The following is a 57,671-nucleotide window of genomic DNA, read 5'->3' on the forward strand; positions in this document are numbered from 1 at the left end:
GGGGTGTAGCTCCAATTGGCAGAGCAGCGGATTCCAAATCCGCGTGTTGGGAGTTCGAATCTCTCCACCCCTGCCATAATTAGAAGCCTCAGTCGAAAGACTGGGGCTTTTTTACATCTGTCGTTTAGATAGTTGCTGCAGTGCTCAATTGGCAGAGCAGCGGATTCCGCCAACACCAAAAATCAACGCGTGTTGGGAGTTCGAATTTCTCCATCCCTGCTATTATTAGGAGCCTCAGTCGAAAGGCTGGGGCTTTTTTACATCTGTCGTTTGGATAATAGGGATTTATTGAGTAGCAAGTAGAGGCACATAACCTGTTGATAGTAGCTATCTACACAAGTAATGAAAATATGCTTACCAAATTGGTTACTTTGTTATCATTAATATCGGTGATATTATCGCCCCACTTGCTTACATAAACGCCATACCGTGATTTACTCAGCCTCCGATTTAATTATCTTTGCTAGCGTCTTAAACAATATTCTCTGCAGTGTTGTTGGATGTTTGTTCTTATTACAAATTCGTAGTGGTTTGTCTGGTTATCAAAGACTCTCTGCATCGTACTTTTTCTTATTTTTTCTGTTCTTAGGTTCAGCTTTTTTTGCTATGGCGATCCGTTCTTGGGTTCCTCTTGGCTATTCCGTATTAGTTAATAACGCTCTATATATGAGCGTTGCGTATCTATTGTTATTTGGGACTCTAAGTTGGTATAAGAAGTCAATAAAGTCTTGGCTATGGAAACTGGCTGTAAGCCACGTTCTTGCTTACACGATTATTCAGTTCGTTATTTACTATAACTGGACTGGAACCCTTCAGTTCAGAGTTCAGTTAGCTTTTTTTAACTTTATTCTGGTTTATCTAGCAGCATGCTGGGTCTGTTATAAGAATCGACATCTGAACGGAAGAGGTGAGCGCATGTTGGCGCTCTCTGCTGTGGTTTGTATGGTTGCCGCTAGCTTTCCAACTATCGCTTTGGGGATAACTAACAGTCCTGATTACTATCGTGTGGCAGTCGTTGTAACTCAGAACATTGTATGTTTCTTTTTGCTTGGTTCATTATTGTCGCTGTTTTTGTTTAAGCAGATCGATTGGCATTACGAGCGCTCTATCCGTGATGAACTGACGGGGTTGTACAATAGGCGCTATATCAATGAACGTATTTCTCAATCTTTATCCAATTCTGGCTCTCGAGGCGTCATCGCGGTTGTTGATATCGACCATTTCAAGAAGGTAAATGACTCTTTTGGGCACGATGTTGGTGACAATACGCTTATTGCAGTCTCTAACATCCTTAAATCATTTATGGGACAGCAAGATCTGATTGGTCGTTACGGTGGCGAAGAGTTTGTTCTTTTTCTTTCTCAGAGCGATTCTGAGAGTGTTAAAACGCTTTTAGAAGAGATACGTAAGGCTGTTGAAACCAAAGCCTCCTTAATGCTTCCTAACCCCGTTACTATCAGTGTTGGTTATAGCGAAGTGAGTAACGGTGACACTCTACACAGTTTATTCAGCAAAGCGGATTCGGCTCTGTATATGGCGAAACGCAACGGCAGGAACTGCATCATTAAAAAATAGATGGGCTAGAGCGATTTAATGTCCACTGTTGTTTACATTGTGATGAGAATAAGTTTTATTAACACTTTGTTGTGTTGCTTTACCTGAGGCAGAAATGGATATTACTCGTCGTCGTTTTCTTTCAGTTAGTTCAGCTCTTGGGCTATCTACGTTATTACCTGCCTGTTCATTGATTCGAACTGATCAGGAAAGATATGTTTATGAACTTACAGCGGAAGCTTCTTCTGCTGAGATCGTTCCGGGTTATGTAACTCCTGTTCTTGGCTTCAACGGTTCAATACCTGCTCCGACAATACGCTGTCGTCAGGGGGAAAAAGTGACCATTCGTTTTACCAACAAACTTGATGAGGCGACAACAATCCATTGGCATGGTTTGCGTATACCTATTGGTATGGATGGTGTTCCATTTCTAAGCCAGAGGCCGATTATGCCCGGAGAGACATTCGTTTATGAGTTTACTCCACCGGATGCGGGCACCTTCTGGTATCACCCTCATATGAACAGCGTAAAACAACTGGGGATGGGACTGGTTGGTCTTATCGTGGTGGAAGAAGCGCAGCCAGTCACTTTCGATCAAGAACATGAGTTAGTTCTTAAACATTGGCATCTTGATAAAAAAGGCCAATGGAAGGACTTGATGATTCCACGCTACAGCGCTCGCATGGGTACTCCGGGGGAGTGGGGAACGGTAAATGGTATTCACAATCCTAGTTACGATGTGCAGCAAAATGCCAGTGTCAGATTGAGAATTGCTAATGTCGACAACACGATTACTTATCCAATTGCTGTTGAAGGTGCTGAAGCGTGGATAGTGGCTATTGATGGTAATCCTATTAAAACGCCTTACCCTTTAAAAGAGCATAAGATTGGGCCGGGAATGAGAGTGGACATCGCTTTTATTGCGCCTAAGGCTGGAAATGTGGTTTACGTGCGCCAGATGAAAGGAAAATTCCCGTTCCCACTGTGCGAATTTAAATGCCAGCAATCAAAGCTACCCGAAGACAACGAGATCCCAGCTTTGCCTCTCAATCCAATTCCTAAGATTGATTTAGCCAATGCTCAATCCATAGACTTCGTTTTTGAGTGGGAAGGTGCCGTTTCTCCTGCTGATGAAAGTGGACATGCTGTACCTAATTTTTGGCTGATGAACAAACGAGCTTGGGAAGGAATGAGCGCCAATAATATTCCGGCACCACTCGCTAGTTTAGAACTTGGCAAAACGTATATTTTTCATCTCAAAAATGTCACGCAGTATCATCATCCTATTCACTTGCATGGTCATACGTTTACCGTGTTAGAGTTGGATGGCAAACCTGTCGATGCTCCTTTTCATACAGATACAGTCTTGCTTGGAAAAAATGGCTCGGCAAAGGCGGCGTTTGTTGCCGACAACCTAGGGCGATGGATGTATCACTGTCATGTGATTGAACACATGAAAACGGGGTTGATGGGATACATTGAAGTTGCTTAAAGTGACTCCTGTAACTTTTTAAAACTATTCAGTTATAGAGGGTAGTTCCTCTTATTATGAGAACATTATTTTCATCATTTTTGACTCTTTTGTACTCAATAAATCAGTACAATGGCTGAAATGATTTTGGGAGGGTACATGGGGCAATTTTCAATTTTGGGTCTTATTGCGATCGGTGGTGCGATCGGTGCGTGTTCTCGATACTTAGTATCAGAAATGTGTGTCACCTTATTCGGACGATCTTTTCCATATGGCACGCTAACTGTTAACGTGGTCGGCTCATTTATTATGGGGCTGCTGATCGCAGCAGTAGAAAATGAGTGGTTGGCTCCTTATCCGTGGCGACAAATTATCGGTTTAGGTTTCCTTGGGGCACTGACCACGTTTTCGACTTTCTCAATGGATAACGTACTTCTTATGCAGCAAGGTGCATTTGTGAAAATGGGTTTTAACGTGCTACTTAATGTACTGTTGAGCATTTCAGCTGCCTGGCTTGCTTATCAATGGTTAATAAAAGGTTGATTAAAAACTCTACTTTTGTTCTTGGTTAACTAAGTTTCTTTATCTATAATCGTTTCACTTGTCGGAGTGCCATAAGGCTGAGACCGTTTATTCGGGATCCGTTGAACCTGATCTGGTTAATACCAGCGAAGGGAACAAGAGAAGAGCCTCTTTCTAGATTGGTTGGCGATAAGCCCCAAACCTAAGATCCGTCTACTCATCTCTTATTGACACATTTTTCCGCCAAGCATTTATCCCTAAAACAATACAAGGAAAATGCTATGTCGAGTCGCAAACAAGCGAGACTGGAAGCAAAACAGTTTATCGAGAACCTCTCCGTTCAACCTTATCCAAATTCTAGCAAGACCTATGTCGTAGGCTCTCGTGCCGATTTGCGCGTACCGATGCGTGAGATTTCACTTGCTGATAGCTTAATCGGTGGAAGCAAAGAAGCTCCGATATTTGAGCCTAACGAACCTATTTGTGTTTACGATACTTCTGGCGTTTATACCGATCCTGAACATGAAATCGATTTATACAGCGGGTTACCTAAGCTAAGAGCCGGCTGGGTTGAAGAGCGAAACGATACTGAAGTTCTGCAATCGATGAGCTCTGAATACGCTCAAGAGCGTCTATCTGATGAAACATTAGACGAACTGCGCTATGGCAATTTGCCTTCGATTCGTCGTGCCAAAGAGGGAAAACGTGTTACTCAGCTGCATTATGCTCGTCAGGGTGTTATTACCCCTGAAATGGAGTTTATCGCGCTGCGAGAGAACATGGGTAATCGCCGTTACCAAGATGAACAACTCAACCAGCAGCATTCAGGACAGAGCTTTGGTGCAAATCTGCCAAAAGACATCACTCCAGAGTTTGTGCGCAAAGAAGTGGCTGAAGGGCGCGCGGTAATTCCATGTAATATTAACCACCCAGAAGCTGAACCTATGATTATAGGCCGTAACTTCTTAGTGAAAGTAAACGCCAACATTGGTAATTCGTCTGTGAGCTCTTCAATTGAAGAAGAAGTAGAAAAGCTAGTATGGGCGACTCGTTGGGGTGCTGATACGGTTATGGACCTTTCTACTGGCAGAAATATTCACGAAACACGTGAGTGGATATTACGTAACAGCCCGGTTCCGATTGGTACTGTTCCTATGTATCAAGCTCTGGAAAAGGTAAACGGTGTAGCTGAAAACCTGACTTGGGAAGTGATGCGCGATACCTTACTTGAACAAGCGGAGCAGGGGGTCGATTACTTCACGATTCATGCCGGTTTGCTTCTTCGATACGTACCTATGACTGCTAAACGCGTAACCGGTATTGTCTCTCGTGGCGGCTCAATCATAGCCAAATGGTGTCTGGCTCATCATCAGGAAAACTTCCTTTATACCCACTTCAGAGAGATTTGCGAAATCTGTGCGAAGTATGATGTTTCGCTTTCGTTAGGTGATGGTTTACGTCCGGGCTCGGTTGCTGATGCGAATGATGAAGCTCAGTTTGCTGAGTTAAGAACACTTGGCGAGTTAACCAAAATCGCTTGGGAATATGATGTTCAGGTTATTATCGAAGGCCCTGGTCATGTTCCGATGCATATGATTAAAGAGAACATGGAAGAGCAGCTGAAGCATTGCCACGAAGCGCCTTTCTATACTCTTGGTCCTCTGACGACAGATATTGCACCCGGCTATGATCATATTACGTCTGGTATCGGCGCTGCCATGATTGGTTGGTATGGCTGTGCCATGCTTTGCTATGTCACGCCAAAAGAGCATTTAGGACTTCCTAACAAAGAAGATGTAAAAACAGGGCTTATTACTTATAAGCTTGCTGCTCACGCTGCTGACCTTGCTAAAGGACATCCTGGGGCTCAAGTCCGCGACAACGCTTTGTCAAAAGCTCGTTTCGAATTCCGTTGGGAAGACCAATTCAACCTGTCTCTCGATCCAGTTACGGCGCGAGCCTTCCATGACGAAACACTTCCTCAAGAGTCAGGGAAAGTTGCTCATTTCTGTTCTATGTGTGGTCCTAAGTTCTGTTCAATGAAGATCTCACAAGAGGTTAGGGAATACGCGAATAACAAAGAGCAAGTTGCCGCTGACCAAGCCATCGAAATCAAAATGCTGGATGACCCACTGTTATTTGAACAAGTGGATCAAGGTATGCGTCAAAAATCTCAGGAGTTTTTGCAGTCAGGTTCTGAGCTTTACCATCCAGCAGTTAAACAGAACTCTGTCGTTACGGAGGAGTAACTTGTGAAGATACTTATCCCATCTCATTGCCTTGAGTTTACGGGAGAAGTTCAACAAGTTTTGCTGCTTGCAGCTGAGCAGGGTTTCAATATCAGTAACATTGAGTTGGGCGTAAGCCCAACTCAATGTATTGAACTTGTTGATACAGAGACTTCTCGTTTATACAGCAATTTATTTGAACTAAGTGGCGACGGTGATCTAGAGAGTAAACTGACGTTCCTCTATGGGGGAGAACCTCAAGAGGTTTGTCTACCTAATGTTGTTCAAATTGGCGTTTCTTATGATGAACGTTTGGTAGACTGCTGGCTTCATCTAGATGAAACAACGCTCTTGTTTCATAGTCAGACCTTATCTACGAATCAATCTTGGCATCATTTTGCCTGGGTTGTAGCTTCTCTCGCTCTCGATTTTCCTCTGGAAGATGCCCTTGTTTTGAGTCGGGCTGCAATGAATGTTTCACGTGAAACATGGCCGACACAGTTCCAATATTTTCCGTTTATTGAGCAACCTGCAGTGTCTATTGCTCAAACAGGTTTCACCACTCTAGGTAAACAATCATTGGGTCTATACCCAGTCGTTGACAATGTTGAATGGATTGAAAGATTGCTTAAGTTGGGAATTAAAACCATACAACTACGGATTAAAGACCCGAATGAGCCAAGTTTAGAACAACAAATCGCTAAAGCTATCCAGTTGGGTAGAGAATACAAGGCACAAGTGTTTATTAATGACTATTGGCAGTTTGCTTTGAAGCACAATGCTTTTGGCGTTCACCTTGGTCAAGAAGATGTATTAGACGCGGATTTGGAGCTTATCGCAGATAGTGGGTTGGCATTGGGGTTATCCACTCATGGCTATTTTGAGTTGCTACGTATCCATCAGCTATCACCGAGCTACATCGCCCTTGGACATATATTTCCTACCACTACTAAGCAAATGCCATCAAAACCACAAGGCTTAGTACGATTGGGACTTTATCAAAAGCTGCTTGATAGTATGCCTTATGGCAAATCCATTGGAGTACCAAGTGTCGCGATTGGCGGTATTGATTTAGACAATATTCAGCAAGTGCTCGATCAGGGTGTTTCTAGCATTGCTGTGGTTAGAGCGATTACCGAAGCAAAAAATGTGGAAGCGAATGTAAGAGAGTTGCAGTCGAGATTTAGTCGTACCTTGAATAGACAGGAGGTGTTCGATGCTATCTGACAATGCCTTTTTACGATATCAACGCCAAGTATGCTTACCTGAGATCGGTGAATCAGGGCAACAAAAACTGTGTGATTCTTCAGTACTGATCATCGGCTGTGGAGGCTTAGGCAATTCGGCTGCATTATACCTAGCTGCTGCGGGAGTCGGGAAGCTGGTTCTTTGTGATGATGATGAGGTGGAAATTTCTAACTTATCTCGTCAAATCGCATTTCGTAATCATCATGTATCAACACCAAAAGTCGAAGCATTGGCGCAACAACTACGAGCTTTAAATCCAGAGTGCCATATTCGAACGGTACAACGACGAGCTGATAGGAATCTGTTGCCTTTGGAAGTGTCGATGGCGGATGTGGTGTTGGATTGTACGGATAACCTAGAGACTCGACATCTCGTTAATCAGGTGTGCTTTGAGTGTCAGGTCCCACTTATATCCGGTGCCGCAATTGGTTGGAGTGGTCAGGTTATCGCTTTTGATTTTGCCGCACCAAACAAAGCAACTGGCTGCTATACCTGTATGGTTCCTCGCGATTATACCGGTCAACTGGGAAAGTGCAGTGACCTTGGAATTATCGGTCCGGTAGTCGGAACGATTGGCAATCTACAAGCCTTGTTAACCATTCAATATTTGGCCGAGTTGCCGGAGTTTAAAACTCATCAGTTAATGACATTCGACGCTAAACACCTAGATTGGAAAAAGTGGCAGTTGATGGCAGATCCTGATTGTGAAATCTGCGCAGCTAAAGAGGGGAATAGTAACAATAACGAGGAGGTGATATGTCCGTCACTGTAACCGTTAATGGCGTTGTTCAGCAGATCAATCAACAAACCACGCTTACTTCTTTGCAACAGCAATTAGATTTACCCGCAGTTGGTTGTGTCTTTGCCATCAATGATCAAATTATCCCTAAAGGCTTGTGGTCATCTCAGGTGCTCAATGAAGGGGATCGAATCTCTCTTTTTCAAGCGATAGCAGGAGGCTAACGTTATGTCGAACAACAGTCTTTCAGGTCAAAATTTATTAACAATTGCGGATAAAACATTTCGCTCAAGGCTACTCACAGGCACTGGCAAGTTTGCTAACCGCGATACTATGACGAAAGCTATTCAAGCTTGTGAATCTGAATTGGTTACTATGGCCCTCAAGCGAGTGAATCTTGAGACTCGTGACGATGATATTTTGTCTCCGCTAATAGAAGCTGAGGTGAATCTATTACCAAATACATCAGGTGCAAAATCAGCAAAAGATGCCATTTTTGCGGCGCATTTGGCTAGTGAAGCACTTGGTACCAATTGGCTTAAACTGGAAATTCATCCAGATCCAAAGTATCTGATGCCAGACCCAGTAGAAACGTTGTTGGCCGCAGAGCAGCTAGTAAAAGATGGCTTTATTGTATTACCATACTGCCATGCAGATCCTGTTCTGTGTAAAAGATTAGAAGAGGTTGGCTGTGCAGCCGTTATGCCGTTGGGAGCGCCTATCGGTACCAACAAGGGATTGGTATCCCGTGAATTCCTCGAAATTATCATCGACCAAGCGAATGTTCCTGTCATTGTTGATGCTGGAATTGGCGCACCGTCAGACGCAGCATTAGCAATGGAACTAGGGGCGGACGCTGTATTGGTAAATACCGCAATTGCTACTGCGGGCGATCCGATTGCTATGGCTAAAGCATTTAAGCTGGCAGTTGAGGCGGGGCGAATTGCTTATGAAAGTGGATTGGCTGGTCAGGTAAATCACGCTGTAGCGTCAAGTCCGTTTACCGAGTTTCTGGGAGGCGCATCATGAGCTTTCTGGAGCGATTTAAACAACTCGACTGGGATGATATTAAGCTCTCTATATACAGTAAAGCTGCTCAGGATGTCGAACTGGCGTTAAGTAAGTCAAAGCGAAATCTTGAAGACTTTAAATCGCTGATCTCTCCTGCTGCAGAACCATACTTAGAGCAAATGGCGCAACAGTCTTACCTGAAAACACGTCAGCGCTTCGGTAATACCATGTCGTTCTATGTTCCGCTCTATCTATCAAATTTATGTTCAAACGATTGTACCTATTGTGGGTTTTCAATGGGTAATCGTATCAAGCGTAAAACCTTAACTGATGACGAGATAAAGGCAGAAGTAGAAGCGATTAAGAAAATGGGATTTGATAGTGTTTTACTGGTCACTGGCGAACATGAAACCAAAGTAGGGATGGATTATTTTCGAAGAACCGTTCCTCTGATTAAGTCTTCATTTAACTATCTGGCTATGGAAGTTCAGCCTCTAGACCAAGCGGAGTATGCGGAACTAAAAACGTTAGGTTTAGATGCCGTCATGGTTTATCAAGAGACCTATCATCCGTCGACTTATAGTAAGCATCATTTACGTGGTAAGAAGATGGACTTTCTATATCGCCTAGATACACCAGAGCGGTTAGCCAAAGCGGGTATCGATAAAATTGGGCTAGGGGCGCTGATTGGTTTGGAAGATTGGCGAGCGGATTGCTTCCATGTAGCAGCTCATATCGATTATCTGGAAAAAACGTATTGGCAAAGTCGATACTCGATTTCCTTTCCACGATTAAGACCGTGTGCCGGAGCCATGCAGCCCAAGTCTGTCATGAGTGATAAACAGCTTGTACAGCTCATTTGTGCTTATCGATTATGGAATGGAGAAGTAGAACTCTCTCTATCGACACGTGAGTCTGCTAGTTTTAGAGACAACGTTTCAGTACTCGGTATCACTAGTATTTCTGCCGCTTCGAAAACTCAACCCGGTGGTTACGCAAATTCGAATGTTGAGCTAGAACAGTTTGAGATTAGTGACGAACGCTCTGCAAATGATGTGGCGCTGGCGATGAAGAGCAAAGGGCTGGAAGCAGTGTGGCAAGATTGGCATTTTGCCTATTCCGGATAAAATCTCCAACTGACTATTCGATTTGAGCGATTGAGATACAGAGAAGAATAGAGACAAAAATGTTTCACGTGAAACATAAAAAAGGCGACCATGAAGTCGCCTTTCTCTTATCAATCTGAATCTACTAATCTAAGCAGCTTGCTCTTGCTGGTACTTACCAAGTAGAGCGTGGTAGAAGTCATGGTCACTTAACGTTCCGACTAACTCTCCATTCTCTATCAGCACAATAGGGTTACCAGTATGGTAGCGAATTTCGATAGCATCACGCATTTCGATATCAGGTGAAGCTACTACAAGTGAATCACTGGTTAATTCTTCGAACTTAGTCTGTTCGTTCCATTCAATCAGCTTCAGTTTTGGCGAAGAAGATACATTCCATTTGTTGTCATTTTTCTCTATCCAAACATCAGCTTGTTGGCAAATCTGCCAGCGACCAGATTCTTGCTTAAGTTCATCACAACTGTTCATTAAAGAGCGTCCTTTAAGGACATTTAATGGGTTGGTGTGAGACACAAAGTCTTGGACATACTGAGTTTTTGGCTTAAGTACAATCTCTTCTGGCTTACCATATTGGATCAGCTTTCCTGATTCCATAATGGCGATACGAGAACCAATTTTCAGTGCTTCATCTAAATCGTGGCTAACAAACACAATGGTTTTGTTTAAGCGTTTTTGTAGGCTGAGTAGTTCATCCTGAAGTTGCGATCGAATCAATGGATCAAGCGCTGAGAAGGGTTCATCCATTAACAGAATATCGCTATCCATCGCGAACGCTCGTGCTAAGCCAACGCGTTGTTGCATGCCGCCAGACAGCTCATGTGGAAGCTTATCCTCCCATTCAGCAAGTCCAACCATTTCCAGTTTTTCACGTGCGCGAGCTCGACGTTCCTTTTTAGCTAGCCCCTGCATTTCAAGACCAAAGGCAACATTGTCCAAAACACTTAGCCAAGGCATGAGCGCAAACTTCTGGAACACCATAGAGACTTTATTGGTACGTAGTTCTCGCAGAGTTGTTTCATTACATGTAGCTAAATCGATGCTTTGCTCTTTGTCCTGAACCACTAGAGAACCACGAGTGATTGGGTTAAGCCCGTTAATTGCTCGTAGTAAGCTCGATTTGCCGGAACCCGATAAACCCATAAGAACACAGATTTCACCTTGGTTTACATCAAGGCTCACATTATCGACGCCAACAACTAAACCTGTCGCATCGATAATTTCCTGACGAGTTTTACCTTGATCCAGTAGCTCTGTTGCAGCAGCTGTTTGGTCACCAAACACGACGTCCAGATTTTCGATATTAATCGTTTTCATTATGATACCTCTTTGCTGTTTGGTGCTTTACACAGTCGGTCCAGAATGATGGCGACGAGTACAATCGCTAAACCCGCTTCGAAACCTTGCGAAATGTTTACCGTGTTTAAGGCGCGAACAACTGGTTTACCTAAGCCATCTGCGCCAACTAAGGCAGCAATCACAACCATCGACAGTGATAGCATGATGCATTGGGTAATACCCGCCATGATGCTTGGCAGAGCGGCAGGAAGTTCGACTTTGTAGAGCAGTTTTGTACGGTTAGCACCAAACGCTTTACCCGCTTCAATCAGCTCTTCTGGTACACGGGTAACACCCAAGTAAGTCAAACGAATCGGCGCTGCAATGGCAAAGATGATGGTAGAAATCAGCCCCGGAACGACACCTAAACCGAACAATACCAGTGTAGGGATCAGATAGACGAAAGTGGGCACTGTCTGCATCAAATCCAAAATAGGACGCATCAGGGTGTAAACCCATGGACGGTGTGCCGCCATGATTCCGAGTGGGACGCCAATTAATACGGAAATCGTTGTCGCGGAGAAAACCATAACAAAGGTTTCCAGCATTTCTTGCCAGTAGCCAAGGTTTAAGATCAGCAACAGGGCTGCGATGATAAACACAACTAACGAAACACTGCGGTGCAACCACCACGCAATAGCGGCGGTTAAAAGAATAGGAGCGGCTGGTGGCATCCATTTGAAGACATCAACCAACAACATAATAATGCTTTCAAGTAAGAACGAAATGGTATCAAAGAAACCAGAGGCATTAATGGTGAGCCAGTCGACCCCGGTTTCCATCCAACTTCCTAATGGGATTTTATGCTCAGTAATAATGTTCACGAGAATTCCTTATTTAGTGGCAGGGCATTTAGCCCCGCCAACCAGTTTGTTAAGCGTCTTTGTTCAAATATGCGGTTACCGCTTCTATCGCTGGTTTACCGTCTTTAGTAGTGACTTTCTTTAACCACTGCTCGATAGCTTCTGGGTTAGCACGCAGCCATTCCTGAGCCGCTTTTGATGGCTGTTTCTTATCGTTAAGAATGGCTTCCATCAGAACGTTTTCCATATCAAGGCTAAACGAAAGGTTGTTAAGTAACTGACCAACGTTCGGGCACTGAGCTACGTAGTCTTTGCGTACGTTGGTATAAACGTTCGCACCGCCGTAGTTAGGGCCGAAGTAGTCATCACCACCCGCCAGATATTCCATCTCAACATTGCTGTTCATTGGGTGTGGCGCCCAACCGAGGAATGCAATCCATTCGTTGCGGCGAACGGCACGCTTAACTTGAGAAACCATGCCCGCTTCACTCGACTCAACCAGTTTGAAACCTTTAAGGTCGAATGCGTTGCTATCAATCATTGATTGAATGAGTCGGTTACCATCGTTACCGGGTTCAATACCATAAATGCGGTCTTTGAATTGATCAGCATGCTTTGCAATGTCAGCAAATGACGTTACGCCCGCGTCATAAACATATTTGGGGACGGCTAGGGTGTATTTAGCGCCTTCAAGGTTGGCGCGAATAGTTTCGACCGTTCCTGCATCACGATACTTGGCAATATCGCCTTCCATTGTTGGCATCCAGTTACCTAGAAAAACGTCGATATCTCCATTGGCCATAGAGGAGTAGGTAACTGGTACTGAAAGTAGGTCAGTCTTGGTTTGGTAGCCCAAACCTTTTAACAGTTCGGTTGTGACAGCGGTAGTTGCTGTTATGTCAGTCCAGCCGACATCCGCGAAACGAACAGTTTCACAAGTGTTTGCATAGGTGTTGAACGACAGCATAGTTGCTGCTGCAAGAGTGATGACTTTACGCATGTTTTATTTCCTTATTGATCTTTCATTTCCGAAGATTGAAGGGAGTCCAATGAGCGTCGTGGTGCGTTTTCGCGCTGGTCTTGTTGCCAGTTTTCTGCGATCCACACGGGTGCTTGCTCACGAGGAAGAAGAGCTTTACCTAAGATGATGTCTGCCGCTCGCTCAGCAACCATGATGGTTGGAGCGTTAAGGTTACCGTTAGGAATGGTTGGGAAAATCGAGGAATCCACCACTCGCAGTGATTGCACACCGCGTACGCGACATTCGTTGTCGAGCACGGCCATTGGGTCGTCGTCTGCGCCCATTTTGCAGCTACAAGAGGGGTGGTAAGCACTTTCTACATTCTGCTTAACCCACTCATCGATCTCTTGATCTGAAGAGATATGGAACCCCGGTTGAATTTCATCACCACGGTATCTATCTAACGCAGGTTGAGCCAAGATCTCGCGGGTTAAGCGGATACAGTCACGCCAATCCTGAATATCTTGCTGCTCTGATAAATAACGGAACAAAATGCCTGGTTTGTCTGCTGGGTCATTTGAACGAATCCAGACCTGACCGCGACTCAGTGGTTTGTTAGGACCAACGTGTACTTGGAAACCGTGTCCATCAAACGCTGTACGACCATCATATCGCATGGCTGCTGGTAAGAAGTGGTATTGAATGTTTGGCCACTTTAAGCCTGCGCGAGAGCGTATGAACGCACAAGATTCGAAATGATTTGTCGCACCTAGGCCGCGCTTGGTAAGCAGCCATTCAGCGCCTATCATCCCTTTACTGATAAGGCCTAGCTTGCTGTTTAATGTGATAGGTTCTTCGCAGCGATACTGGAAGTAGACTTCCAAGTGATCCTGCAGATTCTGACCGACACCGGGTAGTTCATGTTTTACTTCGACACCCGCGTTTTCCAGCACATCGCGAGGGCCAATACCAGATAACTGTAACAACTGTACTGAGCCAATAGAGCCAGCACTGGAAATCACCTCTTTGTTTGAAAATACGCTTTCGACCTGACCTTTATGCTCAAACTCCACACCTACTGCTTTGCCGTTTTCGATAACAATTTTACGTGTCAGTACATTTTTAAGCAGAGTCAGGTTTGGGCGTTTCAACGCTCGGCGCAGGTAAGCGTTCGAAGTTGAAGCTCGTACGCCTTTATCCACCGTCATATGCATCGGGGCGAAGCCTTCTTGCTGGTAACCGTTGTAATCGTTTGTCGTCGGATAACCGGCTTCTTCTCCGGCATCGATAAATGCCTGATAGAGCGGGTTCAGTTCCATATCGTTACCGTTACAAGTTGCTAACGGGCCTTGATCGCCACGATATTGATCGCCACCATGAATCCAACTTTCAGCTTTCTTAAAGTAAGGTAAGCAAGATGCGTAGTCCCAACCGTTGGCGCCGTGTTGTTGCCATTCATCAAAGTCGCAAGCGTGCCCACGAACGTAAACCATACCGTTGATTGATGAACTACCACCGAGCACTTTTCCTCTAGGGCAGTGTAGTTGGCGGCCATCTAATCCCGGTTCTTCGACAGATTCAAATTGCCATGCATACTTAGGTGTATTCATAGGGTATGAGAGAGCGGTTGGCATTTGAATGAAAATGCTTTTATCGCTGCCACCGGCTTCCAGTAACAAAACAGAATGCTCGCCACTTTCAGTTAGGCGATCCGCCAAAACACAGCCTGCTGAACCAGCACCGATAACAATATAATCAAAGTGTTGTTTCATCATTCTTCCCTACTCGTAAGCTCCAACATAGTCATCCAGCTCAATCAGGATGCTTTTTGTTTGTGTGTAGTGGCTTAAGGTTTCGATGCCGTTCTCACGGCCAACGCCAGAGAGTTTGTAGCCACCTACAGGCATAGGCGCAGGTGAATCACCCCAAGTGTTAATCCAGCAGATACCCGCTTGTAGCTGGTGGATTACTCGGTGTGCACGGGAGATATTCTGTGTAAATACGCCAGCAGCAAGACCATAATTGGTCGCGTTTGCTCGCTTAATCGCTTCGTCTTCATCGCTAAACTTAATCACTGCCATGACCGGACCGAAGATTTCCTTCTGGATGAAATCCATGTTGTCTTGGCAATCAACAAATACGGTTGGAGCAACAAAGTTACCTTTGGCTAACTCACCTTCAGTGACTTGATAGCCGCCGGTTAACAATTTGGCGCCGCTGTTTTTTGCGCTTTCGATGGCTTCAAGAACCTTCGCTAAATGTTCTTTAGAGATAAGTGCACCCACTTGAGTATTCGGATCTTGGGGATCGCCTACGATCAGCTTTTCCGTACGTGCTTTTAGCTGAGCGATGAAGTCGTCATAGATATTTTCATGAACGAAAACACGAGTACCGTTAGTACACACTTCGCCTTGAGTGTAGAAGTTAGCAGTCATTGCACCTGATACGGCTTGGTCTAACTTTGCGTCGTCAAAAATAATCAGGGGAGATTTACCGCCCAGTTCCATAGTGACGGATTTCAGACTTTGAGCGCTGGCAGACATTACCGCTTTGCCAGTACCCGTTTCACCGGTGAATGATACTTTTGCGATGTCTGGGTGGGCTGTCAGCATTTGGCCAACACGACCATCCCCTTGAACAACGTTAAATACGCCATCAGGTACGCCAGCTTCAGTAAAGATTTCAGCCAGCTTGAGTGCTGTCAGCGGCGTCTCTTCTGAAGGTTTGAAGATCATAGCGTTGCCAGCAGCAAGAGCGGGTGCTGACTTCCACATGGCAATCTGAATTGGGTAGTTCCAAGCGCCGATACCAGCACAAATGCCTAGTGGTTCTTTACGTGTATAAAAGAACTGGCTTTCGGAAAGCGATTGTTGTTCGCCCTGAAGAGCAGGCACAAGGCCTGCAAAGTATTCAATAACATCTGCGCCAGTCACAATATCAACGCAATTGGCTTCTTGGATTGGTTTACCGGTATCCAATACTTCTAGAAGTGCCAGTTCATCGTTTCGTTCTCTAAGGATTGTCACCGCTTTTAGCAGAATACGGCTACGTTCTACGGCTGTCATTGCCGACCAAACAGCAAAACCACGCTTGGCAGAATCTACCGCTGCCTGAACATCTTGTTCATTAGCCTGACCAAGAGTGGCCAGAGGTTCACCGGTTGCTGGGTTATAGCTAATAAAAGTTTCGCCTGATGACGCCTGTTGATAGCGACCATCGATATAAAGTGATGCTTTTTCCATTTGAAGACCTAACGAGTTGTTAGCGCGTGTTGCGCCAGTTGTAGTTCTAAGTAATCGCCAATTAATGCACGCGCCTGTTGAGCGTTGATACCTTCTTGGTTCATTGCTCCGCGTAGCCAAAGACCGTCAATCAGTGCGGCAATACCTTGTGCAACCTGCTTAACCTGTTGCTGAGGTAATAGGGCTTTGAGTTCGATTGTGAGATGAGAAAGGAGTCGCTTTTCGTTCACGCGTTGCAAGCGGTGAAGTTGCGGGTCATGCATTGAGTAAGACCAGAATGCCAACCATGTTTTTGCAACCTTGTTGGATGCTTGGAAATCGGAGAAGTTGGCTTCAACAATCGCATGAATGCGCTTTTGATGTTGGTGCTTAGGAATATCGGACAGCAATTGCATTACTGTTTCCGAGTGCTCGCGCAAGATTGCGCGCATGGTTTCTTCGAGCAAACCATGTTTACCGCCAAAGTAGTGATTGATGATGCCTGTGGATACACCTGCTTCGCGACTAATTAATGCGATGCTTGCTGCGTGTAAACCGACACGTTCAATCACTGTCATAGTGGCATTGACGAGTTGTGGTTTGCGTATGCTAGGCATTCCAACTTTAGGCACAATCACTCCTTAATTTTTTTAATTGAACGATTAGTTAAATATAAGTTAAACAAAATAATCGTTAGATCTCAAATTAATATTAAGGTTTGTTTGTGAGTGTGTGTTTTGTGTTTGCATTTAATTTAATTAAAATCAATTGGTTATGTGATTTAAAAAATAAATAAATGTTTAGAGTAAGATTGTTTCGTTGATTAACGAGTTAGAAATAAAAAATCCCTTAGTGATTTCTCACTAAGGGATTGATTTAAAAGTAAATGAATTGTTATTAATGGGCGATTGGCTGAGTTGCCTGTCTTAGCCACTGCTTAACATCACCTTCAACTAGAGGGCTAACGTCGTCCCACACTTTTTGGTGGTAGTCGTTTAGCCAGTTAAGTTCAGGTTTTGTCAGCATGTTGACATTGATAGCGCGAACATCAATAGGGCAGCGAGTGAGTGATTCGAAGCCATGAACATGGAAGTCGCCTTGGGTTTCGACTTCTACAACCAATTCTAAGTTTTCGATACGAATACCAAAGCCATCAGCTCGGTAGTAACCCGGTTCGTTCGACAACACCATGCCAGGTAGCAAGGCAACGTTGTTAAACACTTTACTAATACGTTGAGGCCCTTCGTGAACACTGAGGAAGTGACCAACACCGTGACCCGTACCGTGATCATAATCGTAGCCGTTTGCCCATAAATGTTGGCGGGCTAAAACATCAAGTTGGTGGCCACAAGTACCTTTCGGGAATCGAGCTTTAGCCAAAGCAATATGACCTTTTAGAACCAAGGTGAACTGTTGCTTCATTTCGTCACTGACTTCACCAATCGCAATGGTACGGGTTATGTCGGTTGTACCATCGGTATATTGGCCACCAGAATCAACAAGGTAAAGCGTGTTTATTTCTAGCTTACCTGGCTCTGGTTGGTTCATGTGGTTGTAGTGACACATAGCCGCATTCGTGGTTGCTGCTGAAATGGTGTCAAAGCTCAGGTCTGCTAATGTTGGGTCAAGCTCGCGGAATGCTTGAAGCTTATCAGACAGTTGCGCTTCGTTATGCAGTTTGCCAGCCGCCACTTCGCTGTCTAGCCAAGATAGAAATTTCGCCATTGCAGCACCATCGCGAACATGACACGCTTTCATGCCTTTAATTTCAGTCGCGTTTTTGGCGGCTTTTGGTAACAAGCAAGGATCTGCGTCTTTAATGAGTTCAGCGTTTACATTCTGCAGTGTCAGTGTGAACCAAGCGTTGCTGGTGGCTGGGTCTACAATCACTTTCTTGCCTGAAAGTTTCTCAAGTTCTGATTGCAGCGTATCTGGATGATGAACTCGTACACCTGCACCAACGTGATTCTCAAAGCCTTCGGCTAAGCGAGCTGGGTCGAGGAAGAAGTCGACACTTGCGTCAACATGAACAATGGCGTGCGATAACAATACCGGTAAGCGTGATACGTCTAGACCACGAATATTCAGCAGCCAACAGATAGAGTCTAATTCTGTCAGCACTGCGCTATCTGCTTTTTTAGAGCGCAAGATGTCTGCAATACGCTGACGTTTTGTCGCGCTATTTACACCAACCAGCTCATCACTCATTAAACGCATGTCAGAGACAACAGGAGCAGGGCGATCATGCCAAAGTTGGTCGATAGCATTGCCTTCGGTCGCAACTAATTCTAGTTCGCCAGCAAGTTTGCTTTGAGTCGCAATTAACCAACTCGCTCGGTGCATTCTTGGGTCGTAGCCCACTTTGCTACCTGTAGGCAAATGACTTTGTAGCCAATCTAAATACGGTTCTTCAATCAGATGACGGTACTCAAACAGTTCTTGTGGAACCTGCTTGCGAACCTGAACGGTATAGCGGCCATCAACAAGAATGGCTGCCGAGGTTTGAGTAATCACAGCGGCACCCGCTGAACCAGTAAACCCAGTTAACCAATGTAATCGTTCGTTGTGTTCTGGTACGTATTCGCCAAGATACTCATCTTCATGAGGAATAATGAGTGCGTCTAAACCGTTACGTGTTAACCAGTTACGAAGTTCCGTTACACGCTGGGAGATGGATTGGTACATCTTGCTATTCTCCTAATAATTGTCCTTTTGTTCAGCTGATGCCGATATATCCGTTCTCTTGATATACCCACTTTGCCTATCTATGTAGTGCAGGACGTGAACCGATAAGCTACTCGTTTTGTAGTGAGTGTGCAAATGTGCTGAACTTAATCTTATCAATAGTGTTATAGGGCATTTGTTTAACGCAAATGTAAGGTTTTCGTCTGAATGATTTGCCTTAACCAAGAGAGTGCCGGGTCGTTTTCTCTGTCTCTGTGCCAGAACAGCGTATAAGCCATTGGTGGGAACTCTAGAGGCAGTGGCAGTACCACCAAATCGAGATGTTTGGCGACCAGATGCGTGAAATGACTTGGCGCGGTAAACACAAAGTCAGTGTAGCTACATAAGCTGGCGGCACTGTTAAAGTCTGGGACGGTAATCGCAATATCACGCTGATAACCTAAGTCAGCCAAGCGGTAGTCCAACAGCCAGCGGTCACTGCCGTCACAGCGAACTTGAACATGTCGAAGGGTTAGATAGCGTTCCAAATTCCATTGCTGTTTTAGAACTGGGTGATCTCGTCGAACGACACACATTTGTGAATCGCGATAGATCTCTTGCTCGCAGATATCCTTTGGTGGAAGCATGGTTAACTTCGCATCGTTGATATCGATGTCTTTGCCTGTGATACCAATATCGAGCTCGCCCATTTGCAGCTTTTTAAAGGTTTGGTCTGTCCAAGAGTGGGTACTGATATTGAGATTTGGGCCCTGCATGAATATCGCTGGTAAAAAGTGGGGAAGAATTAATGGGTAGACACTTTCGACAGCCGCAATATGGAATCGGTATTCACTCGACTGAGGAGAAAACTGCTCTGGCTGAGTAATCAGCTCTAGCTGATCAACCAAAGTTTCCAATTTAGGCTTTAAAAACAACATTTTTGGTGTCGGTTTTAGGCCATGGGAGGTTCGGATGAAAAGTGGATCATCGAATTGTTCACGTAGTTTCGCCAGCGACTTACTGACGGCAGACTGACTCAGATGCAGCCGGCTAGAAGCGCGTGTAACGCTGAGTTCCTCTCCAAGAACTTGTAAACAAACAAGCAAGTTAAGGTCAATTCGCGCTAATTTATCAATGTTCATGTGATTTTCCATTGAGGAATATTACTGATGATTATAAGCCATTTGTTCGAATAACAGCATTCTTCTATGATGCACGCTCTTTATTATTCAATTTTTGGAACCTATTTTGAGCGTAACTTCTTTTGTGAAAGAGTCTTCTGTGCAAAGCAAACAGCAAATGATTCTACTGACTTTGTTGGTACTGTTTAGTCCGTTGGCAATCGATATTTACTTGCCTGCGTTGCCACAAATCTCGCAAGCGTTTCACGTGGAACATGCCTTAGCTCAAGATACGATTACTTGGTTCTTATTTGCTATGGGTGTCGGGCAACTGTTTGCTGGCCCTTTGGCAGATAAACTCGGACGTCGAACTGTTGCATTGGCTGGCGTTAGCATCTACATCTTGAGCGCTTTATTGGCGTGGGGCGCTCAGAATATTGAGTGGATGTTAATGTCTCGTTTGCTACAAGGATTGGGTGCGTGTGCAACGTCTGTAGCAGCCTTTGCGACAGTTCGCGATATCTTTGGCCCTGAGCGCAGTGGCAAGATGATCAGCTACCTTAATGGTGCGATTTGCTTTATTCCTGCTTTGGCGCCAATTCTGGGAAGCTGGTTAACACAGCAATTTGGCTGGCGTTCTAACTTTAGCTTTATGGCAGGCTTTGGCGTATTCGTTGGATTCTGGTTGTTGATTCGTATGAAAGAGACCAATCCAGCTACAGAGAAGCAAGCGGTGTTTAAGCTGTCGCGTTACTGGTCTGTGTTAAAAGTTCCTTCATTTTTGTTCCATGCTTCGCTTTGTATGCTGGCGATGGCGGTTATCTTGGCTTATGTCACTTCAGCCCCTGTGGTTCTGATGGAAAACTTAGGCTTAACCATGAATGAGTTTACTTTCTGGTTTGGTATTAACGCTGTGGTTAACATCGCGGCTTGTTTATCTGCTCCTAAGCTGATGGACAAGTGGGGAACACATAAAATTCTGTTCTCTGGAATCGTGATGTTATTAGTGGCTGGTGGCCTGATGGTCGGAATGAAGTCTCAAGGCACGGCTTTAGCCTTTATGCTGCCAATCTTCTTTTCATCGGTAGGTTTTGCTTGGATTCTGGGTTCAGCTGCGGGTAAAGCATTGGCTCCGTTTGGCGACAAAGCGGGCACAGCCGCGGCACTGTTGGGTTTGTTCCAGATGAGTGGTGCTGGTCTTGTTGTAGGTACGCTACAACGTTTAGAGCTTGAACCGCAGATGATGATTGCACTTCAAATGTGGATTGTTGCCCCTGCGCTGATTATTTTGTTGTCTAAAGCAGGCAAAGAGTGGCATCGCTTAGCATTTCAGTGATGCGGTGGGCAGGAATAGGAAACAGCAACGTCGTTCACAAGATAAAATAGTGAAGAGTTATAAGGTTTTGTAAATACTCTGAAGTGCTATTTTCTAATCATGGTAACAGGTGTATATTATTTCGCTCACTATCATTAGAAATAGCGTCTTGGAATCGAAATACAGTGTCCCTAACTACCTATGAAATGGCTCGTATTCTCGAGCAGTTAGAAGAATCACCAGAAAAAGTGATGTTTGGTAAGTTACTTAATGAGTTAGGTAATCAAAGCAGTGAGCGAGTACGCAGCGCTGCTAAACAAGTTCCGTTGCCAGTTCTGCGTGATTTGGTTTATCAATTTCAACAAGTGATTGATTCGCGCAAAGGTGAACAAGTTGATTTGTTGGCTAAGCAATTAGCGCAACAAGGTATCTCAGCTGAAGAGCTAATGAGTTACCTGAAAAAATAACTGATGCTTTAACAAGAACCCAAGTTTGAAACTTGGGTTTTTTGTCTTATCTACTTTTTGAACTTGTTATCTTTTGGCGTCGATTTAAGGAATTACGTTACGGTTGATTGGGTTCTGTAGCGAGATCAGTGTCTCTGTTGACTGAACTTCGTCAATCGCCTGCAACTTGTCGATCAATACAAACTGCAGTTCTTCAATCGAACGGCACATCAACTTGACGAAAATACTGTAAGCACCAGTGGTGTAGTAAGCTTCAACTACTTCATCAAGGGCATTGAGCTTTTCCAGCGCGGAATGGTAATCACGCGCAGCTTTCAGGTTAATACCAATAAAACAGCACACGTCATAGCCGAGCTTCTTGGTATTCACGACAACTTCAGTACCTTGAATGATATCCGCAGCTTTCATTTTTTCGATGCGTACGTGAATAGTGGCAGGGCTGACATTAAATTGCTTCGCCATTTCTGCATAGGGCGTACGTGCATCATCCATTAAGATTTTCAGAATAGCGCGATCAAGCTCGTCGAGCTTTGTAGAGGCAACTTGCATACAGGTTCCTAGTTCACTTATTCAACGAAGATTCTTCCGCATCTTATCACACTGAAACCTTAGGTTTCTGATGAAAATCCGCTACACTGGCAGCGATTTTTGAAACTCATGATGGAATGACACTTTGCAGCTACAACTGATTTGTGAAGCCCCTGAACGCGCTTCTGAGCTTGATGAAATAGCAACTCGCTGGAAGCTCACACACAGTGATGAAAGCGTTTTTGCGCTGGTACTCACCAGCGAGCAATTAGAACTGCGTAAAGTCGATGAACCTAAGCTGGGAGCCATCTTCGTTGACTGGGTCACTGGAGCGGTGGCGCATCGTCGTAAGTTTGGTGGCGGTAAAGGTCAATCCATTGCAAAAGCTGCAGGGTTAAATAAAGGTGCCACACCTACGGTGCTGGATGGAACAGCAGGCTTAGGCCGAGATGCATTTGTTTTAGCCTCTTTGGGCTGCAAAGTACAAATGGTGGAGCGTCATCCTGTGGTTGCGGCATTGTTGGATGATGGATTAAATCGAGCCAAACAGGACAGTGAAATTGGTGGTTGGGTTTCAGATCGCGTGACGCTACTGCATGCATCTAGTCACGATGCGCTCAATAAATTAGCCAATGACGAAAGCTTCGTTCGCCCAGATGTAGTGTATCTCGATCCTATGTATCCGCATCCAGAGAACAAAAAGAAAAGCGCCCTAGTGAAGAAAGAGATGCGCGTATTCCAATCTCTTGTCGGCGCAGATAACGACGCTGACGCGCTATTAGAACCCGCTTTGCAACTTGCTACCAAACGAGTGGTAGTGAAGCGTCCGGATTACGCAAATTGGTTGGCAGAGCAAAAGCCAAGTATGGCAATAGAAACCAAAAAGAATCGCTTTGATGTTTATGTGATTGCAGCGATGACGGGCGAGAAATAACAGGCGGAAACATCAGACGAAAACATCTGACGAATAGTACGCTTGCCTTTTTATTAGTAGAGGGTTATATATAACCAAGAATCATTATCATTTTTGTTTGGTTGTATTTATGGCTCAGCGCTTATGTAAATTAAGTCGTCACGATATCACTGCTTCGTTGTCAGATATTCATCGAATTGTTGCTGAACCTAAGTACCTATGTCGCTCGTGCGCTCGTTCATCTTCTGACAAAAAGAGTCTGTGTAAACCTCAGGCTTTTTCTGTGAATGCTCCGGTTGCCAAAGAAAGTGTCAGCGTTGATAAAAACAGCAAAGCGGCATTAAAAGTGGCTAAGAAAACGCTTAAAGCGCAGAAAAAATATCAGAAGAAACTGGCAAAAGTGCTGAAGAAACAACGCAAGCTTGCCAAGAAACAGCAAGCACTGCAGTTGAAGTTTGCCAAGTTAAATCAAGCAACAAGCAGTGAGTATTCACTTACTTCTCAGTATCACTAACGGCTACTTAGAGCCTCAAATACAAAAACGCCCATCGGCTTAACCTGATGGGCGTTTTGCTATGCGATTCTTTTCTTACCAGTGTTTGAGCAGCCAGTGTTTAAGCGCTTTCGGCTTCTTTGTAGCTTTGAGCAACTTTACGTTTCACCCAAGTTTCGTTAACCCACAGTGAGAACAAAATGATGATGCCGCCAATAGAGAGTCGAGCAATATCTACATCGCGGTTCCAAATAACGATGTTGACGATTAAACCGGCAGGAACCAAAGCGTTATTCATGATCGCCAGCGCACCCGCATTAACCAAACACGCACCCTTGTTCCACACGAAATAACCTAGACCAGATGCAATCACACCAAGGTAAATCAAAATACCCCATTGCAGTGAGGTCGTTGGTAGCTTCGCTGGGTTACCCAAAAGCGCGAACGCTATGGTTGCCACAACCAGTGCGCCTAAGTAGAAATAACCAAACACCGTGCGCTGAGGAAGCTCTACGCTTTGATTTTCCATAACATATTTATAAGCCACCTGACCGATTGCAAAACAGAGGTTGGCACCTTGCACAACAAAGAAACCGATTACGAAGTTCTCATTGATGCCAGCAAACTTAATGAATACCGCCCCAGCTACCGCGATAGCGGCCGTAACCAGATACCACGGAGAGAAACGCGCTTTAAGCAAATCGTAAATCAAAGTAACGTAAATAGGTGTAAATACGGTAAACAGTAATACTTCTGGAACAGAGAGTAGTAAAAAAGATTGGTAGTAGAAGCAGTACATTAATCCAAGTTGGATACCACCGATAGACATTAGCTGAACAATCAGTTTTTTGGGTACTTGCTTGAATTTCAAAAACGGCAGGAAAATAAAGCTTGCCAGTGCAACGCGCATGAACACTGAGAACCAAGAGTCAACCTGACCCGCCAGATAAACGCCGATCAGGCTAAATGAAAATGCCCAAAGAAGGGTAACTGCAGATAAATAAAACATAATCCCTGATAATTTTATAAGTGGATGTTGAAAATTACCCGCAGTCTATCTGATTTATTATTGTTCGTCAGTCATTAAGTGGTACTACCAACATGTCGACAGGTGAACAATTTATGAGCTGTCTTGTTGAGGAGAGTAACTTACTCCAAAAATCTTGGTGATGGCCACAAACCACGAGGTCAATATTGAACTCATTGATGGTGTCACAAAGCTCATTGCTCAAGTCACCACTGCCCACTAAAGTATGGTTGATTGGGTAATTAGCATGATCTGCCAGTTCTTTTAACTGAGTTTGCGATGCTTCCATTGCGTGATGCTGAGTTTCTGCCAAATTGATATCAATTAGTCCGGTATACAGTTCGGCATAGTTGACATCGATATGGATAAACGAGACAGCAGCATTGAGAGGTGTCGCGAGTGCGACGGCTTTTTCTACCAGCAATTTGCTATCTTCAGATAGGTCAACAGCTACTAAGATGTGTTTATAGCTCATGATGCCTTCTCCATTTAATTGTCCTCAAGTTAGGTTAATTAAACTTTAGCACCTAGTTAGAAACATTTTTGCCATGATGATCTCATATCCATGTTGAATGAGAGGGTGGCTCAAACTAACAAATACTAATGATCGTGTTATAGTGACTTCCAGTTTGCACAATGATTTAGGAGCGTTTTATGCTTTCACAAACGATGGTTGATCAATTGAATGATCAAATTAACCTCGAATTTTTCTCATCCAATCTATACTTACAAATGAGTGCTTGGTGTGAAGATAAAGGATTCGAAGGAGCAGCTGAGTTTTTAAGAGTTCACGCGGCAGAAGAAATGCAGCATATGCAAAGACTGTTTACTTATGTCAGCGAAACGGGTTCACTGCCGATTTTAGGCGCGATAGCCTCTCCTCGACACGACTTTGCAAGCTTAGGTGATGTGTTCCGTGAAACCTACGAACATGAGCAAATGATTACAGAAAAAATCAACAAATTGGCTCATGCGGCATTCACATCGCAAGACTACTCAACATTTAACTTCCTTCAGTGGTACGTTGCGGAGCAACATGAAGAAGAGAAGTTGTTTAAAGGGATTTTAGACAAGCTAGAACTTGTTGGTGAAGATGGTAAAGCGTTGTTCTTTATCGACAAAGATCTAGCTGCTTTGGCACAAAAAGGCTCATCTTCGGTAATGGATGCCCCTACTGCTTAATTGCAGTAAAAAGACTCTAAACACGATCGTCTTTTTCTCCGGGTAGCCCTCTTACTTTGGATGTAGGGAGGAAAAGATGATCAGTGGAGATACCATTCTACTAGCGCTAATGATTGTTACTGGTATTAACGTAGCAAGATACCTTACCGCGCTGCGAGCTCTGATTTATATCATGCGAGAAGCTCACCCGTTGCTTTATCAACAAGTTGATGGACGGGGATTTTTCACCACACATGGCAACATGTCTAAGCAGGTTCGCCTATATCACTACTTGAAAAGTAAAGAGTACCTTCATCATCATGATGAAGTGTTTACTGGCAAGTGCGATCGTGTTCGTGAGCTTTTCATTCTCTCTTCGTCTCTCGTGGTGTTTACCTCAGTGGTTGCGTTTATGCTCTAGAAGAACTTCTGCGCTTTTTTGAAGAATAGAAGTTTGGATAAACGCATTGGTAAGAGTGAACGTTTACCGTTAAAATGCCGCTTCAAGTGAGTGAGGACGTACCGCTGTACGTCCTTTTTTATTGCCTGTTCTTGCTAATTACATAGTTCTAGACGGGTAGAGTTCTGATTACTGGCATTGGTATGAGTCATGAGTGAAAAAGTAGATGTTGTCATCATAGGTGCCGGAGCGGCTGGCCTAATGTGTGCTGCTCAAGCCGGAAAACGTGGACGCCGTGTGATGCTGATTGATCATGCGAAAAAACCAGGACGTAAGATTCTTATCTCCGGTGGTGGTCGCTGCAACTTCACCAACTACGACGTCTCGGCTCAAAACTACCTTTGCCGCAATCCGCATTTCGTAAAATCGGCGCTTTCGCAGTATACCCACTGGGATTTCATCTCAATGGTGAGTAAATATGGTATTGAGTTCGAAGAGCGATCTCATGGCCAGCTTTTCTGTTTAGACTCGGCGAAAGACATCGTCAAAATGCTGCTTGAAGAGTGCGACCTTCCAAACATTAGTCAGCGCTATCAAGTCGAGACACTCGATATTCAAAAAGCAGAACAAGGCTTCTTGTTGCACACCACACAGGGCGATATTGAGTGTGAGTCTTTGGTCGTGGCGACCGGCGGTCTTTCAATGCCAAAGCTAGGAGCCACACCGTTTGGTTACAAGATTGCTGAGCAGTTTGGTTTACCGGTTATTTCAACCACCGCAGGCTTAGTACCTTTTACTCTGCATGTTGAAGACAAAGACGCATTAGCTGAGCTTTCGGGTATCGCTGTTCCTGCTGAAATTCAGGCAGAATGCGGAAAAAGCTTTAAAGAAGCGCTGCTGTTTACCCATCGCGGCTTATCTGGCCCGTCGGTGTTGCAAATTTCGTCGTACTGGAAGCCGGGACAAGCGGTTACCATTAACTTGGTGCCTGAAGTTGATGTTGATGAGTTATTAACTCGTTCCCGAGAAAAGCACCCGAACCAGACACTCAAAAACACCTTAGCGCGCGTACTGCCTAAGCGTTTAGTGGAAGTGTTTATCGAACGTAAGTTGCTGGTAGACAAACCTCTCAAACAGTTCAATCCGAAAGAGCTGGAAGCAATAAGAGAGACTTTAGAACAGTGGCGTGTGGTACCAAATGGAACAGAAGGCTATCGAACAGCTGAAGTCACTCTTGGCGGCGTGGATACCGATGTTCTTTCTTCTAAAACGATGGAATGCAAAGACATTAAAGGACTGTATTTCGTTGGTGAAGTAATGGATGTGACTGGTTGGCTCGGTGGTTATAACTTCCAATGGGCATGGTCGAGCGGTTATGTTGCTGGTCAGAACGTATAAAATCGGTCTTGAAATATTTTAAACCCGCAGAATGTTATTAAATTAATAGCGGGTTTTTTATTTGTTTTCTATCTATTGAGAGTTTTTGGGAAACACGTTGGGATGGTGCTTACGCATATACCTTTGCTCGCCAATCATCTCTTTGAATGACAGGCCTTGCGATAACAGGAAAATCACTTCATTACCGACCGTTCTCAGTACTTTACCTTTAACTTGAATATTGGTGTCAAAGGCATTGAGAAGAATTTCACCTTCAACAGTGTCGTTAGGACTAAACAATGAAGTATCACGCACAATTACACGCATGCCCTGTTCCGAAATTTCACTGATTTTAAATTCTTTGCTTTGAACTCGGAATGTAGGCATGGCTACTTTGGTTTTGTAACTTAGACGAAAATATTGTCTTTGTTCAGTTTGATTCGTCATTTTAGTTAATTTGGCTTAGCCACTCTTCATAATTAGGTAAAGACGCAGCAGTGCATTTTTCTCTGCTCAGTTAGTTAAAGTTTATCTACTTTTCCTGATTTTTCGAAGCGAGTTCTCTATCAATCAGTCATTATTTAGCATGTTTGACAACATCTCGAGGGATTATTTCATTCAATTGCCCTGAGTAAAAATGATTTGTGTAATAAATAGCGACAGAAGGTAGTCAGAAAGATAGATTTCACATGGTATTTTCTTTTGTTCATTGAAAATATAGTACTCTTTACTTTAATTAACCTTGGTTAACACAAAACTATAACTATATGAATTTACGAAAGCTCTTTTTTGTCATTTTGGTATTAGTTTTCTCTGGTTGTGCCACCTATGCTGGGCTCAACTACGATGAACTGTTTGGTGCACCTGAAGTTCGTGAGCGTCAGGTGGCTTTAGACTCGCCTCAAGCTCAGTATTTTATGCAAGAGGTGAAGCCCATCATCGATAACCGATGTGTGGTTTGTCATGCTTGTTATGACGCACCTTGTCAGCTGAAACTCTCTTCGGTGGAAGGGATTGATCGAGGTGGAAGCAAAACCCAAGTCTACGAAGGGACGCGTTTGAGTGCGGCAACACCAACTCGGCTATTTGAAGATGCTCAAACCACTCAAGAGTGGCGTGATTTTGGCTTTCATCCTGTGCTGAATGAACGAGATCAATCGACACGAGCAAACCTTGAAGCAGGTTTGGTGGCAAGACTGTTGAAACAAAAAGAGTTACATCCTCAACAGCAACAAGATCAGTTGGAAGGGTTCGATTTTTCGATTTATCGAGAGCAGCAGTGTCCCACGTTAGAAGAGCATGAAGCTTACCAGCAGGAGTACCCTGACTGGGGAATGCCTTTTGGCATGCCAAACCTCAATAAGAGTGAGTACAACAAGCTAATGGCATGGTTGGAAAACGGCGCTCAGATGAATGAACACATACCGCTGACGGCATCGCAACAAACCTTAGTTGATAACTACGAAACACTGTTAAATGCAGACGGTAAGAAGAACCAGTTAGCGGCTCGCTATATCTATGAGCATTTGTTCTTATCCCATATTTATTTTTCTGATCTGAACGAGAAAACGCCACGTTTCTTTACGCTTGTTCGTTCTGCAACACCGCCGGGTGAGCCTGTTAGACGCATTGCAACTCGTCGTCCATATGATGATCCGCAAGTTGACCGCGTTTATTACCGCATCATCCCAGAGCAAGGCACCATAGTTGATAAAACCCATATGCCTTACGCCTTGAATAAGAAGCGTATCCACAATTGGAAAGCGTGGTTTATCGATGCGGATTACAAAATTAAGGAACTGCCAAGTTACGAGCCTTCGGTAGCCGCTAACCCGATGACCGCTTTTATCGATTTGCCCGTCAATGCGAGATATCGTTTCTTACTCGATAACGCTCAGAATACCGTGATGGCGTTTATTAAAGGTCCGGTCTGTCGAGGTCAGCTGGCGCTTAACGTTATTAATGATAATTTCTGGGTGTTCTTCTTAGACCCAGACAAAGCCAACATTACAGAGGTTAACGAGTTTTACCGCTCTCAAGCTGATAACTTAAAGCTGCCAGCGGAGCGCGAAGACACCATCAACCCAATTGCTACTTGGATTAGTTATGCCAAGCAGCAAGCTCGCTATCTGGAAGAAAAATCTGAGTTCTCGGCTAAGCAATTTAAAAATGGCCGCCACGTGACAACGGATTTGATTTGGTCTGGTGATAGTACTAACCCCAATGCTGCGTTAACTATTTTCCGTCACTTTGATAGTGCGTCTGTGGCACAAGGTTTGGTAGGACGAAAACCAAAAACCGCATGGGTGTTAGATTACGCATTACTTGAGCGTATTCATTACTTGCTGGTAGCAGGCTTTGATGTCTATGGAAACTTCGGTCATCAGCTCGTGACCCGCATGTTTATGGATTTCTTGCGCTTAGAAGGTGAAAGTAACTTCATTACCTTACTGCCTCAGAAAACACGGCATGAGGAATTGTCGAGCTGGTATGAGGATCAAAGTGCGTATTTTACCGAGTTTCTATTGCGTAACGTGAAGCCATTTGATGAGCCGAGTAATATCGAGTACACCACAGATGATCCGAAATCAGAGTTGTTTGATCAGCTACGCGAACATGTCCAGCCAGTACTTAGCCAACGATATGACATCGTTAATACCGGGTTTACCGCTGATCATGAATACGCACTTAACAGCGTCAATTATATTAAAGGTGAGGGCATACTACCGATCCCTCAGTTAATGATGCTAATGATTGAATCCAAATCGGGTGAGTCGCAACTGTTTACTCTGATCCACAACAACGCTCACAGCAACATTTCCAGCTTGTTTGATGAAGAGGACAACCGAGTCCCAGAGAAAGACACATTAACCTTGGTAAGAGGTGTTTTGGGTAGTTATCCGGCAGCCTATTTGTCGCTGAAAGAAACTGAAATTCCTGAGCTGGTGGCACGTTTGAAAACACTGGATGGTGAAGAGAGCTATGTTCAGCTACTGGATCGGTTTGCGGTGCGTCGCAGTTCACCAGATTTCTGGTCTTTCAGTGATAAAGTTCATCAATGGTATAAGCAAGATCAGCCGATTGAATTTGGTTTACTGGATTACAACCGGTTTGAGAACCGATAATCCAAAGCGAAAAGAGAAGCCAGTCTTAAAACTGGCTTCTTTGCTATTAACTCGTAACTCGGAGATATCGATGTTTTTAAGTCGAAGATAACTATGAATCTCCGGTTGCTAGTGAGCCTATACGGCTGGTGTTCACCACTTTGCGGCGTTCGCTCATTATGATCAACAGACGTTGCAGAGCGATAAAGCTGAACAGCAAAATGCCGACGATGATTTTGGTCCACCAAGAACTTAACGTGCCGTCGAAAGTAATGTAGGTTTGGATTAGCCCTTGTATAAGCACGCCAAATAATGAGCCAAACACAGTGCCGACACCGCCGGATAGCAAGGTACCACCGATAACCACAGCAGCAATTGCATCAAGCTCAACACCGACAGCGGCTAATGGATAGCCCGCAGAAGTGTAGATAGAAAACACAATACCTGCACAAGTCGCCAAGAAAGTGGAAAGCATGTAGATACCGATTGTGGTGCGTTTCACTGCAATCCCCATCAAACCCGCTGAAGTCGCATTACCGCCAATCGCGTACACGTTGTTGCCAAAACGAGTTCGGTGAGCCACAAGCATCCCGATGGCAACGACGAAAAGCATCACCACTGCCAACAAGCTTAATCGACCACCGCCTATGATGTGCCATGAAAAGCGAGACATCTCACGATAGATAGGGTGCTCAATAGGAATAGACTGCTCTGAGATTAAAAAGCTCACTCCGCGCAGAAAGAACATTCCAGCTAATGTCACGATGAAAGCCGGGATTTTTAACGTATCAATAATCCAACCCATCAAACCGCCAAACAGTGAACCCATCACCAACACCATAATAATGGCAGTGAAAGGGTGAACGCCCCATTCGCCAATCACCGTGGCGAGAAAGATACCGGTAAACGCGACGACCGAACCCACTGACAGGTCAATACCGCCAGAGAGGATTACGAAAGTCATACCAACAGCGAGTATGCCTAAGAAAGCATTATCCGTCAGAATGTTACAAATTACCCTCGTGCTCATAAAGGCAGGGAACTCTACCATGCAAAACGCGTAACCAATCAGGAACACTGCGATGGTGATAAACAGAGGAAAATTACGTTTTATCATGGTCTATTTCCTCTTAATCAATTGAATAACTGTCGGGGATTGCAGTATCAACACGGTTAATACCACCAGTGATTTCACAATGTGATTCCATTGCGGTTGATAACCAGACAACAGAATACCTGTGTTGATGCTTTGAATGATAAAAGCGCCAACCAATGCAAGTAACAGATTAAAGCGGCCCCCCATTAGAGAAGTACCACCAATTACAACCGCCAAAATGGCATCCATTTCCAACCATAAACCGGCGTTATTGGCGTCAGCGCCTTTGATATCGGCAGCGACAATGATCCCTGCGATTGAAGCCATCACACCACTGATGACATACACAGACATCACAATTGCCGGGGTGTTAATGCCTGCGTTTTTGGCTGCTTTGATATTGATACCCACGGACTCGATAAAGAGCCCCAATGCTGTTTTCTTAGTGAGTGCCCAAACAATCAATAAGGCACAAGCCAACAACAGTATTGGGGTAGGGAAATAGAACAATGAACCACTACCAAACCAAGATAATGTGTCGTTGTTGAAGGTAATGATTTGTCCCTCTGTGATGAGCTGTGCGACACCGCGCCCAGCTACCATTAAAATCAAGGTGGCAACAATGGGTTGGATTTTACACATAGCAACAAGGAAGCCGTTCCACAAACCACATGCGACCCCTGCCAGTACAGAGCAAAGCAAAATGGTTGATGGCGCATAGCCTTGCTCTGCCATACTGGCGAGTACAGCACCGCTTATCGCCATCACAGCTCCGACAGAAAGGTCGATACCGCCGGTTGCGATAACCAGCGTCATGCCGATGGTTAGCAGTGCGACAGGTGCACCGCGGTTAAAGATATCGATGACACTGCCAAATAAGCGGTCATCTTGAATGTGAATAGAGAAAAAGTTATCAGCAATCAAACTGTTCACAATGAACAGTAGAATAAGAGCAGCAAGCTGTGGCGTGCCTTTTGGCAGTGTAAATCTATTGCGCTGCTCGGGCTTCTTGACTGACTGCAGTCGATTGAGCGTATTCATAATCACCTCAACTCGCAATCGCTTGCATTATGGCAGGTACGGAAAGTTCTTCAGTGGGTATCTCTGCTACCGATTTTCTGTCTCGTAATACGATGACGCGGTCGGCGTAACCAACCAGTTCTTCGAGTTCGGAAGAGATAACCAACAGAGCGAGCCCGTTAGCACAGAGACTTTCAATCAGACGAATGATCTCGGCATGTGCGCCAACGTCGATACCTCGCGTTGGTTCATCGAGAATCAGGAACTTCGGCTTAGTAAGCAACCATCGAGCAAGTAGAACCTTTTGCTGATTACCACCAGAGAGAAACTCCACAGGTTGGTCAAGGCTCGGTGTTTTGATGGCTAATTGGTCGATATAGCGTTGTGCCACCGCTTCCTGCTCTTTACGAGAGATGGGTTTAAACCAGCCACGTTGTGCCTGTAAAGCCAGAATAATATTTTCACGGACAGAAGCCGCGCCAATGATGCCGTCGGTTTTGCGATCTTCAGGGCAGTAACCAAAACCCAGATGGGAGGCTTGGCGAGCTGATCGAACTTGAATAGGGCGCCCCTTCAAAGTACAGGTACCGGAATCGCTTGGGTCAATACCAAAAATCACTTTCGCAGTTTCGGTGCGACCGGAGCCTAATAACCCAGCCAAGCCTACAATTTCTCCGGCATGAACTTCAAGGTTGAAGGGATGGATAGTGCCTTTTTTGCCATAGTTAGCAAAGGCCACCATCGGCTCATTATGCTTACGAGTTTTACCTGCACGTTTCAGAGCTGTATCTTCCAGCTCGCGGCCAAGCATCATTTTCACTAGCTCTATTTGTGGTAGTTCACGGGTTTCTTTGGTGCCAACCAACTGGCCGTTGCGTAAGACGGTAATGCGATCACTGACTTCATAAACTTGATCAAGAAAGTGAGTGATGAAAATCAGACTCACGCCTTTCTCTTTGAGCCCTAGCATAATGTTAAATAACATTTTCACTTCGTTGCTATCGAGGCTGGCTGTCGGCTCATCAAGAATTAGTATTTTGGCTGACAGTGAAATCGCTCTGGCGATCGCGATCACTTGCTGAATCGCGACAGAGAACTGGTTGAGAGGCTGAGTTACATCAATATCTAAGCCATAGCTGGTGACGATTCTACGTGCTTTTGCAGCCATGGTTTTGCGGTCAACAAAGCCCCATTTTTTAGGCTCATTGCCGATAAAAAGGTTGTCCATTACGGACATGTTCGGTAGCAGGTTGACTTCTTGATAAACAGTGCCGATTCCGAGATGTTGTGCATGAGCGGTATTCTGTGGAGAAATGGATTGACCATCGAGAGTAATTTCACCGCCATCACGTTGATACACACCGGTTAAGGTTTTCACTAACGTTGATTTACCTGCGCCATTTTCCCCCAATAACGCCATTATTTCGCCTTTTCTCAGGCTGAAATCGACATTTTCTAGCGCTTTAACGCCGGGGAAATATTTGCAGATCCCTTTGGCATCTAATATGACATCTTGCTGATTGTTTAACGGCATAATAACTCCAACAATCTATACTCTTCCCACTTGAAGCTGCATGGGTGTTGGCTACGTTCGTTCACCCCAATCACATAGTTTATCTATGCTCATGGGGATTCACTTACTTGCCGCTTACCTGCAACTCCAAGTGGTTTGAGTATAAAGCATGCCTCCCTAATGGGAGGGTGATAATAAAATTAATAACCTAAGTCTTTTTTCATTTCTAACTGAGCTTTTGCATCAGCTGGTAAATATAAATTGGACTCGGTAACAATTTTCTTCGGTGGAATTGTGCCTTTATCTTTATAAGCCATAAGTGCATCAAGAGCAGGGCCTGCCATATTTGGCGTCAGCTCAACGGTCGCATTCGCTTCACCGTTCATCATCGCTTTAAATATATCTGGAACCGCATCAATAGAGACAATTAAAATATCGCTGCCCGGTTTTAAACCTGCTTCTTTAATTGCTTGAATTGCACCGATTGCCATATCGTCGTTATGGGCGAATACCGCACAAATATTTTTGCCGTTATTCTCTGCTTTAATAAAGCTTTCCATAACTTCTTTACCTTTACTACGGGTAAATTCGCCTGACTGAGTACGTACAATCTTAATATTGTCGATTTTGTCTACAGTGTCGCTGAAGCCTTTTTTACGGTCGATAGCCACACTCGCACCCACGGTGCCTTGCAGTTCAACCACGTTACATGGTTTGCCAGCCACTTTGTCGATAAGCCATTTACCCGCTACAGCGCCTTCCAGCACGTTATCAGCGGTTACCGCAGTCATATAAAGTGAGTCATCTTCTACTGTGATACCACGGTCTAACAGGAACACTGGGATGCCATAATCTTTTGCTTCTTCAAGCACTGGTCCCCAACCGGTTTGTACCACAGGTGCGATAAAGATTGCATCTACACCTTGTGCGATGAAAGAGCGTACCGCTTTGATTTGGTTTTCTTGCTTTTGTTGTGCATCAGAAATTTTCAGTGTCACACCGCGTTTTTCAGCTTCAACTTTGGATACAGCTGTTTCAGCTGCTCGCCAGCCTGATTCAGATCCAATTTGAGAGAAACCAACGGTTAATGAGGCAGCCATTAGTGAACCAGACATTAGGATGGTACTGACAGCAGTTGCTAAAGTGAGTTTTTTTAACATGATTAAATCCCTATCTTGTTTAACTCTCTCTCCGTTCAAGAAACGACAGCGTTTTTATGAATGTACTTACTCCACAACATAGATGTTATTACATCGGTTCTACGTTAAGGATACCTGTTCATTTTTGCTTAACTGACATTTCAAAGACCTTGAGAAATTCTTGTTTCACGTATTGCTCGTTATTAAAAATTATTAAAATAGCCATGAGCAATGAAATATTAAGACGCATAAATTATTGGTGGTTAGATTTTAATCACATAAAAAATTTGGTAGCAAGATAGTCCATTTTATTAGCAACTTATTCCCAAAAAACTAATACCTAAGTGCAATCAAAATATTGCATTTAAATGATTCGCGATTATGAACTTAATTTTCTTGAATAAAAAAAGCCCTCCTATAACAGAGGGCAACATGAGAAAGGTATATAAATAGAGGTGTTATTTATCCTTTTTATTTGATAATGCAGTCGTATTGGCTTCGTTTGTTTACCCAATCACAGAGGTTTTCATGATCAATCGACTCACTCACACACTGAACTGCAATGCCAAATAGTTTCGTTAATATTTTTACTGAGATTTCTGTTTGTAACGGTCGAAAATAACCGCAGCAAGCAGAATTGCACCGCGAACAACATATTGAGCAAATGGAGACATGTTTAACAAGTTCATCGCGTTTTCTACTGTACCCAAGATTAGAACACCTGCGATAACGTAAGAAACCTTACCAATACCGCCTTTCAATGAAACCCCACCCAATACACACGCGGAGATAACCACGAGCTCGAAACCAACAGAAGTCATTGGCTGACCTGATGTCATTCGTGCTGCAAGGATGACACCTGCCAGTGCGGAGATAAAACCCGAAATGGTGAAAATCATCATCTTGGTTTTGACCACATTAACACCCGCCAGACGTGCCGCTTCTTCGTTACCGCCAATCGCTAGTGTGTTGCGGCCATATACGGTGCGGTTGAGAAGGAAAGCAAACACACCGAAAGTGATCAACGTTAACCAGATTGGTGTTGGAATACCCAGAATTGAAGAGTTACCTAAAGCAAAGAAGCTCTCTTCAGTGATACCTACGGCTTTACCGTCAGAGATGATGTAACCAAGACCACGAGCAATCTGCATAGTGGCGAGTGTTGTGATCAGTGCGTTGATTTGCAGCTTGGCGATAACGAAGCCGTTTAGCAGACCAAATACCACACCAGAAAGCAAGCCTGCACCAATGCCGAGTACTACGCTGCTGGTGGCGTTGATAGCCACTGCGGTTACAACGCCAGAACAGGCAATAATAGAGGCAACAGAAAGGTCTAAGTCGCCACAAGCCAGACAGAACAACATGGCACACGCCACCATACCACTCATTGAAATCGCGAGGCCAAGGCCTTTCATGTTGATGAAGGTAGCAAAGTATGGAACAAACAGGCAGCAGAGTATAAACAGACCTGCAAACACCATCAGCATTCCAAATTTGTCCCAGATTTTAGAGAAGTGAAATCCGCCGGATTTCTCCTCTGATGCCATCGCTTTAGTAGGGCTAGATAAAGACATAATGATATTCCTCAGGTTTAAGCTGCAGCCGATTCTTTGTCGAGCATCGCAAGACGAAGAGCGGTTTGTTCGTTAAATTCATCTCGTTGAAGTTCGCCCGTCACTGCGCCATCTTTCATGACAAGTATGCGGTCAGAAATCCCCAACACTTCAGGTAAATCGCTGGAAACGACCAATACGGTGACTCCGTTTTCCGCCAGCTTAAAAATCAATTCGTAAATTTCAGATTTTGCACCCACATCGATACCGCGTGTCGGTTCATCCAGTAAGATCACGCTCATCGCGGTAGACAACCAACGACCAAGAATTACTTTTTGTTGGTTACCGCCAGACAATTTGCCGATAGGCTGTTCAAGGGATGCTGCCTTCACATTCAATGCTTGTTTTTGCTTGGTTGCGTTGTCTTTTTCCCAAGTAAAATCGATCAAGCTGTTAAATTTCAGGTGCCATGGGCGAGCACTGATGTTAGTGTTTTCTTGCACCGACATGATCGGCACAATGCCATGCGCTTTGCGGTCTTCAGAGCAAAGGGTTATGCCTGCCCGAATCGCATCTTGTGGTGATTTAATGCCAATTTTCACATCGTGAAGGTAAAGGTCACCCGCCGTTTTACGCTCCGCACCAAACACCAAGCGAGTCAGCTCGGTACGTCCTGCACCAACAAGACCAAACAAGCCAAGAATTTCACCTTGTTTAATGTCCAGTGAAACCGGAGCAGAAAGCCCTGGGCCTTGAATGCTTTCTAGACGTAAGCCACTTTTGCCCAGTTCTCTAGAACGGTAGTTGTAGATGTCGTTAATCTCGCGGCCAACCATCAGTTCTACGAGACGATCGTGAGTCAGTTCCGACATGTCTTCAAATGAACTAACGTGTTGACCATCTTTGAAGATGGTAATGGCATCACAGAGATCGAAAATCTCTTCCATACGGTGAGAGACATACATGATGACTTTGCCTGCATCTCTTAGCTCACGGATAACCTTGAACAGGTTTTGGATCTCACGCTGAGAGAGGCTACTGGTCGGTTCATCGAACGCAATAATTTGCGCGTTGCGGCTAAGAGCTTTGGCGATTTCCACCATTTGCCATTGGCCGATAGATAATTCTTTTAGTTGGCATGCAGGGTCGAAAGTTTCACCGAGACGCTCTAACTGCACACGTGCATTTTTGTTTAGCGTTTCGGTATCCACTAGGCCACCTTTGGTTGGAAGCTGCCCAAGATAAATATTCTCAGCAACGGTCAGCTCAGGAACTAAATTCAGTTCTTGGTAGATGATAGCGATACCGTGCTCCAGTGCATCGTTGGTTGAGGTAAGGTTGATTTTTTTACCATCAATCGCGATATGACCTTCTGTTGGCTGGTGGAACCCACTTAAGGTTTTAAGCAGAGTTGATTTTCCTGCACCGTTTTCTCCCATTAAAGCGTGAACACTGCCTGCGCTTGCGCGGAAACTGACGTTGTTCAGTGCTTTTACACCAGGGAAGTGCTTCGAAATATTACAAAACTCTATGTAAGAAGGGGACTTCGCCATGACATTCTCTCCGTTAAATCAAGAGGGTGACGGCCAAAGTAGCCGTCACCAAAATTGAGCCTATAGCCCTTTTTTCGCTAGTTCGTCTTTGAAGTTGTCACGAGTGATAAGAACTACGTCAGTAACTTCAACGAATTTACTTGGTTCAACGTCGTCTTTTACCCATTTGTAAAGTGATTCAATACTTTTGTAGCCGTGTACGTCTGGGCTTGGTAGTAGAGAGCCGTAGAAGCCAGTTGCATTTGCTTTAGCCAGTTCGTTCACCGCATCTACACCGTTGATACCAATACCGATAATGTTGTCCGCACCGAAGCCTTGACCTTCAGTCGCACGGATACCACCAAGAACGGTGTTGTCATTCATACCAACAACAAGCCATTGTTTAACATTTGGGTATTGAACAAGTAGTGAGTTCGCAGCGTCCAACGCTCCTGGGATGTCGTTAGTTTTCGTCGGTACGCGATAGATTTGACCTTCTGGGAAACCCGCTTGTTTTAGAGCAGAGATAGAACCATCAACACGACGACGTGCAGTGTCTAACTCATCAGCAGTGATAGCCATTACACCTGTTGTTGCTACGTCCCAGTTACGTTTTGTCATTTCTTTATAAAGTTCAGAACCTTGGCGCTCACCGATAGCGGTTGCCGCCATCATGACCAAAGGTACGTCAACCATAGGTTCGCCTTTAGCGTTGAGGAACTGGTCATCAACGGTTACGACTTTAAGATCATAGCTTTTTGCTTTCGCCATGATTGCAGGACCCAACTTAGGATCCGGAGTACAGATAACGAAACCCTTCGCGCCTTGAGCGGCAAGAGTATCGATAGCATTCAGTGTTTTTTCACCATCTGGCACAGCCATTTTTACCACTTCAAAACCTAGGTCTTTACCCGCTTTCTCGGCAAATGACCATTCCGTTTGGAACCATGGTTCTTCTGGTTGTTTAACTAGGTAGCCTAGTCGCATGTCATCGCTTGAACCAAAGAACGCGTTGGCAGAAGCGCTTAACATTGTTGCCCCGGTTAAGGCTGTCGCTATTAATAGTTTTTTTAGTTTCATTGTTATTCCATCCGCTGGGTAGGGTTTGTTTCACCGACATCTTTGAAGATTTAATTTGAAGTTGAAGTGATGAAAATCACACCAAAAAAATGTAGCGATTTTGTCCATTTATTTAGCGGAGGCGAACATGATGGTGATCTCAAATGTTACGTTTTAGTACATTTCTGATTACTTTTGGCATGTGTGTAATCATTTACACTCGTGATTTTGTCTTATTTATAAAGGGTTGGAACGTTTTTTAAACAGCTGCACAGAAATATGTTTTTGGCAAATTTGTCCATACATCTAGCAGGCAGTGTCATGGCTGAATCATCCATGCAGGGGTATAACAAACAAAAATATCACCCTACATGGAGTTGTTATGAAGCATTTAGCGACACAAGCTGAACACGTGATTGGTCTGGACTTCGGTTCGGATTCGGTGCGTGCATTATTGGTCAACGCTGTTAGTGGTGAGGAGGTGGCATCTGGTGTCACTTACTACCCACGTTGGATGGAAGGCCAGTTTAACGAGCCTGAACAATCTCAGTTTCGTCACCACCCGAAAGACTACATCGAAGCTATGACTCAAGCGATACGTGAAGCGCTTGAACAAGTTCCTGCGGACATCGCTCAGTCTGTAGTGGGTATTGGCGTAGATACAACGGGTTCGACACCTGCACCGGTTGATGCACAAGGTAATGTTTTAGCGTTGTTACCTGAATTTACCGAAAACCCGAACGCGATGTTCATCTTGTGGAAAGACCACACATCGGTATCTAAAGCCGATTTAATTAATGAATTGGCCCACGGCGGCGAATTCATCGACTACACCAAATACATTGGTGGCATTTACTCTTCAGAATGGTTCTGGGCAAAAGCGGCTTGGGTCAGTGAGCAAGATGAGCAAGTGGCGAAAGCGGCACATAGCTGGGTGGAGTTGTGTGACTGGATTCCGGCGATCCTGTCCGGCAACGAACACCCAAGCAAATTCCGTCACGGTATCTGTGCGGCTGGTCATAAAGCAATGTGGCATGACAGCTGGGGCGGTTTACCTGATCAAAAATTTCTCTCTGCAATTTCGCCAACACTCGATGGCATTCGTGAGCGCATGTTTGATGTGGTTTATACCTCAGAAGACGTTTCGGGTTATTTGACTCAAGAGTGGGCTGATAAACTGGGCTTACCTGCGGGTTTAGCGATTGCGGTCGGCGAGTTCGACTGTCATATGGGCGCTGTCGGCGCAGGTGCCGGTAAACATGACTTGGTCAAAGTGATTGGTACTTCTACTTGTGACATTTTAATGGTTGATGCAGACCAAGTCGGCGACCGTACCATTCACGGAATTTGTGGTCAGGTCAAAGGCAGTGCCTTGCCAAGTTTGATGGCTCTGGAAGCCGGTCAATCTGCGTTTGGCGATGTTTACGCTTGGTATAAACGCGTGCTGATGTGGCCAATTCAAGCATTAGCAAAAACCAATCCAGAAGCAGCCAAAGTGATGGAGCAATTGGATAAAGCGATTATTCCAATGCTTGCGGACTCTGCGCAGCAATATGGATTCAATGACAACTCGCCACTGGCAATGGACTGGCATAACGGTCGTCGTACTCCTTACGCAAACCAACGTCTCAAAGGCGCGGTTACCGATTTGAACCTGGGTTCGACCGCACCAGCAATGTTTGCAGCGCTTGTGGAGTCAACAGCGCACGGCGCAAAAGCGATTGTCGACTGTTTTGTTGACCAAGGTATGGATGTTGAACGTGTTATCGCCATCGGCGGTATCTCGCAAAAATCCCCATACGTGATGCAGATGTGTGCTGATGTTATTGGTCGTGACATTGCAGTGGCAAGCTCTGAACAATGTTGTGCTCTGGGTGCTGCTATCTTCGCCGCTGTTGCAGCAGGTATTTACGATGATGCTCAGCAAGCACAGAAAGCGATGGCTAGCCCAATCAGCCAAGTTTACAAGCCGAATGCGGCTGCAAAAGCACTGCGTGAACAACGTTACTCTGCTTACCGTGAACTGGGTCAACACCTAGAGCAAATCTCTGAAGCAAAACATGCTCAGGAGCGTAATCATGGGTGATTTGTTGAACCAACAAGAGCGCCTGAAAAAGCTACGCCACGAAGTATGGCAAGCTAACTTGGATCTTGAACGTCACAAGTTAGTGACGTTCACTTGGGGCAACGTGTCGGCTATCGACCGAGAGTCTGGCTTGGTAGTGATTAAGCCAAGTGGTGTCGCTTACGAAGATTTAAGCGCCGAAAACATGGTGGTGGTCGATCTGCAAGGCAATGTGGTCGAAGGCGAATTGAATCCGTCTTCTGACACCGCGACGCACCTCGTACTCTACCGTACCTACGCCAAAATCGGTGGTGTGGTTCATACTCATTCACCTCAAGCAACCGCTTGGGCTCAGGCTGGTAAAGCGATTCCTGCTTTAGGTACCACTCATGCGGACTACTTCTACGGCAGCATTCCATGTACTCGTGCGCTAACCAATCAAGAGATCGATTCCGATTATGAATTGAATACTGGTCTGGTGATCGCAGAAACCATCGGCGACAACGACCCAATTGCGATTCCGGGAATTCTCGTCAAAGAACACGCGCCGTTTTGTTGGGGTAAAGATGCCCATCAAGCGGTGCACAACGCAGTGGTGACAGAGGTTGTTGCCGGTATGGCCATGCAAACTCTGCAGATCAATCCTGCGGTGGAATACATCAATCAAGCATTGCTCGATAAGCACTACCTACGTAAACACGGAGCGAATGCTTATTACGGTCAGTCAGCTAAGAATAAAGGGTAAGTCATGAAAGTATTTAATGAAAAACAAGTTTGGTTTGTCACTGGTTCACAAACGCTATACGGACCGAAAGTGTTAGAAAACGTCGCGCAAGACAGCGCGCAGATCGTTGCCAGCTTCAATCAAAGCAACGCTATCTCAGTACCTATGCTAGATAAAGGTACGGTGAAGTCTCCTGATGAAATCTTAAATGTGTGCCGTGCGGCGAACAACGATCCTGACTGTGTTGGTTTAGTACTTTGGATGCACACCTTCTCTCCAGCGAAAATGTGGATTGCGGGTCTATCTCAACTGAACAAACCATTCCTTCATCTGCATACTCAGTTCAATGCCGCACTTCCTTGGGACGACATAGACATGAACTACATGAACACTCACCAAAGTGCACATGGTTGTCGTGAGTTTGGCTTTATCGGCACTCGTATGGGGATTGACCGTAAAGTGGTAGTTGGTCACTGGCAGAATCCAAATGTTCACGCGGAAATTGATGATTGGTGCCGCGCTGCTATCGGTATCAATGCTGGTCAGAATCTAAAAGTGGCGCGTTTTGGTGACAACATGCGTCAAGTTGCGGTAACCGAAGGCAACAAAGTTTCAGCTCAAATCCAGTTCGGCTACGAAGTGAACGCTTACGGCTTGGGTGAACTGACTGAAGCGGTTCAATCGGTTTCGGATGCGGATGTCTCTCGTCTGCTTGATGAATACGCTTCAACCTACGAAATGAAGCCAGAGCTGCTGACAGATTCTGCTCTGCTTAAACTGATGCAACACGAAGCTCGCTTAGAAATGGGTATGGAGCGTTTCTTAACTGACGTAGGCGCAAGTGCATTTACTAACACCTTCGAAAACTTAACCGGTTTGGGTTCTCTGCCAGGTCTTGCAACACAACGTCTAATGGCGAAAGGCTTTGGTTACGGCGGTGAAGGCGACTGGAAGACCTCTGCAATGGTTCACATCATGAAGCAGATGGGTAAAGGTCGCCAAGGTGGTACTTCATTTATGGAAGACTACACCTATAACTTCGGTGCCACTGACCAAGCTCTTGGCGCGCACATGCTAGAAGTGTGTCCGTCGATTGCGGCAGCAAAACCACGCCTAGAAATCCACCGTCATACCATTGGTTTGAAGTGTGATGTACCTCGTCTGTTGTTCAGCGGCAAAGAAGGCAATGCGCTAAACGTGTCTGTGATTGACCTAGGTAATCGCTTCCGCATGGTAGTGAACACGTTGAAAACAGTCGCTCCACCGCAAAGCATGCCTCATCTTCCCGTAGCACACGCGTTATGGGAACCAATGCCAAACCTACAAGTGGCTGCGGCGACTTGGATTCACGCGGGTGGCGCGCACCACAGTGCGTACAGCCAACAGGTGAGTGTGGATATGTTGGCGGATTATGCGGACATTCTGGGAATGGAAATGGTTGTGATCGACGAAAGCACTGAGACTCGTAAGTTCAAGCAAGAGCTAAAAACGAACAGCTTGTACTACCGTCTAGCTTCAGGTGTTTAATCGATAAATCCTCCCTCACAGTGACATGGCTGTGAGGGAGAGGTTGTAGAGGTATTTATGGCGGTTGACGAATCTAAAACAGAGCCGGGCTTCGATGTTCACAGTCCGCTTGATATTAATTACCACCAATGGACACTGCGAGTCGCAGGTCAGAATCCGGAGAAGTTTGAGCTTCTATATGAGGATAAGGTGTTGTATCAAGGCAAGCTGGAACTGATTAACAATGGTGAGCAGTTGGATGTTTCTGAGGCTCAGTGGAAGTTTCGTCATCGCCACGATCGAATAGAGCAGTGGTGTCAGTTGCATCATGTCGACAAGCTATCCGTCAACATGAACTACTACTTTCACGATAAAGCAGTGGTGATTGAGTATTTGGCGCGTAATAGTATTCCGACCCGTTTAGACATTAGACATGAGATAGTGCCGCTGGATAGCGTGGAGAATGATCAACCTCCACAATCAGAACAACCGGATTGGCAACGCTGTCGTCATGGTCTTCCTAGTGAATCTATTCGTCACTCCATTAAACCCGATCTGTTTCGCGAAGCTTTTTCAGCGACTCAGTGGATCGTATTAGATAAAATGTGATGTCGAAAATCGCAATACTTCCGGGCTCAACATACACTAGAAAAAATTCTAATGATTGTTGGTCTATGCAAAACACAGATCCACTCAAGCCGGGGTATGACTTTGATGCGCATTTAGTCGCGGGGCTCACTCCCATTATCGAAGGTGATGAGCTCGACTACACCATTGATCGTCCAAACGGCATGAAAGGGTACATCATCAATATCACCAGCAAAGGTGAAGGCACCATTTTTTCCGGTGAACATGAGTTCCATGTTAAAGCTGGAGACATACTCTTGTTTCCTCCTAGCGCCGCTCACTATTACCGCCGAAAAGAAGACAACGCTTCATGGTTTCACCGTTGGATATATTTCCGTCCACGAGCCTTCTGGAATGACTGGTTAAATTGGCAGTTAGAACGTAATGGGGTTTATGTTACCAGCGGTTTATCTGCGCAGGACATCGAACACATTGAAAGCTTGTTTGTTGATATCGAATATACCGCTAAATCAGACCTCCCATATCGGGATGATTTGGCAATCAACTTGCTTGAGCAGTTACTGATCCGTTGTAAATCAGTGCAACCAGATGTGGTCAGCAAACCGCTTGATCCGCGAATCATTCAAGCGATCAACTACATGACGCAAAACCTCAATCAGGATTTCACTCTTGAGGAAATTGCAGCGCATACCTGCTTGTCGCCTTCTCGTTTAGGACACTTGTTCCGCGACGAAATGAAGATGACCATTACCCAATGGCGCGATGACCAACGTATTAGCCGCGCGAAGCAATTGTTAGTGACTACTCACTATTCGGTTAACCACATAGGTCGAATAGTAGGCTATTCCGATCCCCTTTATTTTTCTCGCGTATTCAAGCGCAAAGCGGGTGTCAGCCCGAAGCTGTATCGCGAGAAAATCACCTGACAAATTATCTTAAACAAAGCCAGAGACTTTCTCCGGCGTTGTTTTGTTACTAGCTAAATAACAATGATGAGAGCAAGTATCTTGAGCTAGATTCCAGCTTTAGCTGTAAAGCGCATGGCATTTTCAACAATGATTATTTCTAAACTATAGTTGATTTGTTGGTTGGCAAAAGGAGTAGCCAGAATGAATCAAGAAGCCTTGCTCTCTCGTTTTAATGAATTACCTCGTATTGAAAGTATCCAGCAAGAGCTACTGAACATGGTCAACAGTGAGAACCTCAACTTCAGTGAGCTTTCGCGTAAGATGTCGATGGACCAAGTGCTTAGTGCTCGTGTGTTGCGAATGGCAAATTCAGCTCAGTTTGGTGGCGCGCATGGTGTTTCAACGATTAACGAAGCGATCATTCGTGTCGGCAGCGGTGCGGTACGAACGCTGGTCTCTTCATCGGTTGTGTCTGGTGTCTTCCCTAAACTCGAAACTCTTAATATCAAAGACTATTGGGCCAATACTTTTGAAATTGCCATGATTGCCAGCAAACTGGCACGAGCCGCACGCTTAGACCCCAATGAAGCCTTTACTACAGGGGTGCTACACAATATCGGTGAACTTATGATTCATGCGTTAGAGCCTGATATAGCGTCACAAATTAAATACCGCGTTGATCATGGTGAGGAGTTGATTGCGGTGCAAAAAGAGCTGCTCGATACCGATGCTCAGGAGCTTGGGGCAAGGCTAGCTCGCGAGTGGCAGTTCCCTTCAGACATGGCGGATGCGATAGAAAATGTGAATCATCCGGGCAAGGCTACAGAAGCCAAACGTCTGGCCTGTGTGCTGTTTTTAGCGCGCGAAATTCACAAGCGATGGGACTCATTGTTTGATGAACGAGAAAAGCGTGCATTTCTTACTCGTCACCCAGCGGCGAAGGCCTTGGCGTTATCATCGGATGTTTATATTGAAATTGACCGAGTTCGGGGGCATGGGGTGGAGCTTGCCCATCAATTGTTTTAAGTCGGAAGCAGAACTCAGTTCGCCCACGCAGAAACGTGGGCTTTGATGTCAGCGTTTAAGTGGACGGTGCGAGCTTGTTTGAAAACTTCAGTTGTTGCACAACAAGACCAATAATGATCATCACTAAGCCGATTAACGTTGAAGGATGAATCTCCTCGCCAATAATTGTTGCCAGCAGTATTAGTGAGATAAACGGAGAGGCAAAAATCAAGTTACTGATGCGCGCTGTGTTGTTGGTGCTTTTCAACGCGCCGAGCCAGAGCACAAAGGTAATGCCCATTTCAAATAAACCTACATAAGTGACCGCAGCCCAGCCGTTAAAGGTTATTTGGCTCCAGGGAGCGCTTTCATAAAGGTTTAAACCGATAGTAAACGGAATGGCCACAAGGAACCCAAGTAGTACACCGACGACAGGTTCTGCTTGGTTTTTGGTGTTGAGAATCCAGTAACCAGCCCAAAGCAGTGTGGAAAGTAGCGCTAAACCGACACCAAGTGGGCTGTCGAATTTCAAACCCAACACATCACCTTTAGTCGCTATCACAATAACGCCTAAGTAACTGAGAACACAGGCGAGCCAATCTTGCTTTCTGATAGTTTGACCCAAGAAAACCGCCGCCATCAACGTTAAAGTGATTGCCCAGCTATAATTAATTGACTGAGCTTGCGAAGCTGGAAGTAAAGCATACGCTTTAAATAGAATTAAATAGTAAGCCAGAGGGTTAATCAGCCCTAGAAGTAAGTAGTACCAAGGGTTAGCAAAAAAGGTGCTGGCGATCAGATTTAGATGACCTCTAAGGGCGCAAATAATGAATAAAGCCAGTGCAGAGACAATACTTGCGATAGTGAGCATTTGAATTGGCGTGAATTCGGCCAGAGTGAGTTTGAAAGCTGTGGCAACGGTTGACCAAAGTAGGACTGCGGATAGCCCTAGCCCTAATGCACGACGCTCATTCATTGGTTTTCCCTAACTTTATTTGACGTTATTTGGCTAGTCTAACGGTGGAATAAATTCGCCACAAACTGGACATTTATCCAGTATGGAAATACCATTTTTGTCAACAGACTTAAGTCACGACTAGACGAAGTAAATCTTTATGATGCAATGGATTATCAACAATATACTGCTTTGGGCGCCTGCTCTCGCGAGTGCGATTATTTCTGGGAGCGTGATTGGGCTTTGGGTTAAGCAGAAAATGCAGGTGAGAACCCAACTGCTTGATCAGCAAATTATTAATGATGCTCGTTGGTATCAACAGCAAATCGAGCAACTGAAGGTAAGCTTGAACAACAGTTTGGGTGAGCTGGAAGAGCTGGATCAAGAGCGAGACAAAGCAGAGTTTGAGCTAAAGCAGCTGCACGGCAAACTGATGGCTGCTATGGAAAAACTGCGTTATTTCGATGCCGTGAAGCTGGAACGAGATCAGTACAACGATGAGTTGAACCATTTACGTGAGCTTAAAGCGCAGCTTGATGTTCAGTTGCGTGAGCAAGAAGCGCGTCATCAACAGCAGATAGAGTCGAATGCAGAAAAGTTACGTTTACTGGAAACCGCAGAAGAGCGCTTGAAACAGCAATTTGAACACCTTGCTAACCAAGTGTTTGAAGAGAAATCAGCCAAAGTGGATCAACAGAACAAACAGAGCCTTGATAGCTTATTGAGCCCACTGAAAGAGCAGTTAGAAGGTTTCCGTAAACAGGTGAATGACAACTTCAATAGCGAAGCCAAAGAACGTCACACCTTGGTACACGAGCTGCGTAATTTGCAAAATCTTAATGAACAGATGGCAAAAGAGGCGTTGAACCTTACTCAGGCACTAAAAGGCGACAACAAGCAGCAGGGCAACTGGGGTGAAGTGGTTCTTGCGCGTGTGCTGGCTGAATCAGGCTTGCGTGAAGGCCATGAGTACGAAACTCAGGTTAGTTTGCAAAATGATATGGGCAAGCGTTATCAGCCGGATGTAATTGTTCATCTACCACAAGATAAACAAGTGGTGGTGGATTCTAAAATGGCGCTGGTGGCTTATGAACGTTATTTCCATGCAGAAACCGACGAAGAGCGCGATGCTGCTTTGCGCGATCACTTGCTTGCACTTCGTAATCACATCAAGGGATTAAGCCAGAAAGACTATCATCAGCTTCGCGGCATTGAGAGCCTCGATTATGTGCTGATGTTTATTCCGGTGGAACCTGCATTCCAAGTCGCGATTCAGGCTGACCCAAGCTTGGTGAAAGATGCGATGGAGCAAAACATTATCCTTGTCAGCCCAACCACATTGCTGGTGGCGCTGCGTACCATTGATAACCTATGGCGCAATGATCGTCAGAACCAAAATGCCCGTCTTATTGCCGAGCGTGCCAGCAAGCTCTACGACAAGCTGCGTCTGTTCGTTGATGATATGGAAGGGTTGGGGTCTGCGTTAGACAGAGCCAACCAAAATTATCAGGGTGCGATGAACAAGCTTGTCACTGGACGCGGAAATGCCATCAGCCAGGCAGAAAGCTTTAAGCAACTTGGGGTTGAAGTGAAACGTTCGATCCATTCTCAGTGGGCGGAAAAGGCACAAATTGGCGAAGATTATGAAAATGCCCCTTTAGTAGAAAGACATCAAGGAGAGGATAAAGTAAACTGATTGCCCGCGGCAGTTTAGTCACTTTTTTGAACGCTTTTTTCAACAGGAAAGTTCTCATAACAAGAGTGCGCTGCATAGCAACCAAATTGAAAAGCAACGAATGATGGCGGGCGCAATAGCGACCACGATGACGGATAGAAACGATGACGGACAGTAGTAGCGTGCAAACGAATACAGCAATGACAGATCAAGACACAACGCATTTCGGTTTCGAAACCGTTCGTAAAGAAGAAAAAGCAACCAAAGTCGCTCAGGTGTTTCACTCAGTAGCAGCGAAATACGACATCATGAATGACTTAATGTCAGGTGGTGTTCATCGACTATGGAAGCGTTTTACGATTGATTGCTCAGGCGCACGTCCGGGACAAAAAATTCTCGATCTTGGTGGCGGTACTGGTGACCTAGCCGCCAAGTTTTCTCGTATCGTTGGCGATAAAGGCCACGTTATTCTGGCGGACATCAATAACTCAATGCTAAACGTAGGTCGCGACAAACTGCGTGATCGTGGCATTGTCGGCAACGTTGATTTCGTACAAGCGAACGCAGAAGAGCTGCCGTTCCCTGATAACCATTTTGACTGCATCACTATCAGCTTCTGTCTGCGTAACGTAACAGACAAAGACAAAGCACTGCGCTCTATGTACCGTGTTCTGAAACCGGGTGGTCGTCTGTTAGTGCTTGAGTTTTCTAAACCTGTCTTAGATCCGCTTTCTAAAATTTATGATGCCTATTCGTTCCATATCTTGCCAAAAATGGGTGAACTGATTGCTAACGATGCAGACAGCTACCGCTATTTAGCAGAATCGATTCGTATGCATCCAGACCAAGAAACGCTGAAAGGTATGATGGTTGAAGCTGGTTTTGAGCAAGCAAACTACTACAACCTAACAGGTGGTATCGTCGCACTGCACCGCGGTTACAAATTCTAAGGACCGCTTATGCCGTTTGAACCTCTCGTCACCGCGGTGATTGAAACTACTCTAAATACCCTGATTAAAGACGATCCTAACTTGGGTCGTCGTCTCGCACGCCTTAAAGGGCAAGTCATTCAAGTGCATCTCAAAGAGCTGAACAAGACACTAACGTTTGTGTTTAGCCAACAGATCGATGTACTGGCAAATTATGAAGGCAAACCCGACTGTTACTTGTCACTGCATCTTTCTGTACTGCCTGAACTGCGTGAACAAGCCAATATCACTAAACTCATCAAACAAGATAAGTTGGTGTTGGAAGGTGATATCCAACTGGCTCAGAAATTTTCTCAATTGATGACAGATTGCAAACCTGACATTGAAGAGTGGCTGTCACGAGTCACTGGTGATGTGGTTGCTCACACTGTGGTTCAGGGGGCGAAAAACGTTGGCTCTTTGCTGACTTCTCAGTTTAACAAGCATCAGAACCATCTGGCTCAAGTGCTGACTGAAGAGTGGCGCATTGCACCCGCTCCGTTAGAGATTGCCTATTTCTGCGACCAAGTGGATGAGGTGAAAAGTCAGGCTGCACGTTTAGATGCAAAGCTAACTACGCTGCTAGAGAAAATAAGCAAGGAAAACGCTGAGGTTGCCAAATAACTTATGACGCCTTCAGAACTAAAGCGCCTATATAGAATTATTAAAGTACAGCTTGAATATGGTCTGGATGAATTCCTTCCTGATCATCAGTTAGCAAAAGCTCCACGCTTGCTGCGTAAATCGCTGTTTTGGATTCGTAATCAGCACAGTGATAAGCCGTTAGGTGAACGTCTGCGTCTTGCTCTGCAAGAGTTAGGGCCAGTGTGGATTAAGTTTGGTCAGATGATGTCAACTCGTCGTGATCTGTTCCCGCCACATATCGCTGATCAGCTTGCGCTACTGCAAGACAAGGTTGCGCCATTTGACGGTAAACTCGCCAAACAGCAGATGGAAAAAGCGCTCGGCGGCAGTTTAGAAACTTGGTTTGACGATTTTGATATCGAACCTCTGGCGTCAGCTTCGATTGCTCAGGTACACACCGCGAAACTAAAAGAGAACGGTCGCGAGATCGTTTTAAAAGTGATTCGCCCTGATATTCGTCCGGTGATTGATGCCGATATTAAGCTGATGTATCGCATGGCGCGTATTGTTGCCAAAGCGACTCCGGAGACGAAGCGTCTCAAGCCCGTCGAAGTGGTACGAGAGTACGAAAAAACGCTGATCGATGAGCTGGATTTACGCAGAGAAGCGGCCAACGCGATTCGCTTGCGTCGTAACTTCGAAGATAGTGAAGAACTTTACGTTCCTGAAATAATTAGCGATTTGAGTAATGAAACTGTCATGGTTTCTGAGCGAATATACGGCATTCAGGTTTCCGACGTAGAACGTTTGCAAGCAAACGGCACCAATATGAAGCTGTTAGCTGAACGCGGAGTGAGCGTGTTTTTCACTCAGGTGTTCCGCGATAGTTTCTTCCATGCCGACATGCATCCGGGCAATGTGTTTGTGAACCCTGAACATCCAGAAAATCCGCAGTGGATTGGCTTGGACTGTGGCATCGTAGGCACACTCAACAGCGAAGATAAACGTTACTTGGCCGAAAACTTCTTGGCGTTTTTTAACCGAGATTACCGCAAAGTCGCTGAGCTGCACGTTGATTCTGGCTGGGTACCTCACGATACCAATATTGATGAGTTTGAAGTCGCAATTCGTATCGTCTGTGAACCTATTTTTGCAAAACCTCTTTGTGAAATTTCCTTTGGCCATGTGTTGTTGAACCTGTTCAATACCGCGCGCCGATTCAATATGGAAGTTCAACCACAATTGGTATTGCTGCAGAAAACTCTGCTTTATGTTGAAGGGCTTGGTCGCCAGCTTTATCCGCAACTCGATTTGTGGCAAACGGCGAAACCTTTCCTAGAAAAATGGATGATGAACCAAGTGGGGCCGCAAGCTGTCATCAATGCAGTAAAAGAGCGTGCGCCATTCTGGGCAGAAAAATTACCTGAGTTACCAGAGCTGCTATACGACAGTTTACGCCAAGGTAAAGTGATGAATCAGCGTATTGATCAGCTTTACCAAGGCTATCGAGAGACAAAGCGTCAGCAGGCTACAGGCAAGTTTTTATTTGGTATTGGCGCCACATTAGTCGTATGCTCGGCAATACTGGTCGCCAGTCACTTTGAGCAGTTAGCTGTGGGCAGTGCGGTTGCAGGCTTCACATTTTGGCTGTTTAGTTGGCGGGCTTATCGTCGTTAGGCGATAAACTTCAGAAATCATTATGAGTAAATAACCCCGAGGTAGAAATAATGGGTGGTATCAGTATTTGGCAACTTCTTATCATTGCTGTGATCGTAGTTCTATTGTTTGGTACAAAGAAATTACGTGGCATCGGCGGTGATCTTGGTGGTGCAGTAAAAGGTTTCAAAAAGGCAATGGCTGAAGAAGAAAAGCCAGAAGAAAAAGACGCTGACTTTGAACCAAAGAATTTGGAGCAACAAAAAACAGCTGCTTCAACAGAAACTAAAAAAGACAAAGAGCAGGCTTAAAGAGTGTTCGATATCGGTTTTTGGGAGCTGGTATTAATCTCTGTTGTTGCTTTAGTTGTATTAGGTCCTGAACGTTTGCCACATGCTATTCGCAGCGTAACCAAGTTTATTGGCGCGGCGAAAAGTATGGCGAACAGTGTGAAAGATGAGCTGGCTCATGAGCTGAAAGTGCAAGAGTTACAAGACAACTTGCGCAAGGCTGAGCAAATGGGCATGAAGAATCTTTCACCTGAACTTCAAGAATCGGTCGATAAACTAAAGCAAGCGGCGCAAGATGTTCAGCGTCCTTATGCTGCATCGAACAATACGCAAACAGCGGATAATTCAGCCGCAACGAGCGCAGAAACTATGGATGTTTCAGAATCAATCAAGGGTTCAGAAACGATAAATGTTACTGCGCAAGCTCAAACTCAGCCAACTGAGGAAGAGTCTAAATCGGCAGAAAAGAAAGCCGAATAAGCCATCAAATGAAGAGCACAAGTTGCTCTTCATTTTCTGTTTTATGATCTCAGTTATATGAGCTGTCACATGAGGTTCCAATGTCTTCTGTAGAACAGACGCAGCCTTTAATTAGTCACCTTCTTGAGCTACGCAACCGCTTATTGCACAGTATCGCGGGCGTGCTGGTTGTGTTTCTCGCTTTGATCTATTTCTCCGGTGACATTTACGAATTTGTCTCCAAGCCTCTGGTGGAACGTCTGCCGGAAGGCGCGACAATGATTGCAACCGATGTTGCTTCACCGTTTTTTACACCACTTAAGCTGACCCTGATTGTGGCTGTGTTTCTCTCTGTGCCTTATATCCTTTATCAGGTATGGGCATTTGTTGCTCCGGGTTTGTATAAACATGAGCGTCGCTTAATCTTCCCTCTGCTGTTTTCCAGCTCGCTATTGTTTTACTGTGGTGTCGCTTTCGCTTACTTCGTGGTGTTCCCGCTGGTGTTTGGTTTCTTTACCGCTATTGCATTGGGTGGTGTGGAAATCGCAACCGACATTGCCAGTTATCTTGATTTCGTCTTAGCGCTTTTCTTGGCGTTTGGTATCGCTTTTGAAGTACCCGTTGCTATCTGCTTGCTTTGCTGGACAGGGGCAACTACACCGAAGTCTTTGGCAACTAAGCGCCCGTACATCATAGTGGCAGCGTTTATTGTTGGTATGCTGCTTACGCCGCCGGATATGATTTCACAGACCTTATTGGCAATTCCAATGTGCTTGCTGTTTGAAGTCGGACTTATCTTTGCTCGTTTCTACACTAATAAAGAAGCGGATGAAGAGGAAGTGGAAGAATAGGCCGATAAGCGGTAGTGAACATCGAGATGAAAAGGAGCTTTGGCTCCTTTTTTTGTGCCCACTGGCTGAGCAAATTCTATAGCCATCACAATTTTACGATTTGATGTGTTGTTGATGGTTTTTTGCACAATAGTTTGATTTAAAACAATTGTGCTGCGATCTGCTTTCGCATTTGAAATTCTTTTGTCTAATTATATAAGCGAATTCTAATTTACCAGGAAGGTATGTTCGGAATGAAAACTATAACGATTAGACCCTACTTAACTTCGCTGCTGCTGTTATTAGCAACAGCGGCTTCACTTGTTCATGCGTCAACGGCTGATCACCAAACCTTTGAACAACTGAACGGGCCTTTTAACAAAGCGCAGGAAGTGACGAAAGCGTGTTTGGAATGCCACACCAAAGCGGGCGAGCAGATTCAGGCTTCAACCCATTGGACGTGGGAGCATGAACAGCTCAGTTCAGATGAGATTTACGGCAAGAAAAACGTCGTCAATAACTTCTGCATTTCTACTGCTTCTAATGAGCCTCGCTGTACAAGCTGCCATACAGGCTATGGCTGGAAAGACGACCAATTTGATTTCACCAAGCAAGAAAGTATCGACTGTTTGGTCTGCCATGATCAATCCGGTCAATACCGAAAATTCCCTACCGCAGCGGGCCATCCCAATTATGTCGATACTGAATGGCCTGTTGGCTCAGGGAAAATTCTCCCTGCAGTTGATTTAGCACAATCCGCCAAAAGTGTTGCGACACCAGAAGTGAAGAACTGCGGCAATTGTCATTTCTTTGGTGGGGGTGGTGATGCCGTCAAACACGGCGATATGGATTCAAGTCTTAATACAGCTTCGTCTGAACTCGATGTGCATCTTGCCAAAGAGGGCGCTAATTTGAAGTGTCAGGACTGCCATACCACCAGTGCGCACATCACTCAGGGTTCTCGCTACTCAATGAATTCAAAAGATACCTCTGGTATCGACATTCCCGGACACACTGACATGAGTCGTGCGACTTGTGAGTCTTGCCATAGTGCCTCGCCACATCAAGGTTCACGTGAAGCGATTCGCCTTAATCAGCATGCAGAAAATGTCGCCTGCCAAACTTGCCATATTCCCGAGTTTGCCCGAGAAAAAGCGACGAAAACGTTCTGGGATTGGTCAACGGCGGGCGACAAGAAACGGCCAATGACCAAAGATGAGTGGGGTAATCCACTCTACGACCCGAAAAAAGGCGATTTCGTCTGGGAGAAAAATGTGGTTCCTGAATATGCCTGTTTTAATGGCGAGATTGATTACACCACAGTGGGTGAGAAGGTTAAACCTAATGCAGATGGCGTGATTGAACTGACTAAAGTTCAGGGAACTTGTGGTGAAGAAGGAACACGCATTTGGCCGTTTAAAGTGATGAAAGGAAAACAGCCTTATGATTTGAAAAATCAACTGATGATAACGCCACATCTGTTCGGTAAAGATAGTTCTGCTTATTGGAAATCTTATGATTGGGCTGCGGCTGTAACAGCAGGTATGGCGGCGAGTGGGTTAGAGTTTGGCGGTGAGATGACGTTCGTTAACACTGACTATCACTTCCCGATCACCCATATGGTGGCTCCAGCAGAGAAAGCACTGGAATGCCAAGATTGTCATAGCAAAGATGGGCGAATGGCAAAAATTGCCGGTTTCTATATTCCCGGTCGTGATGATGCCCTCGGAGGTAATAGTCAGTATTTGTGGTGGCTGGTTGCTCTGACTGTTTTGGCAGCCGCAATACATGGCTTGTTAAGGTTACTCTCGCGTCATCCGCAAGGTAAGGAGTAGGTTATGCGTCATATGGTTTATAAACGCTTTGAACGCTTCTGGCACTGGGCACAGAGCTTACTGATTATCGCGATGATAGCGACCGGATTTGAAATTCATGGCTCTTACCAGTGGTTAGGTTTCGAAGATGCTTTGTTCTGGCATGAGTTGTGTGCCGTCACATTGATTGTGCTTTGGTTGTTTGCCATTTTCTGGCATTTCACGACAGGGGAATGGCGGCAATATATGCCAACGACCGACAAACTTTCTGATGTGGTGCGTTTCTATGTACGAGGTATTTTTCTAGGGCAGCCACATCCGTATCAGGCGACACCAGAGAGAAAGCACAATCCATTGCAGCGCTTTTTCTATCTGGGTTTTAAGCTGATATTAGCGCCATTGATTTGGGTTTCTGGTGCTCTGTTATTGCTTCACCCTATCGGTATTGAAGTCATTCCTTTGGGCACATTATCGGGGATGCATTTGTTGGTGGCGTTTTTATTTGTGGTGTTCTTGATTGGGCATATTTACATGACCACCACAGGACCTACGCCCACCAGTCATATCAAAACTATGATTACCGGCTACGAGGAGGAACATTAATCTAAGGTGAAAGGAATAAAACTCTAACTCTGGCTCAATATGAGAAAGCCCCCTTAAAAGATGAGGGGGCTTTGTTTTTACTAAAGGTTGAATAGTTTTTTGGCATTCAACGTGGTGAGAGTGTCGACTTCTTCAATGGTCATCTCACGCAGTTCTGCAACTCGTTTCGCGACGAGTTGGGTGTAAGCTGGTTCATTGCGTTTTCCACGATGAGGAACCGGCGCAAGGTAAGGACAGTCGGTTTCTAAAATCACGTAGTTAAGGTCGAGATGAGGAATCACCTGATCCATGCCACCATTTTTAAAAGTAGAAACACCACCTAAACCAAGATGAAATCCCAAATCGTTGATCGCTTTGGCTTCTTCTACACTGCCACCAAAACAGTGAAACACGCCACGCAGTGAACCATCTTGCTCTTTACGCAGTAAGGCTAAGGTCTCCTCAATGGAGTCTCGGGTGTGTATCACCACTGGAAGGTCCATCTCTTTCGCCCAGTTAAGCTGAGTGACAAATGCCATTTCTTGTTCTGCGCGATAGGTTTTATCCCAGTAGAGGTCGATACCAATTTCACCCACAGCGATGAAGTTGTGTTTATCAAACCATGCACGAATCGTTTCCAGAGTCTGATTTACGTTAGCGTCCACATAACAAGGGTGAAGCCCCATCATAGAACGGCAAACCTCAGGGTAAGCTGCTTCTGTTGCCAGCATAGGTTCGATGGATTCTAAATCGATATTTGGCAACAAAATTTGCTTGATACCTTGTTCTAAAGCGCGTTGAACAACGGCATCTCTGTCTTGGTCAAATTCGCTGGCATAGATATGGGCATGGGTATCAATCATGGCGTTGTCTCACTAAATTCTGTTAGCGGGCAGTATACGTGAGTGTGAGCATCGGGTCATTTTTTGTATTTTTCCGCAAAGGCTCTAGCACCAGAGTTTGAGAGTGATATGATTTCGCCTGAACCTGTTCCACCTGAAGTGCTTTTCTATGAGTGCTTTCTATCTGAATGGGAATCTACATATCAAATAAAGTCTGAACTTTGAATCAGACAGACCAAGAAGGAGAGTAGAGTGTCAGTATCCATCCAAGGCCAGTTCCCAGGTCGTCGTCTACGCCGTATACGTAAACACGACTTTTCTCGTCGCCTAGTGGCCGAAAACAAGCTTTCGGTAAATGACCTGATTTACCCGATGTTTGTTTTGATGGGCAAAGATCGCCGTGAAGCGATTGAATCTATGCCGGGAATCGAACGTCTGTCTATCGATCTATTGTTGGAAGAAGCGTTGTATCTAGCAAACCTTGGTGTTCCTGCTATCGCTCTGTTCCCTGTGGTTA

General features: G+C 45.0%; 54 protein-coding genes and 1 riboswitch (1 of these 55 running past the window's edge). Of the genes, 33 read left to right on the plus strand and 21 right to left on the minus strand.

Translation table 11 applies throughout. From position 1 onward, the window contains the following. The first annotated feature begins 504 nt into the window (after nt 1-504). The 9 genes from ACRQQK_RS17635 (at nt 505) to thiH (ending at nt 9,900) form a co-directional block, all read left to right on the plus strand. Entirely contained in the window at nt 505-1,575 is a 1,071-nt protein-coding gene (locus ACRQQK_RS17635) for a GGDEF domain-containing protein (protein ID WP_457513575.1), read from the plus strand. 94 nt (nt 1,576-1,669) lie between these two features. Next, complete coding sequence (locus tag ACRQQK_RS17640; protein ID WP_457513577.1) at nt 1,670-3,046, plus strand: multicopper oxidase family protein; 1,377 nt, start codon at nt 1,670-1,672, stop codon at nt 3,044-3,046. 138 nt (nt 3,047-3,184) lie between these two features. Then, nucleotides 3,185-3,568: a fluoride efflux transporter CrcB gene (crcB, locus tag ACRQQK_RS17645; RefSeq protein ID WP_102954552.1), complete on the plus strand. Its 384-nt coding sequence runs from the start codon at nt 3,185-3,187 to the stop codon at nt 3,566-3,568. 52 nt (nt 3,569-3,620) lie between these two features. After that, nucleotides 3,621-3,719: riboswitch (TPP riboswitch) on the plus strand. Nucleotides 3,720-3,828: 109 nt separating this feature from the next. Then, nucleotides 3,829-5,796 (plus strand): phosphomethylpyrimidine synthase ThiC, encoded by a 1,968-nt coding sequence (gene thiC / locus ACRQQK_RS17650; RefSeq protein WP_457513580.1) that lies wholly within the window; start codon nt 3,829-3,831, stop codon nt 5,794-5,796. Nucleotides 5,797-5,799: 3 nt separating this feature from the next. After that, on the plus strand, nt 5,800-7,002 hold the full coding sequence (locus ACRQQK_RS17655) for a thiamine phosphate synthase (protein ID WP_457513582.1): 1,203 nt from the start codon (nt 5,800-5,802) through the stop codon (nt 7,000-7,002). Next, nucleotides 6,992-7,795, plus strand: coding sequence for a HesA/MoeB/ThiF family protein (locus tag ACRQQK_RS17660; RefSeq protein WP_457513584.1), 804 nt, complete (start codon nt 6,992-6,994; stop codon nt 7,793-7,795). Before ACRQQK_RS17655 ends, ACRQQK_RS17660 begins: the two co-directional genes overlap by 11 nt. Then, the gene (thiS, locus tag ACRQQK_RS17665) at nt 7,780-7,986 is read left to right on the plus strand and encodes a sulfur carrier protein ThiS (protein ID WP_457513586.1); all 207 of its coding nucleotides are present in this window, start codon (nt 7,780-7,782) and stop codon (nt 7,984-7,986) included. The genes ACRQQK_RS17660 and thiS overlap by 16 nt, the downstream gene beginning before the upstream one ends. Before the next feature lie 4 nt (nt 7,987-7,990). Beyond that, nucleotides 7,991-8,791 carry a thiazole synthase gene (locus ACRQQK_RS17670; protein ID WP_457513588.1) on the plus strand — a complete coding sequence of 267 codons (801 nt, stop codon included), beginning with the start codon at nt 7,991-7,993 and terminating at the stop codon, nt 8,789-8,791. Further along, nucleotides 8,788-9,900, plus strand: coding sequence for a 2-iminoacetate synthase ThiH (gene thiH, locus ACRQQK_RS17675; RefSeq protein WP_457513590.1), 1,113 nt, complete (start codon nt 8,788-8,790; stop codon nt 9,898-9,900). Before ACRQQK_RS17670 ends, thiH begins: the two co-directional genes overlap by 4 nt. Nucleotides 9,901-10,029: 129 nt before the next feature. Here the strand turns inward: thiH and choV are convergent, their stop codons facing one another. The 8 genes from choV to ACRQQK_RS17715 all read right to left on the minus strand — a co-directional run bounded on the left by choV (nt 10,030) and on the right by ACRQQK_RS17715 (nt 20,026). Further along, nucleotides 10,030-11,214 carry a choline ABC transporter ATP-binding protein gene (choV, locus tag ACRQQK_RS17680; protein ID WP_457513592.1) on the minus strand — a complete coding sequence of 395 codons (1,185 nt, stop codon included), beginning with the start codon at nt 11,212-11,214 and terminating at the stop codon, nt 10,030-10,032. Then, on the minus strand, nt 11,214-12,059 hold the full coding sequence (choW, locus tag ACRQQK_RS17685; protein ID WP_042490103.1) for a choline ABC transporter permease subunit: 846 nt from the start codon (nt 12,057-12,059) through the stop codon (nt 11,214-11,216). Before choW ends, choV begins: the two co-directional genes overlap by 1 nt. A 49-nt stretch (nt 12,060-12,108) precedes the next feature. Further along, nucleotides 12,109-13,038 (minus strand): choline ABC transporter substrate-binding protein, encoded by a 930-nt coding sequence (locus ACRQQK_RS17690; RefSeq protein WP_457513594.1) that lies wholly within the window; start codon nt 13,036-13,038, stop codon nt 12,109-12,111. 11 nt (nt 13,039-13,049) lie between these two features. Further along, nucleotides 13,050-14,771 carry a choline dehydrogenase gene (gene betA / locus ACRQQK_RS17695; protein WP_457513596.1) on the minus strand — a complete coding sequence of 574 codons (1,722 nt, stop codon included), beginning with the start codon at nt 14,769-14,771 and terminating at the stop codon, nt 13,050-13,052. A gap of 9 nt (nt 14,772-14,780) precedes the next feature. Next, a complete protein-coding gene (gene betB / locus ACRQQK_RS17700; protein ID WP_457513598.1) occupies nt 14,781-16,241 on the minus strand; it encodes a betaine-aldehyde dehydrogenase in 1,461 nt (486 codons plus the stop codon). Nucleotides 16,242-16,249: 8 nt separating this feature from the next. Further along, on the minus strand, nt 16,250-16,852 hold the full coding sequence (gene betI, locus ACRQQK_RS17705; RefSeq protein WP_457513600.1) for a transcriptional regulator BetI: 603 nt from the start codon (nt 16,850-16,852) through the stop codon (nt 16,250-16,252). Nucleotides 16,853-17,117: 265 nt separating this feature from the next. Continuing rightward, on the minus strand, nt 17,118-18,905 hold the full coding sequence (locus tag ACRQQK_RS17710; protein WP_457513602.1) for an aminopeptidase P family protein: 1,788 nt from the start codon (nt 18,903-18,905) through the stop codon (nt 17,118-17,120). Between the two features lie 179 nt (nt 18,906-19,084). After that, nucleotides 19,085-20,026 (minus strand): LysR substrate-binding domain-containing protein, encoded by a 942-nt coding sequence (locus tag ACRQQK_RS17715; RefSeq protein WP_042490091.1) that lies wholly within the window; start codon nt 20,024-20,026, stop codon nt 19,085-19,087. 157 nt (nt 20,027-20,183) lie between these two features. Between ACRQQK_RS17715 and ACRQQK_RS17720 the strand changes: the two genes are divergently transcribed. Together ACRQQK_RS17720 and tsrA are read left to right on the plus strand one after the other, a co-directional pair. Further along, the gene (locus ACRQQK_RS17720) at nt 20,184-21,341 is read left to right on the plus strand and encodes a multidrug effflux MFS transporter (RefSeq protein WP_457513886.1); all 1,158 of its coding nucleotides are present in this window, start codon (nt 20,184-20,186) and stop codon (nt 21,339-21,341) included. 164 nt (nt 21,342-21,505) lie between these two features. Continuing rightward, complete coding sequence (tsrA, locus tag ACRQQK_RS17725; RefSeq protein WP_457513604.1) at nt 21,506-21,787, plus strand: H-NS-like global regulator TsrA; 282 nt, start codon at nt 21,506-21,508, stop codon at nt 21,785-21,787. Between the two features lie 84 nt (nt 21,788-21,871). Here tsrA and asnC read toward each other — a convergent pair whose 3' ends face one another. Then, nucleotides 21,872-22,336, minus strand: a complete 465-nt coding sequence (asnC, locus tag ACRQQK_RS17730) for a transcriptional regulator AsnC (protein ID WP_042490084.1) — start codon at nt 22,334-22,336, stop codon at nt 21,872-21,874. A 124-nt stretch (nt 22,337-22,460) separates the two neighbouring features. Between asnC and ACRQQK_RS17735 the strand changes: the two genes are divergently transcribed. Then, the gene (locus ACRQQK_RS17735; RefSeq protein ID WP_457513606.1) at nt 22,461-23,249 is read left to right on the plus strand and encodes a class I SAM-dependent methyltransferase; all 789 of its coding nucleotides are present in this window, start codon (nt 22,461-22,463) and stop codon (nt 23,247-23,249) included. Between the two features lie 109 nt (nt 23,250-23,358). Next, nucleotides 23,359-23,742 carry a hypothetical protein gene (locus tag ACRQQK_RS17740; protein ID WP_457513608.1) on the plus strand — a complete coding sequence of 128 codons (384 nt, stop codon included), beginning with the start codon at nt 23,359-23,361 and terminating at the stop codon, nt 23,740-23,742. A 100-nt stretch (nt 23,743-23,842) separates the two neighbouring features. Here the strand turns inward: ACRQQK_RS17740 and ACRQQK_RS17745 are convergent, their stop codons facing one another. Together ACRQQK_RS17745 and uspA are read right to left on the minus strand one after the other, a co-directional pair. Further along, nucleotides 23,843-24,730, minus strand: a complete 888-nt coding sequence (locus ACRQQK_RS17745; RefSeq protein WP_457513610.1) for a carboxylate/amino acid/amine transporter — start codon at nt 24,728-24,730, stop codon at nt 23,843-23,845. 67 nt (nt 24,731-24,797) lie between these two features. Next, nucleotides 24,798-25,223, minus strand: coding sequence for a universal stress protein UspA (uspA, locus tag ACRQQK_RS17750; protein ID WP_042490075.1), 426 nt, complete (start codon nt 25,221-25,223; stop codon nt 24,798-24,800). Nucleotides 25,224-25,402: 179 nt separating this feature from the next. Between uspA and ftnA the strand changes: the two genes are divergently transcribed. The 3 genes from ftnA to ACRQQK_RS17765 all read left to right on the plus strand — a co-directional run bounded on the left by ftnA (nt 25,403) and on the right by ACRQQK_RS17765 (nt 27,707). Further along, nucleotides 25,403-25,930 carry a non-heme ferritin gene (ftnA, locus tag ACRQQK_RS17755; protein ID WP_457513612.1) on the plus strand — a complete coding sequence of 176 codons (528 nt, stop codon included), beginning with the start codon at nt 25,403-25,405 and terminating at the stop codon, nt 25,928-25,930. Nucleotides 25,931-26,006: 76 nt separating this feature from the next. Beyond that, entirely contained in the window at nt 26,007-26,330 is a 324-nt protein-coding gene (gene uspB, locus ACRQQK_RS17760) for a universal stress protein UspB (protein WP_102941474.1), read from the plus strand. A gap of 189 nt (nt 26,331-26,519) precedes the next feature. Further along, nucleotides 26,520-27,707, plus strand: a complete 1,188-nt coding sequence (locus ACRQQK_RS17765) for an NAD(P)/FAD-dependent oxidoreductase (RefSeq protein ID WP_457513614.1) — start codon at nt 26,520-26,522, stop codon at nt 27,705-27,707. Nucleotides 27,708-27,779: 72 nt separating this feature from the next. On the opposite strand, the gene ACRQQK_RS17770 is transcribed toward ACRQQK_RS17765, so the two are convergent. Next, nucleotides 27,780-28,133, minus strand: coding sequence for a PilZ domain-containing protein (locus ACRQQK_RS17770; protein ID WP_102963024.1), 354 nt, complete (start codon nt 28,131-28,133; stop codon nt 27,780-27,782). A 320-nt stretch (nt 28,134-28,453) separates the two neighbouring features. Here ACRQQK_RS17770 and ACRQQK_RS17775 point away from each other — a divergent pair, with 320 nt between their 5' ends. Next, nucleotides 28,454-30,811, plus strand: coding sequence for a fatty acid cis/trans isomerase (locus ACRQQK_RS17775; RefSeq protein WP_457513616.1), 2,358 nt, complete (start codon nt 28,454-28,456; stop codon nt 30,809-30,811). Nucleotides 30,812-30,902: 91 nt separating this feature from the next. On the opposite strand, the gene yjfF is transcribed toward ACRQQK_RS17775, so the two are convergent. The 7 genes from yjfF to ACRQQK_RS17810 all read right to left on the minus strand — a co-directional run bounded on the left by yjfF (nt 30,903) and on the right by ACRQQK_RS17810 (nt 39,723). Continuing rightward, a complete protein-coding gene (yjfF, locus tag ACRQQK_RS17780; RefSeq protein WP_457513618.1) occupies nt 30,903-31,907 on the minus strand; it encodes a galactofuranose ABC transporter, permease protein YjfF in 1,005 nt (334 codons plus the stop codon). A 3-nt stretch (nt 31,908-31,910) separates the two neighbouring features. Then, a complete protein-coding gene (gene ytfT / locus ACRQQK_RS17785) occupies nt 31,911-32,927 on the minus strand; it encodes a galactofuranose ABC transporter, ATP-binding protein YtfT (protein ID WP_457513620.1) in 1,017 nt (338 codons plus the stop codon). Nucleotides 32,928-32,934: 7 nt separating this feature from the next. Next, nucleotides 32,935-34,440: a galactofuranose ABC transporter, ATP-binding protein YtfR gene (gene ytfR, locus ACRQQK_RS17790; protein WP_457513622.1), complete on the minus strand. Its 1,506-nt coding sequence runs from the start codon at nt 34,438-34,440 to the stop codon at nt 32,935-32,937. A gap of 179 nt (nt 34,441-34,619) precedes the next feature. Then, nucleotides 34,620-35,579 carry a galactofuranose ABC transporter, galactofuranose-binding protein YtfQ gene (gene ytfQ / locus ACRQQK_RS17795; RefSeq protein ID WP_457513624.1) on the minus strand — a complete coding sequence of 320 codons (960 nt, stop codon included), beginning with the start codon at nt 35,577-35,579 and terminating at the stop codon, nt 34,620-34,622. A gap of 566 nt (nt 35,580-36,145) precedes the next feature. Beyond that, nucleotides 36,146-37,132, minus strand: coding sequence for an L-arabinose ABC transporter permease AraH (gene araH, locus ACRQQK_RS17800; RefSeq protein WP_457513626.1), 987 nt, complete (start codon nt 37,130-37,132; stop codon nt 36,146-36,148). Between the two features lie 17 nt (nt 37,133-37,149). Next, nucleotides 37,150-38,664, minus strand: a complete 1,515-nt coding sequence (gene araG, locus ACRQQK_RS17805; protein WP_457513628.1) for an L-arabinose ABC transporter ATP-binding protein AraG — start codon at nt 38,662-38,664, stop codon at nt 37,150-37,152. 60 nt (nt 38,665-38,724) lie between these two features. Continuing rightward, nucleotides 38,725-39,723 carry an arabinose ABC transporter substrate-binding protein gene (locus ACRQQK_RS17810; protein WP_457513630.1) on the minus strand — a complete coding sequence of 333 codons (999 nt, stop codon included), beginning with the start codon at nt 39,721-39,723 and terminating at the stop codon, nt 38,725-38,727. A gap of 361 nt (nt 39,724-40,084) precedes the next feature. On the opposite strand from ACRQQK_RS17810, the gene ACRQQK_RS17815 reads away from it, so the two are divergent. The 6 genes from ACRQQK_RS17815 to ACRQQK_RS17840 all read left to right on the plus strand — a co-directional run bounded on the left by ACRQQK_RS17815 (nt 40,085) and on the right by ACRQQK_RS17840 (nt 46,519). Next, nucleotides 40,085-41,788, plus strand: coding sequence for a ribulokinase (locus ACRQQK_RS17815; protein ID WP_457513632.1), 1,704 nt, complete (start codon nt 40,085-40,087; stop codon nt 41,786-41,788). Further along, nucleotides 41,781-42,512: an L-ribulose-5-phosphate 4-epimerase gene (locus tag ACRQQK_RS17820; protein ID WP_457513634.1), complete on the plus strand. Its 732-nt coding sequence runs from the start codon at nt 41,781-41,783 to the stop codon at nt 42,510-42,512. The genes ACRQQK_RS17815 and ACRQQK_RS17820 overlap by 8 nt, the downstream gene beginning before the upstream one ends. A gap of 3 nt (nt 42,513-42,515) precedes the next feature. Beyond that, entirely contained in the window at nt 42,516-44,018 is a 1,503-nt protein-coding gene (araA, locus tag ACRQQK_RS17825; RefSeq protein WP_457513636.1) for an L-arabinose isomerase, read from the plus strand. Between the two features lie 57 nt (nt 44,019-44,075). Continuing rightward, nucleotides 44,076-44,606 carry a hypothetical protein gene (locus ACRQQK_RS17830; protein ID WP_457513638.1) on the plus strand — a complete coding sequence of 177 codons (531 nt, stop codon included), beginning with the start codon at nt 44,076-44,078 and terminating at the stop codon, nt 44,604-44,606. A gap of 65 nt (nt 44,607-44,671) precedes the next feature. Beyond that, nucleotides 44,672-45,511, plus strand: a complete 840-nt coding sequence (gene araC, locus ACRQQK_RS17835) for an arabinose operon transcriptional regulator AraC (RefSeq protein ID WP_457513640.1) — start codon at nt 44,672-44,674, stop codon at nt 45,509-45,511. Nucleotides 45,512-45,694: 183 nt separating this feature from the next. Then, complete coding sequence (locus tag ACRQQK_RS17840; RefSeq protein ID WP_457513642.1) at nt 45,695-46,519, plus strand: HDOD domain-containing protein; 825 nt, start codon at nt 45,695-45,697, stop codon at nt 46,517-46,519. A gap of 55 nt (nt 46,520-46,574) precedes the next feature. Here ACRQQK_RS17840 and ACRQQK_RS17845 read toward each other — a convergent pair whose 3' ends face one another. Further along, nucleotides 46,575-47,474, minus strand: coding sequence for a DMT family transporter (locus ACRQQK_RS17845; protein ID WP_457513644.1), 900 nt, complete (start codon nt 47,472-47,474; stop codon nt 46,575-46,577). 142 nt (nt 47,475-47,616) lie between these two features. Between ACRQQK_RS17845 and rmuC the strand changes: the two genes are divergently transcribed. From rmuC to ACRQQK_RS17890, 9 genes are all read left to right on the plus strand, one after another. Continuing rightward, nucleotides 47,617-49,149: a DNA recombination protein RmuC gene (gene rmuC, locus ACRQQK_RS17850; RefSeq protein ID WP_457513888.1), complete on the plus strand. Its 1,533-nt coding sequence runs from the start codon at nt 47,617-47,619 to the stop codon at nt 49,147-49,149. 143 nt (nt 49,150-49,292) lie between these two features. Further along, nucleotides 49,293-50,078 carry a bifunctional demethylmenaquinone methyltransferase/2-methoxy-6-polyprenyl-1,4-benzoquinol methylase UbiE gene (gene ubiE, locus ACRQQK_RS17855; protein WP_457513646.1) on the plus strand — a complete coding sequence of 262 codons (786 nt, stop codon included), beginning with the start codon at nt 49,293-49,295 and terminating at the stop codon, nt 50,076-50,078. 9 nt (nt 50,079-50,087) lie between these two features. Beyond that, nucleotides 50,088-50,720 (plus strand): ubiquinone biosynthesis accessory factor UbiJ, encoded by a 633-nt coding sequence (locus ACRQQK_RS17860; protein WP_457513648.1) that lies wholly within the window; start codon nt 50,088-50,090, stop codon nt 50,718-50,720. 3 nt (nt 50,721-50,723) lie between these two features. Then, nucleotides 50,724-52,358 (plus strand): ubiquinone biosynthesis regulatory protein kinase UbiB, encoded by a 1,635-nt coding sequence (ubiB, locus tag ACRQQK_RS17865; RefSeq protein WP_457513650.1) that lies wholly within the window; start codon nt 50,724-50,726, stop codon nt 52,356-52,358. A gap of 50 nt (nt 52,359-52,408) precedes the next feature. Beyond that, nucleotides 52,409-52,648 carry a Sec-independent protein translocase subunit TatA gene (tatA, locus tag ACRQQK_RS17870; RefSeq protein WP_042487922.1) on the plus strand — a complete coding sequence of 80 codons (240 nt, stop codon included), beginning with the start codon at nt 52,409-52,411 and terminating at the stop codon, nt 52,646-52,648. 3 nt (nt 52,649-52,651) lie between these two features. After that, nucleotides 52,652-53,107, plus strand: coding sequence for a Sec-independent protein translocase protein TatB (tatB, locus tag ACRQQK_RS17875; protein ID WP_457513652.1), 456 nt, complete (start codon nt 52,652-52,654; stop codon nt 53,105-53,107). 80 nt (nt 53,108-53,187) lie between these two features. Then, nucleotides 53,188-53,937 (plus strand): twin-arginine translocase subunit TatC, encoded by a 750-nt coding sequence (gene tatC, locus ACRQQK_RS17880; protein WP_457513654.1) that lies wholly within the window; start codon nt 53,188-53,190, stop codon nt 53,935-53,937. Between the two features lie 233 nt (nt 53,938-54,170). Next, on the plus strand, nt 54,171-55,751 hold the full coding sequence (locus tag ACRQQK_RS17885) for a tetrathionate reductase family octaheme c-type cytochrome (protein WP_457513656.1): 1,581 nt from the start codon (nt 54,171-54,173) through the stop codon (nt 55,749-55,751). A gap of 3 nt (nt 55,752-55,754) precedes the next feature. Further along, nucleotides 55,755-56,333: a cytochrome b/b6 domain-containing protein gene (locus tag ACRQQK_RS17890; protein ID WP_457513658.1), complete on the plus strand. Its 579-nt coding sequence runs from the start codon at nt 55,755-55,757 to the stop codon at nt 56,331-56,333. Between the two features lie 80 nt (nt 56,334-56,413). On the opposite strand, the gene ACRQQK_RS17895 is transcribed toward ACRQQK_RS17890, so the two are convergent. Beyond that, the gene (locus ACRQQK_RS17895; protein WP_457513660.1) at nt 56,414-57,175 is read right to left on the minus strand and encodes a TatD family hydrolase; all 762 of its coding nucleotides are present in this window, start codon (nt 57,173-57,175) and stop codon (nt 56,414-56,416) included. Between the two features lie 231 nt (nt 57,176-57,406). On the opposite strand from ACRQQK_RS17895, the gene hemB reads away from it, so the two are divergent. Beyond that, on the plus strand, nt 57,407-57,671 hold the beginning of the coding sequence (gene hemB, locus ACRQQK_RS17900; protein WP_042487945.1) for a porphobilinogen synthase. It continues 773 nt past the right edge of the window; 265 of the gene's 1,038 nt are visible here — the first part of the coding sequence; it begins with the start codon at nt 57,407-57,409; the stop codon falls past the right edge of the window.

It is taken from the genome of Vibrio sp. C8 (assembly GCF_054051265.1).

Excerpts from the sequence above, each read along its gene's own strand:
- ACRQQK_RS17640 (WP_457513577.1), top strand. The coding sequence starts at position 1,670 with ATGGATATTACTCGTCGTCGTTTTCTTTCAGTTAGTTCAGCTCTTGGG.
- crcB (WP_102954552.1), top strand. The coding sequence starts at position 3,185 with ATGGGGCAATTTTCAATTTTGGGTCTTATTGCGATCGGTGGTGCGATC.
- thiC (WP_457513580.1), top strand. The coding sequence starts at position 3,829 with ATGTCGAGTCGCAAACAAGCGAGACTGGAAGCAAAACAGTTTATCGAG.
- ACRQQK_RS17660 (WP_457513584.1), top strand. The coding sequence starts at position 6,992 with ATGCTATCTGACAATGCCTTTTTACGATATCAACGCCAAGTATGCTTA.
- thiS (WP_457513586.1), top strand. The coding sequence starts at position 7,780 with ATGTCCGTCACTGTAACCGTTAATGGCGTTGTTCAGCAGATCAATCAA.
- ACRQQK_RS17670 (WP_457513588.1), top strand. The coding sequence starts at position 7,991 with ATGTCGAACAACAGTCTTTCAGGTCAAAATTTATTAACAATTGCGGAT.
- thiH (WP_457513590.1), top strand. The coding sequence starts at position 8,788 with ATGAGCTTTCTGGAGCGATTTAAACAACTCGACTGGGATGATATTAAG.
- choV (WP_457513592.1), bottom strand. The coding sequence starts at position 11,214 with ATGAAAACGATTAATATCGAAAATCTGGACGTCGTGTTTGGTGACCAA.
- ACRQQK_RS17690 (WP_457513594.1), bottom strand. The coding sequence starts at position 13,038 with ATGCGTAAAGTCATCACTCTTGCAGCAGCAACTATGCTGTCGTTCAAC.
- betA (WP_457513596.1), bottom strand. The coding sequence starts at position 14,771 with ATGAAACAACACTTTGATTATATTGTTATCGGTGCTGGTTCAGCAGGC.
- betB (WP_457513598.1), bottom strand. The coding sequence starts at position 16,241 with ATGGAAAAAGCATCACTTTATATCGATGGTCGCTATCAACAGGCGTCA.
- ACRQQK_RS17710 (WP_457513602.1), bottom strand. The coding sequence starts at position 18,905 with ATGTACCAATCCATCTCCCAGCGTGTAACGGAACTTCGTAACTGGTTA.
- ACRQQK_RS17715 (WP_042490091.1), bottom strand. The coding sequence starts at position 20,026 with ATGAACATTGATAAATTAGCGCGAATTGACCTTAACTTGCTTGTTTGT.
- ACRQQK_RS17720 (WP_457513886.1), top strand. The coding sequence starts at position 20,184 with ATGATTCTACTGACTTTGTTGGTACTGTTTAGTCCGTTGGCAATCGAT.
- asnC (WP_042490084.1), bottom strand. The coding sequence starts at position 22,336 with ATGCAAGTTGCCTCTACAAAGCTCGACGAGCTTGATCGCGCTATTCTG.
- ACRQQK_RS17740 (WP_457513608.1), top strand. The coding sequence starts at position 23,359 with ATGGCTCAGCGCTTATGTAAATTAAGTCGTCACGATATCACTGCTTCG.
- ACRQQK_RS17745 (WP_457513610.1), bottom strand. The coding sequence starts at position 24,730 with ATGTTTTATTTATCTGCAGTTACCCTTCTTTGGGCATTTTCATTTAGC.
- uspA (WP_042490075.1), bottom strand. The coding sequence starts at position 25,223 with ATGAGCTATAAACACATCTTAGTAGCTGTTGACCTATCTGAAGATAGC.
- ftnA (WP_457513612.1), top strand. The coding sequence starts at position 25,403 with ATGCTTTCACAAACGATGGTTGATCAATTGAATGATCAAATTAACCTC.
- uspB (WP_102941474.1), top strand. The coding sequence starts at position 26,007 with ATGATCAGTGGAGATACCATTCTACTAGCGCTAATGATTGTTACTGGT.
- ACRQQK_RS17765 (WP_457513614.1), top strand. The coding sequence starts at position 26,520 with ATGAGTGAAAAAGTAGATGTTGTCATCATAGGTGCCGGAGCGGCTGGC.
- ACRQQK_RS17770 (WP_102963024.1), bottom strand. The coding sequence starts at position 28,133 with ATGACGAATCAAACTGAACAAAGACAATATTTTCGTCTAAGTTACAAA.
- ACRQQK_RS17775 (WP_457513616.1), top strand. The coding sequence starts at position 28,454 with ATGAATTTACGAAAGCTCTTTTTTGTCATTTTGGTATTAGTTTTCTCT.
- yjfF (WP_457513618.1), bottom strand. The coding sequence starts at position 31,907 with ATGATAAAACGTAATTTTCCTCTGTTTATCACCATCGCAGTGTTCCTG.
- ytfT (WP_457513620.1), bottom strand. The coding sequence starts at position 32,927 with ATGAATACGCTCAATCGACTGCAGTCAGTCAAGAAGCCCGAGCAGCGC.
- ytfR (WP_457513622.1), bottom strand. The coding sequence starts at position 34,440 with ATGCCGTTAAACAATCAGCAAGATGTCATATTAGATGCCAAAGGGATC.
- ytfQ (WP_457513624.1), bottom strand. The coding sequence starts at position 35,579 with ATGTTAAAAAAACTCACTTTAGCAACTGCTGTCAGTACCATCCTAATG.
- araH (WP_457513626.1), bottom strand. The coding sequence starts at position 37,132 with ATGTCTTTATCTAGCCCTACTAAAGCGATGGCATCAGAGGAGAAATCC.
- araG (WP_457513628.1), bottom strand. The coding sequence starts at position 38,664 with ATGGCGAAGTCCCCTTCTTACATAGAGTTTTGTAATATTTCGAAGCAC.
- ACRQQK_RS17810 (WP_457513630.1), bottom strand. The coding sequence starts at position 39,723 with ATGAAACTAAAAAAACTATTAATAGCGACAGCCTTAACCGGGGCAACA.
- ACRQQK_RS17815 (WP_457513632.1), top strand. The coding sequence starts at position 40,085 with ATGAAGCATTTAGCGACACAAGCTGAACACGTGATTGGTCTGGACTTC.
- ACRQQK_RS17820 (WP_457513634.1), top strand. The coding sequence starts at position 41,781 with ATGGGTGATTTGTTGAACCAACAAGAGCGCCTGAAAAAGCTACGCCAC.
- araA (WP_457513636.1), top strand. The coding sequence starts at position 42,516 with ATGAAAGTATTTAATGAAAAACAAGTTTGGTTTGTCACTGGTTCACAA.
- ACRQQK_RS17830 (WP_457513638.1), top strand. The coding sequence starts at position 44,076 with ATGGCGGTTGACGAATCTAAAACAGAGCCGGGCTTCGATGTTCACAGT.
- araC (WP_457513640.1), top strand. The coding sequence starts at position 44,672 with ATGCAAAACACAGATCCACTCAAGCCGGGGTATGACTTTGATGCGCAT.
- ACRQQK_RS17840 (WP_457513642.1), top strand. The coding sequence starts at position 45,695 with ATGAATCAAGAAGCCTTGCTCTCTCGTTTTAATGAATTACCTCGTATT.
- ACRQQK_RS17845 (WP_457513644.1), bottom strand. The coding sequence starts at position 47,474 with ATGAATGAGCGTCGTGCATTAGGGCTAGGGCTATCCGCAGTCCTACTT.
- rmuC (WP_457513888.1), top strand. The coding sequence starts at position 47,617 with ATGCAATGGATTATCAACAATATACTGCTTTGGGCGCCTGCTCTCGCG.
- ubiE (WP_457513646.1), top strand. The coding sequence starts at position 49,293 with ATGACGGACAGTAGTAGCGTGCAAACGAATACAGCAATGACAGATCAA.
- ACRQQK_RS17860 (WP_457513648.1), top strand. The coding sequence starts at position 50,088 with ATGCCGTTTGAACCTCTCGTCACCGCGGTGATTGAAACTACTCTAAAT.
- ubiB (WP_457513650.1), top strand. The coding sequence starts at position 50,724 with ATGACGCCTTCAGAACTAAAGCGCCTATATAGAATTATTAAAGTACAG.
- tatA (WP_042487922.1), top strand. The coding sequence starts at position 52,409 with ATGGGTGGTATCAGTATTTGGCAACTTCTTATCATTGCTGTGATCGTA.
- tatC (WP_457513654.1), top strand. The coding sequence starts at position 53,188 with ATGTCTTCTGTAGAACAGACGCAGCCTTTAATTAGTCACCTTCTTGAG.
- ACRQQK_RS17885 (WP_457513656.1), top strand. The coding sequence starts at position 54,171 with ATGAAAACTATAACGATTAGACCCTACTTAACTTCGCTGCTGCTGTTA.
- ACRQQK_RS17890 (WP_457513658.1), top strand. The coding sequence starts at position 55,755 with ATGCGTCATATGGTTTATAAACGCTTTGAACGCTTCTGGCACTGGGCA.
- ACRQQK_RS17895 (WP_457513660.1), bottom strand. The coding sequence starts at position 57,175 with ATGATTGATACCCATGCCCATATCTATGCCAGCGAATTTGACCAAGAC.